General features: G+C 70.1%; 53 protein-coding genes (2 of these 53 cut by a window edge). 30 read left to right on the top strand and 23 right to left on the bottom strand.

What is annotated here, in order from left to right; all coding sequences use genetic code 11:
• Positions 1–1,142, bottom strand: the 5' portion of a protein-coding gene (locus OHT21_RS01135) for a methyltransferase (protein WP_328766213.1). Its footprint begins 19 nt before the window's first position; the window shows 1,142 of its 1,161 coding nt (coding positions 1–1,142); the start codon lies at positions 1,140–1,142; its stop codon lies off the left edge, out of view.
• A 79-nt stretch (positions 1,143–1,221) separates the two neighbouring features.
• Between OHT21_RS01135 and OHT21_RS01130 the strand changes: the two genes are divergently transcribed.
• Both OHT21_RS01130 and OHT21_RS01125 read left to right on the top strand, forming a co-directional pair.
• Complete coding sequence (locus tag OHT21_RS01130; RefSeq protein WP_328766212.1) at positions 1,222–1,884, top strand: alpha-ketoglutarate-dependent dioxygenase AlkB family protein; 663 nt, start codon at positions 1,222–1,224, stop codon at positions 1,882–1,884.
• Positions 1,885–1,924: 40 nt separating this feature from the next.
• Positions 1,925–3,166, top strand: coding sequence for an ROK family protein (locus OHT21_RS01125; RefSeq protein WP_328766211.1), 1,242 nt, complete (start codon positions 1,925–1,927; stop codon positions 3,164–3,166).
• On the opposite strand, the gene ilvY is transcribed toward OHT21_RS01125, so the two are convergent.
• A complete protein-coding gene (gene ilvY, locus OHT21_RS01120) occupies positions 3,153–4,010 on the bottom strand; it encodes an HTH-type transcriptional activator IlvY (protein WP_328766210.1) in 858 nt (285 codons plus the stop codon). The two genes, OHT21_RS01125 and ilvY, sit on opposite strands and share 14 nt — an antisense overlap.
• 88 nt (positions 4,011–4,098) lie before the next feature.
• Here ilvY and OHT21_RS01115 point away from each other — a divergent pair, with 88 nt between their 5' ends.
• Entirely contained in the window at positions 4,099–5,568 is a 1,470-nt protein-coding gene (locus OHT21_RS01115; protein WP_328766209.1) for a ketol-acid reductoisomerase, read from the top strand.
• On the opposite strand, the gene OHT21_RS01110 is transcribed toward OHT21_RS01115, so the two are convergent.
• Entirely contained in the window at positions 5,565–6,137 is a 573-nt protein-coding gene (locus tag OHT21_RS01110; protein WP_328766208.1) for a DUF4865 family protein, read from the bottom strand. The two genes, OHT21_RS01115 and OHT21_RS01110, sit on opposite strands and share 4 nt — an antisense overlap.
• Before the next feature lie 11 nt (positions 6,138–6,148).
• A complete protein-coding gene (locus OHT21_RS01105; RefSeq protein WP_328766207.1) occupies positions 6,149–6,745 on the bottom strand; it encodes a TetR/AcrR family transcriptional regulator in 597 nt (198 codons plus the stop codon).
• Positions 6,746–6,939: 194 nt separating this feature from the next.
• Between OHT21_RS01105 and OHT21_RS01100 the strand changes: the two genes are divergently transcribed.
• A complete protein-coding gene (locus OHT21_RS01100; RefSeq protein WP_328766206.1) occupies positions 6,940–7,224 on the top strand; it encodes an SHOCT domain-containing protein in 285 nt (94 codons plus the stop codon).
• 678 nt (positions 7,225–7,902) lie between these two features.
• Here OHT21_RS01100 and OHT21_RS01095 read toward each other — a convergent pair.
• Together OHT21_RS01095 and OHT21_RS01090 are read right to left on the bottom strand one after the other, a co-directional pair.
• Positions 7,903–8,400, bottom strand: coding sequence for an ATP-binding protein (locus OHT21_RS01095; RefSeq protein ID WP_328766205.1), 498 nt, complete (start codon positions 8,398–8,400; stop codon positions 7,903–7,905).
• Positions 8,401–8,585: 185 nt separating this feature from the next.
• Positions 8,586–8,909 carry a hypothetical protein gene (locus OHT21_RS01090; protein ID WP_328766204.1) on the bottom strand — a complete coding sequence of 108 codons (324 nt, stop codon included), beginning with the start codon at positions 8,907–8,909 and terminating at the stop codon, positions 8,586–8,588.
• A gap of 323 nt (positions 8,910–9,232) precedes the next feature.
• On the opposite strand from OHT21_RS01090, the gene OHT21_RS01085 reads away from it, so the two are divergent.
• The gene (locus OHT21_RS01085) at positions 9,233–10,366 is read left to right on the top strand and encodes a PLP-dependent cysteine synthase family protein (RefSeq protein ID WP_328766203.1); all 1,134 of its coding nucleotides are present in this window, start codon (positions 9,233–9,235) and stop codon (positions 10,364–10,366) included.
• 33 nt (positions 10,367–10,399) lie between these two features.
• Here OHT21_RS01085 and OHT21_RS01080 read toward each other — a convergent pair whose 3' ends face one another.
• Positions 10,400–10,879, bottom strand: coding sequence for an SRPBCC family protein (locus tag OHT21_RS01080; protein ID WP_328766202.1), 480 nt, complete (start codon positions 10,877–10,879; stop codon positions 10,400–10,402).
• A gap of 97 nt (positions 10,880–10,976) precedes the next feature.
• Entirely contained in the window at positions 10,977–11,807 is an 831-nt protein-coding gene (locus OHT21_RS01075; RefSeq protein WP_328766201.1) for a DeoR/GlpR family DNA-binding transcription regulator, read from the bottom strand.
• Positions 11,808–12,137: 330 nt separating this feature from the next.
• Between OHT21_RS01075 and OHT21_RS01070 the strand changes: the two genes are divergently transcribed.
• On the top strand, positions 12,138–14,642 hold the full coding sequence (locus tag OHT21_RS01070; protein ID WP_328766200.1) for a hypothetical protein: 2,505 nt from the start codon (positions 12,138–12,140) through the stop codon (positions 14,640–14,642).
• A gap of 356 nt (positions 14,643–14,998) precedes the next feature.
• On the opposite strand, the gene OHT21_RS01065 is transcribed toward OHT21_RS01070, so the two are convergent.
• Both OHT21_RS01065 and OHT21_RS01060 read right to left on the bottom strand, forming a co-directional pair.
• Entirely contained in the window at positions 14,999–17,443 is a 2,445-nt protein-coding gene (locus tag OHT21_RS01065; RefSeq protein WP_328766199.1) for a right-handed parallel beta-helix repeat-containing protein, read from the bottom strand.
• 180 nt (positions 17,444–17,623) lie between these two features.
• On the bottom strand, positions 17,624–18,229 hold the full coding sequence (locus OHT21_RS01060) for an Rv1733c family protein (protein ID WP_328766198.1): 606 nt from the start codon (positions 18,227–18,229) through the stop codon (positions 17,624–17,626).
• 258 nt (positions 18,230–18,487) lie between these two features.
• Between OHT21_RS01060 and OHT21_RS01055 the strand changes: the two genes are divergently transcribed.
• Complete coding sequence (locus tag OHT21_RS01055; RefSeq protein ID WP_328766197.1) at positions 18,488–19,684, top strand: RNA-guided endonuclease InsQ/TnpB family protein; 1,197 nt, start codon at positions 18,488–18,490, stop codon at positions 19,682–19,684.
• 92 nt (positions 19,685–19,776) lie between these two features.
• Here the strand turns inward: OHT21_RS01055 and OHT21_RS01050 are convergent, their stop codons facing one another.
• Complete coding sequence (locus OHT21_RS01050; protein WP_328766195.1) at positions 19,777–20,601, bottom strand: MOSC domain-containing protein; 825 nt, start codon at positions 20,599–20,601, stop codon at positions 19,777–19,779.
• A gap of 64 nt (positions 20,602–20,665) precedes the next feature.
• Positions 20,666–21,151 (bottom strand): DUF6643 family protein, encoded by a 486-nt coding sequence (locus OHT21_RS01045; protein ID WP_328766193.1) that lies wholly within the window; start codon positions 21,149–21,151, stop codon positions 20,666–20,668.
• Positions 21,152–21,450: 299 nt separating this feature from the next.
• Between OHT21_RS01045 and OHT21_RS01040 the strand changes: the two genes are divergently transcribed.
• Positions 21,451–22,746, top strand: coding sequence for a TerD family protein (locus OHT21_RS01040; RefSeq protein ID WP_328773927.1), 1,296 nt, complete (start codon positions 21,451–21,453; stop codon positions 22,744–22,746).
• 19 nt (positions 22,747–22,765) lie between these two features.
• Here OHT21_RS01040 and OHT21_RS01035 read toward each other — a convergent pair whose 3' ends face one another.
• Positions 22,766–23,941 (bottom strand): glycosyltransferase, encoded by a 1,176-nt coding sequence (locus OHT21_RS01035; RefSeq protein ID WP_328766192.1) that lies wholly within the window; start codon positions 23,939–23,941, stop codon positions 22,766–22,768.
• Between the two features lie 58 nt (positions 23,942–23,999).
• Here OHT21_RS01035 and OHT21_RS01030 point away from each other — a divergent pair, with 58 nt between their 5' ends.
• Positions 24,000–24,785 carry a glutamate racemase gene (locus tag OHT21_RS01030; RefSeq protein ID WP_328766191.1) on the top strand — a complete coding sequence of 262 codons (786 nt, stop codon included), beginning with the start codon at positions 24,000–24,002 and terminating at the stop codon, positions 24,783–24,785.
• Positions 24,786–24,881: 96 nt separating this feature from the next.
• Positions 24,882–25,445 (top strand): hypothetical protein, encoded by a 564-nt coding sequence (locus OHT21_RS01025; protein ID WP_328766189.1) that lies wholly within the window; start codon positions 24,882–24,884, stop codon positions 25,443–25,445.
• Positions 25,446–25,454: 9 nt separating this feature from the next.
• Here the strand turns inward: OHT21_RS01025 and OHT21_RS01020 are convergent, their stop codons facing one another.
• Complete coding sequence (locus OHT21_RS01020) at positions 25,455–26,519, bottom strand: O-antigen ligase family protein (protein WP_328766188.1); 1,065 nt, start codon at positions 26,517–26,519, stop codon at positions 25,455–25,457.
• Positions 26,520–26,738: 219 nt separating this feature from the next.
• On the opposite strand from OHT21_RS01020, the gene lnt reads away from it, so the two are divergent.
• From lnt to OHT21_RS01000, 4 genes are all read left to right on the top strand, one after another.
• Positions 26,739–28,352: an apolipoprotein N-acyltransferase gene (gene lnt / locus OHT21_RS01015; protein WP_328766187.1), complete on the top strand. Its 1,614-nt coding sequence runs from the start codon at positions 26,739–26,741 to the stop codon at positions 28,350–28,352.
• A gap of 67 nt (positions 28,353–28,419) precedes the next feature.
• The gene (locus tag OHT21_RS01010; protein WP_328766186.1) at positions 28,420–28,893 is read left to right on the top strand and encodes an NUDIX hydrolase; all 474 of its coding nucleotides are present in this window, start codon (positions 28,420–28,422) and stop codon (positions 28,891–28,893) included.
• A gap of 121 nt (positions 28,894–29,014) precedes the next feature.
• A complete protein-coding gene (locus OHT21_RS01005) occupies positions 29,015–31,234 on the top strand; it encodes an NADP-dependent isocitrate dehydrogenase (RefSeq protein ID WP_328766185.1) in 2,220 nt (739 codons plus the stop codon).
• A gap of 176 nt (positions 31,235–31,410) precedes the next feature.
• On the top strand, positions 31,411–31,692 hold the full coding sequence (locus tag OHT21_RS01000; protein WP_033318546.1) for a metal-sensitive transcriptional regulator: 282 nt from the start codon (positions 31,411–31,413) through the stop codon (positions 31,690–31,692).
• Positions 31,693–31,734: 42 nt separating this feature from the next.
• Here the strand turns inward: OHT21_RS01000 and OHT21_RS00995 are convergent, their stop codons facing one another.
• Together OHT21_RS00995 and OHT21_RS00990 are read right to left on the bottom strand one after the other, a co-directional pair.
• Entirely contained in the window at positions 31,735–33,000 is a 1,266-nt protein-coding gene (locus OHT21_RS00995) for an alpha-L-fucosidase (RefSeq protein WP_328766184.1), read from the bottom strand.
• Positions 33,001–33,045: 45 nt separating this feature from the next.
• On the bottom strand, positions 33,046–33,255 hold the full coding sequence (locus OHT21_RS00990) for a hypothetical protein (protein WP_328766183.1): 210 nt from the start codon (positions 33,253–33,255) through the stop codon (positions 33,046–33,048).
• Between the two features lie 110 nt (positions 33,256–33,365).
• Here OHT21_RS00990 and OHT21_RS00985 point away from each other — a divergent pair, with 110 nt between their 5' ends.
• A complete protein-coding gene (locus OHT21_RS00985; RefSeq protein ID WP_328766182.1) occupies positions 33,366–34,607 on the top strand; it encodes an acyl-CoA dehydrogenase family protein in 1,242 nt (413 codons plus the stop codon).
• A 115-nt stretch (positions 34,608–34,722) separates the two neighbouring features.
• Positions 34,723–35,121: an SseB family protein gene (locus OHT21_RS00980; protein WP_328766181.1), complete on the top strand. Its 399-nt coding sequence runs from the start codon at positions 34,723–34,725 to the stop codon at positions 35,119–35,121.
• 668 nt (positions 35,122–35,789) lie between these two features.
• Here OHT21_RS00980 and OHT21_RS00975 read toward each other — a convergent pair.
• Positions 35,790–36,179 (bottom strand): MarR family winged helix-turn-helix transcriptional regulator, encoded by a 390-nt coding sequence (locus OHT21_RS00975; protein ID WP_328766180.1) that lies wholly within the window; start codon positions 36,177–36,179, stop codon positions 35,790–35,792.
• Between the two features lie 56 nt (positions 36,180–36,235).
• Positions 36,236–36,844, bottom strand: a complete 609-nt coding sequence (locus tag OHT21_RS00970) for a TMEM165/GDT1 family protein (protein WP_328766179.1) — start codon at positions 36,842–36,844, stop codon at positions 36,236–36,238.
• A gap of 367 nt (positions 36,845–37,211) precedes the next feature.
• Between OHT21_RS00970 and OHT21_RS00965 the strand changes: the two genes are divergently transcribed.
• Positions 37,212–37,586 carry an SseB family protein gene (locus OHT21_RS00965; RefSeq protein ID WP_328766178.1) on the top strand — a complete coding sequence of 125 codons (375 nt, stop codon included), beginning with the start codon at positions 37,212–37,214 and terminating at the stop codon, positions 37,584–37,586.
• A 19-nt stretch (positions 37,587–37,605) separates the two neighbouring features.
• On the opposite strand, the gene OHT21_RS00960 is transcribed toward OHT21_RS00965, so the two are convergent.
• From OHT21_RS00960 to OHT21_RS00945, 4 genes are read right to left on the bottom strand one after another with little or no spacing between them, the layout of a single operon-like run.
• A complete protein-coding gene (locus tag OHT21_RS00960; protein WP_328766177.1) occupies positions 37,606–38,637 on the bottom strand; it encodes a LacI family DNA-binding transcriptional regulator in 1,032 nt (343 codons plus the stop codon).
• Positions 38,634–39,539, bottom strand: a complete 906-nt coding sequence (locus OHT21_RS00955; protein WP_328766176.1) for a carbohydrate ABC transporter permease — start codon at positions 39,537–39,539, stop codon at positions 38,634–38,636. Before OHT21_RS00955 ends, OHT21_RS00960 begins: the two co-directional genes overlap by 4 nt.
• Complete coding sequence (locus OHT21_RS00950; RefSeq protein WP_328766175.1) at positions 39,536–40,510, bottom strand: carbohydrate ABC transporter permease; 975 nt, start codon at positions 40,508–40,510, stop codon at positions 39,536–39,538. Before OHT21_RS00950 ends, OHT21_RS00955 begins: the two co-directional genes overlap by 4 nt.
• A complete protein-coding gene (locus OHT21_RS00945; RefSeq protein ID WP_328766174.1) occupies positions 40,507–41,826 on the bottom strand; it encodes an ABC transporter substrate-binding protein in 1,320 nt (439 codons plus the stop codon). Before OHT21_RS00945 ends, OHT21_RS00950 begins: the two co-directional genes overlap by 4 nt.
• A gap of 221 nt (positions 41,827–42,047) precedes the next feature.
• Here OHT21_RS00945 and OHT21_RS00940 point away from each other — a divergent pair, with 221 nt between their 5' ends.
• Together OHT21_RS00940 and OHT21_RS00935 are read left to right on the top strand one after the other, a co-directional pair.
• The gene (locus OHT21_RS00940) at positions 42,048–44,069 is read left to right on the top strand and encodes a beta-galactosidase (RefSeq protein ID WP_328766173.1); all 2,022 of its coding nucleotides are present in this window, start codon (positions 42,048–42,050) and stop codon (positions 44,067–44,069) included.
• A 113-nt stretch (positions 44,070–44,182) separates the two neighbouring features.
• Positions 44,183–45,745, top strand: a complete 1,563-nt coding sequence (locus OHT21_RS00935) for a glycoside hydrolase family 53 protein (RefSeq protein ID WP_328766172.1) — start codon at positions 44,183–44,185, stop codon at positions 45,743–45,745.
• Positions 45,746–45,795: 50 nt separating this feature from the next.
• Here the strand turns inward: OHT21_RS00935 and OHT21_RS00930 are convergent, their stop codons facing one another.
• A complete protein-coding gene (locus OHT21_RS00930; protein WP_328766171.1) occupies positions 45,796–47,328 on the bottom strand; it encodes an AMP-binding protein in 1,533 nt (510 codons plus the stop codon).
• A 104-nt stretch (positions 47,329–47,432) separates the two neighbouring features.
• Between OHT21_RS00930 and OHT21_RS00925 the strand changes: the two genes are divergently transcribed.
• The 11 genes from OHT21_RS00925 to OHT21_RS00875 form a co-directional block, all read left to right on the top strand.
• Positions 47,433–47,825: a nuclear transport factor 2 family protein gene (locus OHT21_RS00925; protein ID WP_165338292.1), complete on the top strand. Its 393-nt coding sequence runs from the start codon at positions 47,433–47,435 to the stop codon at positions 47,823–47,825.
• Positions 47,826–47,877: 52 nt separating this feature from the next.
• Positions 47,878–48,351, top strand: coding sequence for a fluoride efflux transporter CrcB (gene crcB, locus OHT21_RS00920; RefSeq protein WP_328766170.1), 474 nt, complete (start codon positions 47,878–47,880; stop codon positions 48,349–48,351).
• On the top strand, positions 48,348–48,728 hold the full coding sequence (locus tag OHT21_RS00915) for a DUF190 domain-containing protein (protein ID WP_328766169.1): 381 nt from the start codon (positions 48,348–48,350) through the stop codon (positions 48,726–48,728). Before crcB (OHT21_RS00920) ends, OHT21_RS00915 begins: the two co-directional genes overlap by 4 nt.
• Complete coding sequence (crcB, locus tag OHT21_RS00910; protein ID WP_328766168.1) at positions 48,725–49,099, top strand: fluoride efflux transporter CrcB; 375 nt, start codon at positions 48,725–48,727, stop codon at positions 49,097–49,099. Before OHT21_RS00915 ends, crcB (OHT21_RS00910) begins: the two co-directional genes overlap by 4 nt.
• A 71-nt stretch (positions 49,100–49,170) precedes the next feature.
• Complete coding sequence (locus OHT21_RS00905) at positions 49,171–49,932, top strand: FadR/GntR family transcriptional regulator (RefSeq protein WP_328766167.1); 762 nt, start codon at positions 49,171–49,173, stop codon at positions 49,930–49,932.
• Positions 49,929–51,374: an amino acid permease gene (locus OHT21_RS00900; protein WP_328766166.1), complete on the top strand. Its 1,446-nt coding sequence runs from the start codon at positions 49,929–49,931 to the stop codon at positions 51,372–51,374. Before OHT21_RS00905 ends, OHT21_RS00900 begins: the two co-directional genes overlap by 4 nt.
• Positions 51,371–52,399 (top strand): asparaginase, encoded by a 1,029-nt coding sequence (locus OHT21_RS00895; protein WP_328766165.1) that lies wholly within the window; start codon positions 51,371–51,373, stop codon positions 52,397–52,399. The genes OHT21_RS00900 and OHT21_RS00895 overlap by 4 nt, the downstream gene beginning before the upstream one ends.
• 54 nt (positions 52,400–52,453) lie before the next feature.
• Entirely contained in the window at positions 52,454–53,863 is a 1,410-nt protein-coding gene (gene aspA, locus OHT21_RS00890; protein WP_328766164.1) for an aspartate ammonia-lyase, read from the top strand.
• A gap of 541 nt (positions 53,864–54,404) precedes the next feature.
• Entirely contained in the window at positions 54,405–55,331 is a 927-nt protein-coding gene (locus tag OHT21_RS00885; RefSeq protein WP_328766163.1) for a glutaminase, read from the top strand.
• Positions 55,332–55,464: 133 nt separating this feature from the next.
• Positions 55,465–56,862 (top strand): polyprenol phosphomannose-dependent alpha 1,6 mannosyltransferase MptB, encoded by a 1,398-nt coding sequence (mptB, locus tag OHT21_RS00880; RefSeq protein ID WP_328766162.1) that lies wholly within the window; start codon positions 55,465–55,467, stop codon positions 56,860–56,862.
• Positions 56,859–57,017: the 5' end (the start) of a glycosyltransferase 87 family protein gene (locus tag OHT21_RS00875; RefSeq protein ID WP_328766161.1), read on the top strand. The gene runs 1,212 nt beyond the window's last position; the window shows 159 of its 1,371 coding nt (coding positions 1–159); its start codon is at positions 56,859–56,861; its stop codon lies beyond the right edge, outside the window. Before mptB ends, OHT21_RS00875 begins: the two co-directional genes overlap by 4 nt.

The raw sequence follows: 57,017 nt of genomic DNA, 5'->3' as shown, positions 1-57,017 counted from the left end.
AGGACCACGAACTTCGCGTCACTGGCCACGACTTGGCTGTTGCCGAAGAGGCGCCGCAGCTTCACGTGGTAGCCGAGGTGCCGGTTGCCGACCACCCACAGCTCGCCGCCCGGCCGCAGTGACCGGCGCGCCCCGGAGAACATCCGCCAGGCCGTTGCGTCGGTCGTCGCCTGGTGGGAGTGGAAGGGCGGGTTGTTGAGCACGAGGTCGACGCTCTCGGGCGGGACGCCGGTCAGCCCGTCGCCGACGCGGAACTCCGCCTTGCCGACGGCCCCTTCGGAGTTGGCGCGGTACGTCGCCTCCGCCGAGGCCACCGCCTGGTACGACTCGTCCACGAACAGCACCTCGGCCTCCGGGTCGGCCAGCGCCATCGCCGTACCGACCACGCCATTGCCGCAGCCCAGGTCCACCACACGCCCAGCCCCGGGCCCGTACGGCAGATGCTGGAGGAAGAACCGGGTGCCGATGTCGAGACGCTCGGCGCAGAAGACGCCCGCGTGGTTGACGACGGTGCGGCCGGAGACGGGACCGATGCCGTCGGGCAGGGTGTAGGTGTGCGGCCAGGGGTTCTTCGGCCGGATGAGCGCGGGGTCCGGCTCGCAGAAGATCAGCCGGGCCTTCTTCTCGGCCAGGGAGGTCCTGGTCGGGCCGAGGATCCGCTCGAACAGCCGCAGCGTCGAGGTGTGGATCTCCTTGACCATTCCGGTACCGACGACGACCGTCCCTTCGTGCACTCCGGGTGCCAGACGCAGCAACTGGTCCTCCAGGAGCGCGAGGCTCTTGGGTACGCGGATCAAGAGCACGTCGATCCGGTCGGGCGGCGGATCCTGGGCGGTGAGCAGGCGCACCGAGTCCGTGTCGACTCCGCCTCGTGCCAGATTCGCGCGGGTCGCCTCCTGGGCGAGGAACGATTCCGTGATCTGCGTCGGCCGCAGCGAGTGAAGGGCGGTGACGAGGGCGCCCCAGCGGTCGCCCACCACGACGACGGTTCCGTCCAGCGACTGCCCCCGCTCCCTGAGTTCCGCGAGATGCGTCAGCAGATACGTGTCGGAGGCGTCCCAGGCGCGCAGCCGCTCACGGGGGTCCTCGGGAAAACGGGCCAGCTCGTACTCGCCCCATGGTTTCGCCATACGCTCGGTCATCGTGCGCCCAGGCTAGCGGAGCCGCAGCTCATGACGTTTTTCGCCCGTACGTCTCCGAGCAGTGCGCGACCATGGAGCCATGAACGCCGAGCTGTTTCCCCGGAGTCGTACGGAGGTCGCGCCGGGCGCGGTGCATGTGCCGAACTGGCTGGACGCCGGACGCCAGCGCGAACTGCTCGAAGCCTGCCGCGACTGGGCGCGCCCACCCGCCGGTCTGCGCACGGTCCACACACCCGGCGGCGGCACGATGACGTCGCGGCAGGTCTGTCTCGGCTGGCACTGGTATCCGTACGGGTACGCGCGCACGGTCGTCGATGGCGACGGCTCGCCCGTGAAGCCGTTCCCGGAGTGGCTGGGCGAGCTCGGCCGTCGCGCGGTGGCCGATGCCTTCGGGGGCGACGAGGCTTTCGAGGGCGAGCCGACAGCTCCGTACGACATCGCCCTGATCAACTTCTACGACGCCGACGCCCGCATGGGCATGCACCGCGACAGCGACGAGAAGTCCGACGCCCCGGTGGTGTCTCTGAGCCTCGGCGACACCTGCGTCTTCCGCTTCGGCAACACTCAGTCCCGTACGCGCCCTTACACCGACGTGGAACTGCGCAGCGGCGACCTCTTCGTCTTCGGTGGCCCCGCCCGGCTCGCGTACCACGGCGTACCGCGCGTGCACCCGGGCACCGCGCCCCCGGAACTCGGCCTGACAGGCAGACTCAACGTCACGCTGCGGGCCAGCGGCTTCTAGCCGGGCACCTTGCGGAGCGGATCATGGGAGACTCGCCCTCATGAACGGCAAGCCGACCCCCCGAGCAGCGGGAGAAGGAACCACGAGGACCCGGCTCGACCGCGGACGCGGCGCGCTCGGGCCCGCGCTGGAGCTCGTACACACGGGACGCGCGCCGACGCGGGCCGTGCTCACCGCCGAACTGGGGGTCACGCGGGCGACGGCGGGCGCGGTGGCCGCGGAGCTGGAGGCGCTCGGGCTGATCCGGGTCGACGCCCGCCCCGGCGCCGCCGCCGGTTCGCAGGGGCGGCCCTCGCACCGGCTCCGGGTCGCCGAGGACGGTCCTGTCGCCCTCGCCGCCCAGGTGCACGCCGACGGTTTCCGCGCGGCGCTGGTCGGGCTCGGCGGCCGTATCGTCGCGACCACGCCGGGCTGCGAGATCGTCGACGCCGACCCGGCGAAGGTGCTCGGCTCGGTCGTCGACGCGGGCGCCCAGCTCCTCCACCAGACCGGACGTTACTGCGTGGGCGCCGGACTCGCCGTGCCCTCCGCCGTCGCCGAACCCGAGGGCACCGCCCTCAACCCGCTCCATCTGGCCTGGCCGGCGGGCGCACCCGTACGGGAGATCTTCGCGGAGCGGATCCACGCGGCCGGAATCACCGGCCCCGCCTTCGCCGCCAACGACGTCAACCTCGCCGCGCTCGCCGAACACCGCCACGGCGCGGGCCGCGGCGCCCGCGACCTGCTGTGTGTGGCCACCGGACACCGCGGCGTGGGCGGCGCGCTCGTCCTCAACGGCCGCCTGCACACGGGCAGTTCGGGCCTGGCACTCGAAGTCGGCCACCTCACGGTCAACCCCGAGGGCCGCCCCTGCCACTGCGGCAGCCGAGGCTGCCTGGACGTCGAGGCGGACCCCCTCGCCTTCCTCACCGCGGCGGGTCGCGACCCCGGCTCCGAGGTCTCGCTCCTCCAGGAAGCGAACGATCTGATCCGCGACCACTACACCGACCCGGCCGTCCGCACGGCCACCGAGACACTGATCGACCGACTGGGCCTGGGACTTGCCGGGCTGGTCAACATCCTCAACCCAGACCGCATCATCCTCGGCGGACTCCACCGCACCCTCCTCGACGCCGACCCGGAACGCCTGCGCGCCGTCGTCGCCGACCGCAGCCTGTGGGGCCAGAGCGGCGGCGTACCGATTCTCCCCTGCACGCTCGACCACAACAGCCTGGTGGGAGCGGCAGAGTTGGCCTGGCAGCCGGTGCTCGACGACCCGCTCGCCGCGCTCACACCCCGGTAAGGCTCCACAGCGCCGACACCAACGGCCGCCGCAGATCGGCGCGTCGTACGCACAGGCCGATCGGGAACCGCTCAGGCGGGGGAGTGGCGGGAAGCACGGCCAGCCGGTCGCGCACCGCACTGTGCTCGAGCACGAGACGGGGTACGACACCGGTGCCGCAGCCCAGCGCGACCAGTGTCAACAGCCCTTCATGGCCGTCGGGTTCGGCCGCCACCTCGGGCGTGAGGCCCCGCGTGCGAAACCAGCGGTCGGCCGCCTCGCGCACCAGTCCGCGGTGGGGCAGCACGAACGGCCCGTCGAGCCCGAGCCCGTCGTCCGCACGGTCGCGGGCCGTGACAAAGACCAGCTCGGTGACCGCCACCGTCCGGCTGACCAGCGGACCCGGCAGTCTCGCCGGAATGCCCGCGACCGCCGCGTCGACCTCGCCCTCGTCGAGCCGGGCGAGCGCGGCTGCCGCGTCGCCGGTGCGCAGGTCGAGGCGTACCTGGGGACGTGCGGTGCGAAAGGGTGCGAGGAGATCGGGCAGCAGCGCCTGACAGGCCGTCACCGTCGCGAACAAGGCGAGCCTGCCGGTGAGTTCGGCCGGATCCGGATGCTCCTCGCGGTACGTGCGCCACAACTCCAGCGCCTCCATCGCGTACGCGCGGAAGCGGTGCCCCTCCGCCGTCAGCGACACCCCGCGCGGGCCACGGTCGAAGAGCCGGTGGCCGAGCCCGGCCTCGAGGCGCTGCACGGTACGGGTCAGCGTCGCGGGACTGACATGACAGTCCAGACTCGTCCGGCCGAAGTTCAGTGTCTGCGCCAGATGCAGGAACAGCCGCAGCTCACGATGGTCATCGAGCATGCCCTCACCTGTGCCTTTCATCTCACGCAACACCCCGCTGCACAAGTTGCGCTTGCCGCAACACGCAGCCGGAGCCTACAACTCGACCATGACCTCGATGACGTACGCGTCCACCGTCTTCCCCCTCGAAACCATGACCGTCCCCGGCGGCACCGAGACGATCCTGCGCGGCGGCCGCCATCTCTTCCCTCTGCTGCCGAAGGCCTTCGCGGGCGTCCACCGCATCGGCGTCATCGGCTGGGGCCCTCAAGGCCGCGCCCAGGCAAGCAACTTGAGGGACTCCCTCGCCGGTACGGACATCCGCGTCGCCGTCGGACTTCGCCCCGGTTCCGCCTCGGCCGCCGACGCCCGCGCGCACGGGTTCACCGAGGCGGACGGCACGCTCGGCGACTGGCTCGCCGTCACCGCCGAGAGCGACCTGGTGATCCTGCTGATCGCGGACGCCGCGCTCGCAGCCCACCACCAGGAGCTGTTCGCGGCGCTGAAGCCCGGCGCCACGATCTGCCTGTCACATGGCTTCCTGCTCGGTCATCTCCGGGAAACCGGCGGCGAGTTCCCGGTCGGGCACGGCGTGATCGCCGTCTGCCCCAAGGGCATGGGCGACTCGGTGCGACGGCTGTATCTGCAGGGCGCGGAGGTCAACGGTGCCGGAATCAACAGCAGTTTCGCCGTGCACGCAGACCCCGACGGTCACGCCGTCGACCGTGCGCTCGGCTGGTCGGTCGCGCTCGGCTCCCCGTACACCTTCCACACCACCCTGGACAGCGAGTACCGCTCCGACATCGTCGGCGAGCGCGCCATCCTGCTCGGCGCCGTCCACGGCATCGTCGAGAGCCTGTACGCGCGCTTCCGCCTCGCCGGTGACGACCCGGTGACGGCGTACGAACGGTCCTGCGAGAACGTCACCGGCCCGATCGCCCGCACCATCTCAGGCTCCGGACTGCGGGCGGTGCGCGAGAACCTCGACCCGGCGGGGCGGGACACCTTCGACCGCGCGTACACGGCGACGTACGGCCCCGCCCGCGACCTCATCGCCGAGATCTACGACGAGGTCGCCGACGGCACCGAACTGCGCAGCGTGATCCTCGCCGAACAGCGCCTCGGCACCCGCCCGATGACCGAGATCGGCGGCTCGCCCATGTGGGCGGCGGGCGAAGAGGTACGCGCCCGGCGAGCCCAACGCGCGCTGCCTGTCGACCCGTTCACGGCAGGCGTCTTCATCGCCACCATGACAGCCCAGATCGACGAGTTCGCCGAACGCGGCCACCCCTGGTCGGAGATCGTCAACGAGTCGGTCATCGAGGCCGTCGACTCACTGCTGCCCTACATGCACGCCCGCCACGTCGCGTACATGGTCGACAACTGCTCCCGCACAGCCCGCCTGGGCGCCCGCCGCTGGGGCCCACGCTTCCAGGCGGCGTACGAGCAGATCGCCTTTCCCGCCTCCGAAAACCCCGCGGACCAGGCCCTGTTGAACACCTTCACCACGAACCCGGCACACGAGGCGCTGGCCGCGGCGGCGAAACTCCGGCCGTCCGTGGACATCGCCGTGGTCTAGGTACGCAATCGATCCCGCCCCGGCGCCGACATATGCAGCACCTCGTACGCGTCGCCGTCGGCCTTGGGCGTGGCGTGTTCCCAGAGGGAGAAGTGGACGAGTTCCCAACGGCTGGTGTCCACGGCAGCCGCCGCGAGCAGCGCGCCGTCCTCCCCGGCCAGCCGACCGGTCTCGCATACGGCCTCCTCCGCGATCTCGGCCAACGGCACGCCGTCCGCCGCAGGTTGGCGCCGCAGCACCGCGACGCGAGCGGGGGAGTGGGCGGCGACGCCCTCCTCGTACGTCAGCCCCGTCCACTGCCGGACCTGCGGCCTGCCGAAGTCATCGGCGATCCCCTGGAAACCGCCGCCCCAGAGAAAGGAGTTCATGCCCGCCACCGTGTTCCACAGATAGAACGGGGCGTACTGGTTCACCGGAGATCCGTGCACACCACGCTCGCGTATCAGGTACGTCTTGACGCCGAGGCCCTCCCAGTCGTCGAGCAGATGCCCCCTGCGGGCGACCCGGTCGCGGATGACGGTCATGTCGTAGTCGGCGGGCAGAGTGAGCGCGTACTGCATGGCGTGCAACGAGTGCCTCCTCAGGCGGGACGGGCGGGACGGGCGGGACGGTCTTTCGGGGCGGCGGTCCCGAGCAGTGACAGCAGCCCTCGTACACCCGCGTCGAACGCCACGGGTGAACCGGACGCGCGGGCCAGCACATAACCGCCCTGGACGGTCGCGACGACGGCCGCCCCGATCTCCTCGCCGTCCAGCGAGGGCGCGAACTGGCCCTGTTCCTGGCCCTCTTCGACGATCCGCGCGATCCGCTCACGCAGCCAGTCGAGCGTCTCGTCGACCGGAGCGCGCAGCTCCGCACTGGCAGTCACGTCGGGGTCCATCGTGAGCCGCCCTATGGGACAGCCGCGCAGCACATCGCGCTCCCGCCGCAGATACGCCTCGATGCGCTCGTACGGCGTGCCAGGCCCGTCGAGTACTCCCGCGGCGGTAGCCCGCATCTCCTCGGCGGTCTTCCGGATCGCGGCCAGGGCGAGGTCCTGCTTTCCCTTGAAGTGGTGGTACATGCTGCCTTGGCCGGCGCCCGCGCGCTCCAGGATGGCCTTGGGGCTGGTGCCCACATAACCGCGCTCCCACAGCAGCCCACGGGTGGCCTCGATCAGACGCTCCGACGTGCTCATGCACGCACTGTACATACTAGTAGTTACAGAAGTCGAGACGCCTGAGAAGCAGCAGCGAGCCACCCGCGTACTCCCGCAGAGGTACGCGCACTGCCGCTGGCCGTACGACGACCTGGGACCCCCTCAGGGACGACTCTCGGAAGCGACACACAACGACATCGCACAGCACATCGCTTCCGAGGAGTTGACCGACCATGCAGACCCTGGCGCACTTCGGCGACGGCGGGCCCGGCCCGTGGATCCTGTTCTTCCCGGTGATCTGGGCACTGGTCATCGGCGGCGGCATCGCGCTCCTGCGCCGCACAGTGTGGCGCGGACGCCGCGGCCCCTGGCGGACCGAAGCCGTAGCCGACAACTCACCCATCACCGTGCTCGGCCACCGCTTCGCCTCCGGCGAGATCGACGAGGACGAGTACTGGCGCCGACTGTCCGTCCTGGACGAGCAGTTCGGCCGCACCGGCAAGGGCGGCACAGCATGACCACGACCACAACGACGACCACCACGCACACCGCCGCCCGCGTCGCCGACGCCGTCAAGGTGTACGGCAGCGGCGACACCAGCGTGCGTGCCCTGGACACCCCTTCCCGAAACTGAGGGCTGCGCCCCAGGCCCCGCTGCCTCCGGCGGGTGGGTGGGGTGCCTACCGGGGTGGGGAGGTGACAGTCGTGTCGCGGCTGCGGGTGCTTCGTGGCTGGTCGCGCAGTTCCCCGCGCCCCTGAGAAACCTGCGAGTGCCCGCACCCCCGAAGAGCCAGCGAACCGAAAAAGCCCGCACCCCGGAAGGGGCCCGCGCCCCGTATCCGCCCGCGCGGGAAAGCCCGGACCCCCTACTACCCGCAGCTTCCCTCCGGTGGGAGGGGACGTGGGCCGGTGCGTCGTATGCCCGTCGCTTAGCTTCGGTCTGGGCAGACCTGCGCCCTGTGTCAGCAAGGGGTCGTATGCCCTGTTGGCGACGGGCTGACGCACCGGCCCGCGGCCCCGCACTCACCACGCACCTAAGGGGCGCGGGGAACTGCGCGACCAGCCACAACGGACCGTCAGCCGACAACGAACCCACCCGCCCAACCGCCGGAGGCACCCCGCGGGGCGGTGTCAATTTGCGGCTCCGCCGCGTGGGCGCGACCAGCCACAACGGACCGTCAGTCGACAACGAACCCCTAACCAACCGCCCCCAGCGGAGCGCCGTGCACCGCCGTCTCCGTAACCGCCGTCTCCGTAACCGCCCCATACGGCGGACACGGCGGCAGCGTCACCGCAGGCGCCGGCGCCGCAAGCGTGAACCACACGACCTTGCCGGACTCGCCGTCCGGCCGCACCCCCCAGCTCTCACTCATCGCGGCGACCATCGCAAGGCCACGACCGCAAGTGGCGGAGGGCGAGGCGTCCCGCACTTCGGGAAGCCGCGGATCGCGGTCCCGCACCGACACCGTGAGCCGGTCGAGCAGCAGCTCGATCTCCACGGTGCACAGCTTGTCGGGCTCCGCATGCCGGTGAACGTTGGTCAGCAACTCGGTCACCCCCAGCGCGGCCCGGTCTATCAAGGCGTCGAGATGCCAGTAGCGCAGTTGCGCCGAGACGATCCTGCGGACCTGGCCGATCCGCGACGGCAGGGCTTGGAGCTCCACCGTGCAGTGCCTGCTTGGCTGACTGATCACGGCTGCGACTCCCCGAATTGAGGTCCGGAAGAAGACGAGTACGGATCCAGCAGGGTGCCTGCGTACAACGGCCGCCTGCTGTTTGTGACCGGTGCGCGCTGGTTCACAGCGTAATCACCGGTGAACCCAGAGTGACGTGGGATCAGCGTGACTCAGGGCATGGGGTCCTGCAACTCGTGGCACCCTCAGCGGCCGCGCCCCGCCGCCTTGCGCACCGCCTCGATGAACCGGCGGGCGGCGGGCGGTCCGGCCTCCCCCGGAGCAGGGTCGTGCTCACCCAGAGTGAGCGTATAGCGGGTGCCGTTGACTTCCGCAAGTGCGCGGTCGTCATGGGCGAACCACGGCTTCGAGGCGCGGACCGCCCGCACGGGTGCGCTGTCGATCTCGCTGCCGTAGCTGGTCAGCAACTCCAGCCTGCCGTCGCTGATCCGGACCTGTCCGGCCCGGGTGAGCGAACGCAGCCTCTTCCCGATCCGTACGCCCGTGGCTGTGAACTCCGGCTCCGCCATGATGCCCCGCCCCCTTATGCGCTACGGCTGTGCTCCGTCCTGGTCCAGTGTGCGTGGCGCTCGGGATCGCCGTCTCGTGTCGGGTTCGCCGTCCCCTGCGGTGCAGTCTGCACGTCCCGCGCGTCGAGCACCAGGGCCCACGCGAACGTCGGGCGCACGGTCCGGCGCACTCGCGCGGATGCGCCCCCCATCGTTGAGTGCCAGTGGTTCCTTTGAGGTGCCCAAAGGTATGTTTATGCAGGTGAGAAGCGTGCGGAAGCTGTCTATGATCGATGCGTCCGACCCGCCGAACCGGTGTCGGCCCATCCATAAGGAGCCCGGCCGTGACAACCCCAGAGCAGGCCCGCACCCATGAGCCGATGGCCACACTCGACGTCGACCACAGCGACACGGAGTACCGGCACTGGCTCAAGGAAGCCGTACGCAAGGTCCAGGCCGACGCCAACCGCTCCGCCGACACCCATCTGTTGCGCTTCCCACTGCCAGAGGCGTGGGGCATCGACCTCTACCTCAAGGACGAGTCCACCCACATCACGGGCAGCCTCAAGCACCGCCTGGCCCGCTCGCTGTTCCTGTACGGCCTGTGCAACGGCTGGATCCGGCGCGGCCGACCCGTCATCGAGGCGTCCAGCGGCTCGACGGCAGTCTCGGAGGCGTACTTCGCGAAGCTGATCGGAGTCCCCTTTATCGCGGTCATGCCCCGCACGACCAGCGCCGAGAAGTGCCGACTGATCGAATTCCACGGCGGGCGGTGCCACTTCGTGGACGACCCACGCAAGATGTACGAGGAGTCCGCCGCCCTGGCGGCCGAGACCGGCGGCCACTACATGGACCAGTTCACCTACGCGGAACGGGCCACGGACTGGCGCGGCAACAACAACATCGCCGAATCGATCTACCGCCAGCTGCAGTTGGAGCGCTACCCCGAGCCCGCGTGGATCGTCGCCACGGCCGGCACCGGCGGCACGTCGGCGACCATCGCCCGCTATGTGCACTACATGCAGTACGACACCCGCATCTGCGTGGCCGATCCCGAGAACTCCTGCTTCTTCGAGGGCTGGACGACGGGCAACGCGGACGTCACCACCGACTGCGGTTCACGCATCGAGGGCATCGGCCGGCCGCGCATGGAGCCGAGCTTCGTACCGGGCGCCGTCGACCGGATGATGAAGGTCCCGGACGCGGCGAGCGTGGCCGCCGTACGCGCACTGGAACAGTCGATCGGCCGCAAGGCGGGCGGCTCGACCGGCACCGGCCTGTGGGGCGCCCTGAAGATCGTCGCCGAGATGGTGGCCGCGGGCCGCACGGGAAGCGTCGTCACGCTGCTGTGCGACCCTGGAGACCGCTACCTGGACAAGTACTACTCGGACGAATGGCTGGGCGCACAAGGGCTGGACATCGCCCCGTACGCGAAGGCGATCGAGTCACTGCTGGCTACGGGGGTGTGGCCGGACTAGGTGTACTTGGGGCGCACGCGCGCGTGCACCTCCTTACGTCCGTGCTGAGGCGAGCCGCCGGTCCAGCTTCGTCACCGCGTCCCGGAACGCGCGCCCCAGCCCCGGTCGCCCAAGCTTCAGGGCGAAGCGGAACGCCGCGGTTCCGTCGGCGGCAAAGGTCCACTGCACGCGCGTACCCGTCCCGTGCGGGGTCAGCCGCCACTCCTCGACGAGGGCACGGACCCCGGGGGCGTTCGTCTCGTCCACGCGATACGCGTACACCTCGGCGGGCTCGGCCGCGAGCACCGTCTCCTGGAAGCGCGTACCGCCCTTGAGCCGGATCTGCCGCCCCTTGCCGTCCTCGGTCGGCCGGGCCAGCGTCACCGCCGAGAACCACTCCGGCCAGCCCGCCACGTCCTCGGCCAGCGCACGGAAGACCGCCTCCGGGGGAGCGCTCACCGCTCTCGCGAACACCAGACGCACTGGAGCGGCCTGGAGGAAGTCGAGCCCAACCGGGCGCAGTTGGCGAGCCACGTACGAAAACCCCCTCGCGGGAACGGAATCCGGACAGCGTCAGACCCGAGGTGAAGCGGTGGAACACGGGCGTACGGTCACGATAACTGGCGGCCCGTCAGATGTCTGTATCCTCCTCGGGCTCGCCCGCCACCACCAGACGCCGCAAATGCTCGGAGACCTCCGCGCGTGCCTCGGCGGGCAGCCCGGCGTCCGTGACCAGCGTGTCGACCTGCTCCAGCGCGGCGAACGAACTCAGCCCCACCGTGCCCCACTTGGTGTGGTCCGCGACCACGACGACGCGCCGCGCGGACTGCACGAGCCGCCGGTTCGTCTCGGCCTCCGCCAGGTTCGGCGTCGACAGGCCCGCCTCGACCGAGATGCCGTGCACCCCGAGGAACAGCACATCGAAGTGCAGCGCCCCGATCGCCTGGTCGGCGACCGGTCCCACGAGCGAGTCCGAAGGCGTACGCACACCACCCGTCAGTACGACCGTGGCCGCACCCTGCCGCTGCCCGGAAGTGCGCTGCGCGGCATGGAAGACATCGGCCACGCGCACCGAGTTGGTCACCACGGTCAGGTCCGGCACATCGAGGAGCTGATGGGCGAGCGCGTACGTCGTCGTGCCGCCGGACAGCGCGATCGCCGTGCCCGGCGCGACCAGGCTCGCGGCGGCCCGCGCGATGTCCTCCTTGGCGGTCAGCTCCAGTCCCGACTTGGCTTCGAAGCCCGGCTCATGGGTGCTGGCCTCGACGATCGGGACCGCGCCGCCGTGCACCTTTTCCACCACGCCCTGCCGGGACAGCGCGTCCAGATCGCGGCGGACCGTCATATCGGAGACGCCGAGCTTTCTGGTGAGCTCGTTGACGCGGACGCCGCCGCGCCGCCGGACCTCGTCGAGGATCAGAGCGCGGCGCTGCTCCGCGAGGAGGTTCTGATTCTCGCTCACGTCCGCTCCGGTCCCTTCGCCTCGTATTCGCCCGACACTGTCTCGAACCCCCTCCGACCCGTCTTCGACCCCTCCGACCCCCTCCGACCCCCTCCGACGAGGAGATTCTTCCCGTCCGGGACCCCAAGGGCGTCCCATACTCGCACGGGTGCCCACCCCTTGCGCCACTGCCTGTGCTCATGCGCACACGTCACGCGGGCAACGCGGGGCCGTCACCGTCACACGGATCGGGGAGATTCGGTGACCAGGGGTGCGCACCGGCCGCGTAGCCGGGATTCTTGTACCTGCGCATGACACATGTCACCAGGCAGTACGGGGGAAGCAGGGACAGTGGAGCGTTCACAGGAACGTGCCTCGGCGGGGCAGGCGACCAGCTCCGAGCGGCGGCCCGAAACGGCCGACACCGCACTTGAACTCCTGGTCCACGGCGTGGGCGGCACCACGCCCGAGGAGATGCTGAACGATCCGCGCACCGTGCGGATCACCGGCGACGAGACGGCCGCCGTCTTCCGCCGTATCGACGACGCCGACGCGGAGCAGCGGCCCGACGACTACCGCGGCAAGCCGGTTCCCGAGGCGTACGTATGGTGCAACCTCACCTCCGGCAACGGCGCCCGCGCCCTGTGGCTGCTGCTCCTGCCGTTCATGGTGGTCAATCTCGCCCACTGGATGCGGCCCACGGTGAGCGACAACCGGACCAGGACAGTACGCCTCTACGGCCTGCTCGTCCGGCTGGTGAGCCTGACCCTCACGGTGCTGCTGGTCGCCGCCGCCTGCGAGGTGGCCCTGGACCTGGCCGCCTGGCAGTGCGCGGGCTCGCGCGCATGCGCGGCGGACCACTCCTGGCTGGGCTTCATGGCGCCCGTCGAGTCCGATGACGGCTGGTGGAGTCAGCCGGGCCGCCGCCTCGCCCTGGCCGCCCTGGTGCCGGCCGCCCTCACCGGCCTGTTGTGGTACCTCTCCCACCGCACCTGGAGTGCGTACGAGTCCCAGCAGCCGATGACCGACGGGGCCGACCTGGACGAGGACACCAGCCGCCTGGGCCTGGGCCGCCCCGGCTTCTGGTACGGGCGCCGCCTGGTGGCCCGGCTGCGCGCCGCCCACACTGCCGCGGGCCTGCTGACGGTCACCGCCGGCGTCGGCACCTCCGCCGCCCGCCACGACCGCGGAGACGGCGGGCCGGTCGTCCTGGAAGTGCTGGGCTGGCTCCTGAACGGGGCGCTCGTGGTGGGCGCGCTCGTCGTGGTGTGGGTCGTGTGCCGCAGGGGCCGCAGCGAGCGCCGTCTGGACCGGCAACTCGACGAGGCCCTGGTGCGCTGGCTGCCCATCGGCTCGCTGGTCCTGCTCGCCCTCACCGTCGTCTACGCGGGCTGGTCGCGTCCGGAGTGGCGCTCGGTCCACCGGCTGCCGGGCGACGCGACCTTCGGCGGCATCGTCCTCGTCCAGGGCCTCCTCGTGATCGCGATCGGCGTGGTCGCCCACCTCCTCTACCGCTCCCACCCCGACGCCCGCACCGCGATGCGCGGACTGGCCGGTCCCGCCGTCGCCATGCTGGCCTGCGCGCTCGGCGGCGTGTTCTCCGGCGGCGTGGCCCAGCGCGTCGCCGACTGGCTGGACGGCACCGGCGGCTCGATCAAGGGCCCGCCGGTGTTCCTGACCTGGCAGGCGTCCGTCATCCCGCCCCTCCTCGTCGTCCTCCTGCTGCTCTTCGCCTGGCTGGCCCGGCGCACGGTGCAACTGCGCCGCGCCGCGATGAGCGAGGTGGAACAGGACTACCCCGCCGAACCCAAGGACACCGAGCGCACCCGGCGCATCGCACGCACCCGCGCAATGGCCTCGCTCACCGACCGGGCTCCCCGCATCATCGGCATCACCTCCGTGGTGACGCTCCTGCTGGGCATCGTGGCCCTGGTGGGCGCCATAGCGTCCGACGAAGTGCCGGGCAAGGCGGCGCAGGACACGCACCCCTTCGTGGAGGGCGCAGCCGAGACCGCGCAGGCGCTCGGCTCCTGGCTGATCGGCGTCGGCTTCATACTGTTCGTCACCTGGGGCCGCCGCGCCTACAAAGATCCCTCCGCACGGCGCACCATCGGCATCTTGTGGGACGTCGGTACGTTCTGGCCGCGCGCGGCACATCCCTTCGCGCCCCCCTGCTACGCCGAGCGCGCCGTGCCCGACCTGACCTGGCGCATGGCCACCTGGACACGCACCACGGGCGGACGGCTCGTCATCTCCGGGCACTCCCAGGGCAGCGTTCTCGCCGCCGCCGCGGCCTGGCAGCTCACCCCGTCGGTCCGCAAGCGCGTCGCGCTGCTGACCTACGGCTCACCCCTGGAGCGGCTCTACGGGCGCTGGTTCCCGGCCCACTTCGGTCCCGACGCGCTCAGCGGCCTGCACCGCGAGATCGACTGCTGGCGCAACCTCCACCGGGCCACCGACCCCATCGGCGGCCCCGTCCGGCTCCCCGGCGACTGCGGCCCGAAAGTCGACCGCGAGCCACTCAAGGACCCCCTCGCATACGGCCGCACCGCCGAACACCCGCTGCCCGCACCGATCCTCGGCCACTCCGACTACCAGGCCGACCCCGCATTCGCCGAGGAACGGCAGCGACTGCTCACACGACTCAGGCCGGATGTGCCGGGCCCGCGCCCGGAAGGCGGGTCCCCAGGACCTAGTGAGCCTGATCCGGACACGCCACCTGACGGCGAGCCGCAGTCCGGTCCGCGCCCACAAGGCGGGCAGTCACCCGCTTCGGGTGCGGACGTTGCGCCTCAGCCCGGTCCGGGCGCGGCCAGTGAGCCTCAGTCCGGCCCGGGTGCGGACGGCGAGCCGTAGCCCGGTCCGGGCGCTGAAGACGAACTGCAGCCCGGTCGGGGCGCGGCCAGTGAGCCTCAGTCCGGGCCGGGTGCGGACGGCGAGCCGTAGCCCGGTCCGGGCGCTGAAGACGAACTGCAGCCCGGTCGGGGCGCGGCCAGTGAGCCTCAGTCCGGGCCGGGTGCGGACGGCGAGCCGTAGCCCGGTCCGGGCGCTGAAGACGAACTGCAGCCCGGTCGGGGCGCGGCCAGTGAGCCTCAGTCCGGGCCGGGTGCGGACGGCGAGCCGTAGCCCGGTCCGGGCGCTGAAGACGAACTGCAGCCCGGTCGGGGCGCGGACAGTGAGGCTCAGTCCGATCCAGGAGCGGACGGTGCGCCTCAGGGCAACTCGGGCAGGTCCTCGGCGTAAAGCAGGGTGAGGTCGTCCGTGCTCGTCTCGGCGAGCTGGGCGACCCGCCCCGCGTGCCGCTCCACCATCGCCTCGAACGTCTGCCGCGCGGTGCGGCCGTTGCCGAACGCGGGCCCCTTCGGGATCGCCGTGAAGTACTTCAGCAGCGCTTCGCCCGCGCCCGGCGCCAACCGGTACTCGTGCTCCTCAGCCTGCTGTTCCACGATCCGCAGCAGCTCCTCGGGAACGTAGTCGCTGAATGTGATGGTCCGTGAGAAACGGGACGCCACCCCGGGGTTGACGCGAAGGAAGCGCTCCATCTCGGCCGTGTACCCCGCGACGATCACTACCACCGCCTCCCGGTGGTCCTCCATCAGCTTCACAAGGGTGTCGATGGCCTCGCGCCCGAAGTCGCGTCCCGAGTCCTCCGGCGACAGCGCGTACGCCTCGTCGATGAACAGCACGCCTCCGCGCGCCTTGTCGAAGGCCTCCTGCGTACGGATGGCCGTGGAGCCGATGTGCTCGCCGACCAGATCGACCCGGGACACCTCGACGAGATGGCCCTTCTCCAGGACACCGAGCGAGGCCAGGATCTCGCCGTACAGCCGGGCGACGGTCGTCTTGCCCGTGCCGGGGGAGCCGGTGAAGACCAGATGGCGCCGCACGGAGGCCGCCTTGAGGCCCGCCTGCTGACGGCGGCGGCCCACCTCGATCATGTCGGTGAGGGCCCGCACCTCGCGCTTGACGCTGTCGAGGCCGACCAGCGCGTCGAGTTCACCGAGCACGGCCTTCGACGTGCGTGCGGGCTGCTCGGGCTGCCCGGGCGGCTGCGCGGTGACCAGCGGCTCCTGCTCGGTCGTGCGCTGACCTGGGATGGCGCCCAGCAGACCGGGGGACTGGCTCGTCGTCTCCACGGCCGTCTGAGCTGGCGGAGGCCGTACCCCGGCGCTCTCGTCGCTCGTGCACTCCTCGACGACGGGTCCGTTGCCGGATCCTTGGTCGCCGCCGGCGTCGGCGAACTCGTAACCCCCGCGCGCGCAGCGCTCCGTACGGCACTTCCTGAGCGTCGTACGGCAGCCGTCGATCACATGGAAGCCGTAGCCTCCGCTGCCCGTGACGCGGCAGCCGTGGAACGTGCCGCGGCCGCCGGCCGAGACGTAGAAACCGGCCTCCGCGGGCGAGTCGACCGTGCAGCGCTCGACGGTGGGGTCGGCGCCCTTGGTCACGATCACACCCGTCTGCGCACCGTCGATGGTGCACCCCGAGAGCGTGCCGCCGCTGCCGTGATCGCGGAACCAGGCGCCGGTCGCGGCGTCCCGGATACGGCAGTCGTCGAGCTGTGCGGTGGCTCCGTCGCTCACCGACACCGCCGTGTTGCGCACCTGCCACAGATCGCTGTCGACGACATCGGCGCGCGAGCCGCGGTCGAGCACGAAGAGGGCGTCCGGCACGTCGTGCACCCGGCACGAGTCGAGCACCACGGTCGCGCCGTCGCTCACCCAGACCGCGGGATAGTCGCCCGTACTGTCATGGATCTCGCACTGGTCGGCGTCCACCCGTGTGCCGGGATCCCACACCGAAAGGCCGTTGCGCCCGAACTGCCGCACCGTGGAACGGGTCATCGTCAGGACCGAGCGGGAACGCAGATCGACCGCGTTCTCCGGGATGTCGTGGATCCGGCAGTCGGCGAGCGTGAGCACGGCGTCCGTGTCGAGCGTGACACCGTCCGCCGTGGTCCGGTGCACGACGCAGTCGGTGAGATGCGCCGTCGCCCGCGCGGTGACCTGGACGCCGCTGCCCTTGACCTCATACACCTCGCAGCCCACAGCCTCCAGCGCGGAATGCTCACCGGTCGCCGACAGGCCCGCGCCCGACGCGTGATGCACCCGGCAGCGCTCAAGGCGTGGATGGGCGGCGCCGCGCACGGCGATGCCCGACTGGCCTGCGGCCACGACCTCGCAGTCCTCGAACACCCCGCCCCCGCCGTCCAGTACGGCGATACCGACACCCGCCGGATTGTCGACCGTGCAGCGCCGCACGGTCGGACGCGCACCGCCGCGCACCTCGATCCCGGCGGCGGAACGCGTGACGATCCGGATGTCCGTGAGCTCCGGAGCGCCCTCCTCGACGAGCAGCGCGGGCGCCGCCGCGTCCTGGCCCTCCACGAGCAGGTCCTGGACTACCGCGGACGCGCGCACCGTGAGCGGCACACCGTCAACGGGCGCGATGCGTACGGAACCGGGGGAGCCCTCCGGGCCCCGCAGGGTCACCGTCCGCCGGACGACGAGGTTTTCCCTGTACGTACCGGGCGCGACGGTGAGCACATCACCGTCGCCCGCGGCCTCCAGGGCGGCGGCGAGCGATGCGTACTCACCCGTGCGGCGTCGCCACCGAGACGTGCCGGTGTGCGTCACCTGGACCGTGCCCTGTGCCATGGCGCTGCTGTGCCCCCACCTCGTCGTACGCGGGTCCTGAGAGGCTCCTCGTCGCTCCCCCTCGCCCCCGACCGGTCAGCTCACGGGGGTTCGGAAACAGCCTCTCACGACGTGCCGAACAGTTCGGCCGGTCCACCGTAGCGTGCGCGGACAGGGGGAGTTGACCGGAGCGGAAGGCTGTCAACTGCCCGTGCCGGTCCTGCCCCAGTCCGGTCCGGCCTGCGACCATGCCCGGTCCAGGCGGGCGTACCGGCGCCGCATCATGCGCCACACGACCAGCCTCCGGGAACCCTCGAGGAATCCGGCGCAGGCGGCTGCCGTGCCGAACCCGGCGAGCACGGCGTGCGTCGTCGCGGTGGCGGTGTCCAGGGGGCGGCCGATTGTTCGGCCCTGTTCGTCGGTCCACAGCTTGAACCGGTCGCCCGGCTGCGGGGACTTGAGGGCGGCCGTCACCGTGCCGTGCCGCTCCGAGCCGTCCGGGCCCTTCCAGTCGGCGACCACTCGGTTGTGGGAGTCGCGTGCCGAGGACGTCTCGGGGTCGGGGTCGAACGGGCGGCTATCCGCCTTCTTCACGACGGTCGCGTCCACCAGGTGGCGGTCCAGCCGCTGTTGCCGTACGGACTCCTGCAGGGCGTCCTGGGCGACTGAGCCGACCCACGCGCCGGCCACGGGGGCGGCGACCAGGATGAGCAGCAGCGTCGCCAGTGCCAGCCAGGCCTCGACGAGGTCGGTCCTACGGCACAGCGGATTGTGCCGCCAGCGCCAGAGTCCCCTGATGGTCCGCAATGTCCCGCACCCCCTTCCCCATCCGTCATAACCCGCCGGCGGAGCCGTCCACGCACGTGGCCGGGGAAGAGAGAGCGAAATCACCCCAGCACCGGCCATTCATCCGGATTCCTCTGTGGATACCCCCGCCTTCAGGCGGGGGAGGAAGCGGACTCCTGCGGAGCAGGGCAGGGAAAGCCGATTCGCCTCCTGGGCGGTTCGGCGTCCATCGCCAACTACCAAGCAGGGGTCACAAGTTGATGTGATAGTTGGTGAGTCATGGCCACTGGCGTGAAGCGGGCCTTCAAGTACCGTTTCTATCCGACCGATGCGCAGGCAGCCGAGCTGTCGCGCACCTTCGGATGCGTGCGCAAGGTCTACAACATGGCCCTCGCGGCCCGTACCGAGGCCTGGGCGCGGCAGGAACGGGTCAACTACAACCAGACCTCGGCCCTGCTGACCGCGTGGAAGAAGACAGAGGAACTCGCCTACCTCAACGAGGTCTCCTCCGTGCCGCTGCAGCAGGCCTTGCGGCACCTGCAGGCCGCCTTCGCGAACTTCTTCGCCAAACGCGCCAAGTACCCGCGCTTCAAGGCGAAGAAGACCTCCCGGGCGAGCGCGGAGTACACCTCCTCCGCCTTCCGGTTCCGCGACGGCCAGCTGACACTGGCCAAGATGGCCGACCCGCTGGACATCGTCTGGTCGCGTCCCCTGCCCGAGGGGGCGACGCCGAGCACGGTGACGGTGAGCCGGGACAGCGCCGGACGCTGGTTCGTCTCCCTGCTGTGCGAGGACCCGCGGGTCAAGCCGCTCGCGGCGGTCGACGCGGCAGTGGGTATCGACGTCGGGCTTAACCACCTGCTGACCCTCTCCACGGGGGAGAAGATCGCCAACCCGCGGCATGAGCGCCGCGACCGCGAGCGACTGGCGAAGGCCCAGCGGGAGCTGTCCCGCAAGGCCAAGGGCGAGGGTGCCAACCGGCAAAAGGCCCGCCAGAAGGTCGCCAAGATCCATGCCCGGATCGCCGACCGCAGGCGGGATGTGCTGCACAAGCTGACCACTCGACTCGTGCGTGAGAACCAAACGCTTGTGATCGAGGACCTGACCGTACGCAACATGGTCAAAAACCGGAGCCTGGCCCGCGCCATCAGTGATGCCGCGTGGTCCCAGTTCCGGAGCATGCTGGAGTACAAGGCCGACTGGTACGGGCGGGAAGTAATCGCGGTGGACCGCTTCTTTCCTTCCTCCAAGCTGTGCTCCGCCTGCGGCAGCCTTTCTGAGGCGATGCCGCTGCATGTCCGTTCCTGGACGTGCGGCAGTTGCGGCACGGCCCATGACCGGGACGTGAACGCCGCTGAGAACCTTCTGGCCGCCGGGCTGGCGGTGTCTGTCTGTGGAGCCGGTGTAAGACCTCAACGGAGAACTCCGGGCGGGCAGTCGGCGGTGAAGCAGAAAACCCCACGGCGCGAGCCGTAGGAATCCCCCTCGTTCACGCGGGGGAGGAAGTCAAGAACTTCTCACAAGACCTCAACGGGCGTGCCCGGCGCCGTGGTTCCCCACGCGAGGGTCTATTCGAGGAATCTGACCGGGTCTCCCACGCGCACGGTGCCGACGGACTCCGGCACGAGGTTCTGCCCGAAGAGCAGCTTGCCGCCGATGCGTCGGTGGCGGCCGAGCGTGCGCAGCGGTTCCCCGCCGCGCTCGGCGGTGTCCTGGTCGGTGGTGGTCACGACACAGCGCGCACACGGCTTGGCCACGCGGAAGACCGCCTCACCGATGGCGATCCTCGACCAGCCGTCCTCGGACCAGGCGTCGGTGCCCTCGACCACCACGTTCGGCCGGAAGCGGTTCATGGGGAGGGGGCCCTCGTCGGGCCGGTCGCCGCGCGCTATCAGGCAGTTGAGGGCGTCGAGGGAGGCGACGGTGGTGAGCAGCAGGGGATAGGCGTCGGCGAAGCTGACGGTTTCGCCCGGACGCGCGTACTCCGGATCGAGGGGACGTCGGGTGGCCGGCTCGTCGAGATGCACGAGACGCACGTCGATGCCGAGATAGTCGCTGCACCAGGCGTGCGCCGCGGCGTCGGCTGGAACCCCCTCCACCTTGTCGCGCGGCATCTCGACCGTCGTCGTGCCGATCGGCTCGGGCACGGGAACAGCGAGCGGTTCACGGCCGGGTCCGGACAGCAGAACACCGCCGCCGGGCTGTGGCTCGGCGGCGGCAAGCGCCATGCGCGTATGCGCGCGCTGGGTGATGACCTTGCCCGTCTCGTCGATCAGCACCCAACGCCGGTCGCCCACCAGGCCCCAGGGCTCCACGACGGCCTCGCGCGCGGCATGGCCTTTGGCCGCCTTGAGCGGGTAGACGTGGATCGAGTGCAGCACCGACATCGACATGAGGTCATCTTGTCAGCCGGCACTGACAACCTCCTCGGAGGTGGCCGGCTGAGGGAGCGAGACCTCAGTAGCCGCCGCGGTATTGCTGCTGCTGACCGTTGTACGGGTCCTGATACGGCGCCGGAGCCGGACGGGGAGCCGCGGGGCGCATCGCCTCGTAGCCCGTACCGCCCGCCACGGGACGCTGGGGTTGTACCGGACGCTGTGGTTGTACGGGACGCTGGGGCTGCTGGGGCTGCTGGGCCTGAGGGCCCGGGTAGCCACGCGGACCGGCTGTCTGCTGTTGCGGGATGTACGGCGTGGCGGCCTGTTGCAGCGGCTGGGCCTGCGGGTAGCCGTACGACGGCGCCTGCGGTGACGGGGCGGCCGGCAGGGCGGGCAGCGCCGACGGAAGCGCGGGCAGGTGGTTGCCCGTGTCGTACGCCGCGGGGACCCGGATCGGCGCGATCTGCGGGGTACCCCGCTCAGCGACGAGCGAGTCGTAGATCGGAGTGTCCGGGAAGGAGGCGGAGTAGTAACCGCCGCCATAGGTGGAGCGGGGGGAGGTCATGGCACATAAGTTAAGCCCACGATGTGCTGGTTGGGGAGACCGATAAGAGGGTTCTTTTTCGTGTCGGCAGTGACGCGCCATCCCTAATGTGAGCGAACTTGTAGAAAAGGGGCGGCGGTTGAAGTTGAGATCTGGTAAAGGCCAAGTTCCGGGAGGGTTACCGGCCAGTCGCACGTCCTTCCGGCGAACGAGGTCATGGGCGATCGCCGTTCGCTGGAATAGGTTGGCGAAGAACGACTTCATGTACTGAACTGAAGCGCGATCCGGCGCGGAGACACCCGATGGGGGCGGACATGTCAATGCCTAAAGGTTCGAATGTTCCGATGCCGACGGCCGGACTTCGCGTCGAGTTGGGGTGGCGTGCTGGCCCCGGCGTCCCCGACGCGGATGCCTCGGCGCTGTTGCTGGTCTCCGGAAAGGTCCGGTCGGACCAGGACTTCGTCTTCTACAACCAGCCCGCGCACGCCTCCGGATCCGTGCGGCACGAGGGCAAGCAGAACGCCGGCGGCCAGGTGAGCGACACACTGGTCGTCGACCTCGCGCGGGTGGAGCCCGAGGTCGAGACCGTGGTGCTCGCCGCCTCCACGGACGGCGCCACGTTCGGGCAGGTGCCCGGCCTGTACATCCGGGTCCTCGATGCCCAACAGGGCACAGAGGTCGCGCGCTTCGACAGCGAGGGCGCGACCGTGGAGACCGCCTTCGTGCTCGGGGAGTTCTACCGCCGCCAGGGCGCCTGGAAGTTCCGTGCCGTCGGGCAGGGCTACAGCAGCGGACTCGAGGGGCTGGCCACGGACTTCGGCATCACCGTGGACGAACCGCAGCAGGCGGCGCCCGCGCCCACCACGCCGACGCCCATGCCCTCGACGCCACCGCCGCCCGCGTCCGTCGCCCCGCCGGTCACGGCCGCCCCGCCGACGCCACCACCGGCCGCGCCGCCCGCCCAGCCCGCCGCCCCGGTACGTCTGACCAAGGTCACGCTGACCAAGGAAGCCCCGTCGGTCTCGCTCACCAAGCAGGGCGGCACCTCCGGCGCCATGCGTGTGAACCTCAACTGGCAAGTACGTAAGCAGTTCTCGGGGTGGCGCAGCAAGCTCGGCCAGGCCGTCGCCATGCACTCCGACCTCGACCTCGACCTGTGCGCCCTGTACGAGCTCTCCGACGGCAGCAAGGGCGTCGTCCAGGCACTGGGCAACGCCTTCGGGGCGCTGCACCAGCCGCCGTTCATCCATCTCGACGGCGACGACCGCACCGGTGCCTCGGCGAGTGGCGAGAACATGAGCATCAACCTCGACCACCAGCAGTACTTCCGCCGCATTCTCATCTTCGTCACCATCTACGAAGGAGCCCGGTCCTTCGCCGACCTGGACGCCACGGTGACCCTCCAGCCCCTGCACGGCGCTCCCATCGACTTCTCGCTCGGCGAGTGCACCGTTCCCTCGACGGTGTGCGCACTGGCCCTCATCACCAACACCGGCAGCGATCTCGTCGTCCAGCGCGAGGCCCGATTCCTGGTTCCCGAGCGCGGCGTGAGCCCGCAGCGCACCGTCGACTACGCCTACGGGTGGGGCATGAACTGGACCCCCGGCAGGAAGTGACCCGACCGGGAGTGATCAATCACCGCTGTTCGGGCGCCGCGTCGGGACGGGCGTAGGTGCGGCCTTTCCAGGCCGCTCCGCGCCCCCTGTAGTGCTGCACCGCGGAATCCACCGTCATGAGGAGGTACAAAAACGCGGTGACCGGCAACAACAGGGCGAGCGGGAGCGGTTGCCGGTAGTAGCGGAGCATCGGCAGATACGTCGCTGTCATCAGCAGCCAAGCGAGCCCGCCCGCCATCGCTGCACCCGCACTCCCCGCGGCCAGACCCGCATAGAGCGCCACGGGCGGCACCAGGTACACCACCGCGAGGCCCACGATCGTGCCGACCAGCAGCAGTGGGTTGTGCCGCAGTTGGGCGTACGCACTTCGCGACACCATCCGCCACAGGTCATGCAGCCGCGGATACGGGCGCACGCTGTCGACCTTTTCCGCGAGCCCCAGCCAGATGTGGCCCCCGGAGCCCTTGACCGCCTTCGCGAGCGCCACGTCGTCGATGACCGCGTGCCGGATGGCATCCGGAATGCGCGCCCGCTCGGCGGCGTCCGCGCGCAACAGGACGCAGCCGCCTGCCGCGGCAGCCGTCCGCGACCCCCTCACGGCGATCCAGCGGAACGGATACAGCTGAGCGAAGAAGTACACGAAGGCGGGCACCACCAGCCGCTCCCAGACGCTCTCGACCCGCAGCCGTGCCATCTGCGAGACGAGATCGAAGCCTCCCGTGCGGGCCGTGGACACCAACTCCCGCAGGCTGTCCGGCGCGTGGGCGATGTCCGCGTCCGTCAGCAGCAGATATTCGGGTGCACGCGCGCGTGCCAGACCGATTCCGTGCCGTACGGCCCAGAGCTTGCCCGTCCACCCCACGGGCGGCTCTCCGGGCGAGCCGACGGTCAGCGGCAGCCCGCCGTACCGCTCGGCAAGCTCGCGGGCCAGCTCCCCGGTGCCGTCCGAACTCCCGTCGTCGACCAGGAACACCTCCGCCCGCCCTGGATAGTCCTGTGCGAGGAGCGACGGCAGGCTGCCCGGGAGTACGGCGGCTTCGTCCCGCGCCGGTACGACGACGCAGACGGAAGGCCAGTCCTCTGGCTCCTGGCACGGCGGCAACCGTAGATCCGTACGCCAGAAGAAGCCCTGTCCCAGTAGCAGCCACAGCCAGGCGGCCAGCGATCCGGTGGCGGTCCACACAAGGGCGTTCACGGGCCGCAGTCTGCCCCACGCCGGGGGCCTGTTGAGGCGGATCGTCTATGGTGACCGGGTGAAGATCGCGCTCATGGACTCCGGAATCGGACTGCTCGCGGCAGCCGCCGTGGTACGTCGACTGCGGCCCGACGCCGATGTCGTTCTGTCCTCCGCCCCCGAGAGCATGCCCTGGGGGCCGCGTGCTCCCGAGGACGTGACCGAGCGCGCCCTCGCCGTCGCCGAGGCGGCCGCGGCCCACCGGCCGGACGCGCTGATCGTCGCCTGCAACACCGCCTCCGTGCACGCCCTGCCCGCCCTGCGCGCCCGCCTCGAACCGGCCCTGCCGGTCATCGGCACGGTTCCCGCGATCAAGCCCGCCGCGGCCGGCGGCGGACCCGTCGCGATCTGGGCCACGCCCGCCACCACCGGCAGCCCCTACCAGCGCGGTCTCATCCAGGAGTTCGCCGCCGGAGTGACCGTCACCGAAGTGCCGTGCCCGGGACTCGCCGACGCGGTGGAGGAGGCCGACGAGGCCGCCGTCGACCGGGCGATCGCCGCCGCCGCGAAGCTCACCCCGGACGATGTAAGGGCCGTCGTCCTGGGCTGCACGCATTACGAACTGGTCGCCGAGCGCATCCGCGCGGCCGTGCAGCAACCCGGGGAAGCCCCGCTCGTCCTGCACGGCTCGGCCGGCGCCGTAGCCGCCCAGGCGCTGCGCCGCATCGGCGAACACCCCGCACCGGAAGCGCCCGCACAGGGCACCCTCACGGTGTTGCTCAACGGACGAGAAGCGGCCCTGCCTGCGGCCGCGCTGACGTACGACGAGGGCCGGCTGCTGCAGGCCGTCAGCCCCGCCCGCTGAGCGTCCCGCCGCGAACCGGACCCCTGACGTCCACCCGGACCAGTAACTGTGCGCAACGCGGTGCCCGCGCTGCGGAACCTGAGTACTCTCAAAGCCATGAGGCACCCCCACGGCGAAGAGGACGCTGCCGACGCCCCGCACTCCGACGTGTGGCACGGCCGCGCGACCAACCGTGTGCAGTGGCTGCTCGCCCTGGGCGGCGCCGGCTGCATGGCCCTGGGCATCGAGCTGGCCGTCGACTCGGCCTGGACGTCGGGCGTCGTGCCACTCCTCATGTCCGTGGTCGGCTGCATCGCAGGCGGACTCCTGGTCCTCTTCGGCACGCTCGCGTTCGTCCACGTCGCCGTGAAGGTCGACAAGGAGTGCCTCGAAGTGCGCTGCGGCCACATGGGCCTGCCGCGCCGCCGGATCCCCCTCTCCCACATCACCGGCGCTGACTTCCTGCCCCGGGTGACCCCGCGCCACTGGGGTGGCTGGGGCTACCGCTGGCGGCCCGAGAAGGGAACCGCCGTAGTCGTCCGGCGCGGCGAGGGCCTCGTGCTCCGGCTCGGCGACGGCCATTCGTTCACGATCACGGTGGACAACGCGGAGGCAGCCGTACGGGTCATCCGGGCCCGCCTCGCGTCGACGACCTCCACGACCCGCGGCACCGCGCACTGACGCGCCCGGTCAGGGACCCAGCCGGCCGCTGCGCGTACGTCGGCCCGCGTCCACCGCGCTGTCCCGATCCTGGGGCAGCGGGCGCGCCGTGGCCAGCCCCGCGAGCAGTCCCGCGCCCGCTGTCACCGTGGGAAAGCTCAGCGCGTTGCCGACCGCGGCGATCGCCGCCAGCGCCGTGAGCGCGGCGCCCGCGGTGAGTGCGACCGGCGTGCGGCGCGCCGTGCGCCACAGCGCGTACAGCACCCAGCAGAACACCGCCGCGAGCAGCACCACGCCCACGAGCCCCTGCTCGGCCGCCTGCTGAAACGGCGCGGAGTACGGCTTGCCGTCCGCCGTCGGCGACTGCGTGATCGTCGGGCTCAGCTCCGGGAACCGTCCCGGTCCAACCCCAAGCCCCGGCTCCTGGTGAGCCAGGTCGAGCGCATCGCGCCACAGCTGGACCCGCTGCTGGGTGAGTTGCCCCTCCAGGGCGGAGGTCAGGCCGTCCGGCAGCACGTTCTCGGCGACGGCCCAGGTCGCTCCGGTCACCAGGCCCGCGGTGAGGGCGAGGCCCGCGAGTCCCGGGCCGCGGCGCATGTGGTCGGCGGCCAGGGAGCACAGCAGTACGCCCGCACAGGCGACACAGCCCGCCGTCGAACCCAGGAAGGCCGAGGCCACCCCGATCCCGGCGGCCAGCAGCCGCAGCCCGAGCCGCAGTGCCGGCGAGCGCGCCGCCCACGCCGCACAACACGCGGCCCCCGCGGACAGGGTCAGCAGAGCCGCGGTGGAGCCGGTCTGTCCGAGCGGCGAGATGACCTGCGACCCCGGCGCCGTGTTCGGGGCGGTGATCGCAAGGCCAAGACCGGCCAGCGCACCCGCGGCAGGGGCGGCGACCGGCACGTACGTACCGCACATCCGCCCCGAGGCATAGCCGGCGGCCACGGCGAGCACCGCGAGCAGCACACCCTCGGGCCGGCCACCGCTCACCGACGCCGTGATCACGGACCAGGTCGCGCAGCCACCGAGCACGATCACGCCCGCCACGTCCGAAACGGCACGTCTGCCGAGCGCCGGCATCGGCTCGGCCGACGCCATTCCCGTGAACCCCACCCGTCGACCCCCGACCCATGACAGACCCCGACCGACTGGCCGGATACGGCCGTACGTGAGGGGCTTCGGCACACGGTAACGGGTGGTGCGCCGCTTTGTGGACGACTTGCGCAGAAACGATGCAGCTGTCGGGTGGAAGCCGCCTGGCCAGAGGCGGACGGACCGCGCTGTCGGCGACCAGGTCACGCGCCGTACACTCCCCGAGTGACCGCCACCGCAACATCCGTAGACCAGCCGGAACAGCTCGGACCCGAGGCCCGGCCCGCATCGCGCGGGGCACGGCTGGTCCAGCGGTTCGGTCCGGCCGTCGTCGCGGCGCTCTCCGGAGTGCTCCTCTACGTCAGCTTCCCGCCGCGCACCCTGTGGTGGCTCGCCCTGCCCGCCTTCGCAGCCTTCGGCTGGTGCCTGCGCGGACGCACCTGGAAGACGGGCCTCCGGCTCGGCTACCTCTTCGGCCTCGGCTTCCTGCTGCCCCTGCTCGTATGGACGGGTGTGGAGGTCGGCCCGGGGCCTTGGCTGGCCCTCGCCTTCATCGAGGCGGTGTTCGTCGCGCTCGTCGGCGCCGGCATCGCGGCGGTGTCGAAACTGCCCGGCTGGCCCTTGTGGGCGGCTGCCCTGTGGACCGCCGGCGAGGCGGCACGCGCGCGCGTGCCGTTCGGCGGCTTCCCCTGGGGCAAGATCGCCTTCGGCCAGGCGGACGGGATCTTCCTGCCGCTCGCCGCGGTGGGCGGCACTCCGGTGCTCGGTTTCGCGGTCGTCCTGTGCGGCTTCGGGCTGTACGAGATCGTCCGCCAGGTCGTCGAGTTCCGACGCACTCAAGTAGTACGACGGGGAGCCGCCGCGGCGGCACTGCTCAGTTTCGTACTCCCCGTAGTGGGCACTTTTGCCGCCCGGCCCCTGATGAGCGACACGGCGGAGGACGGCACCGCGACCGTCGCCGTCATCCAGGGCAACGTCCCGCGCGCGGGCCTCGACTTCAACGCCCAGCGGCGCGCCGTGCTCGACCACCACGCCCGGCAGACCGAGCGTCTGGCCGCACAGGTCAAGGCGGGCAAGGTCGCCCAGCCGGACTTCGTGCTGTGGCCGGAGAACTCCTCCGACATCGACCCGTTCAGCAACCCCGACGCCCGCGACGTGATCGAGACGGCCGTCAAGGCGATCGGTGCGCCCGTCTCGGTCGGCGGCGTCGTCGCGAAGGACGGCAAGCTCTACAACGAGCAGATCCTCTGGGACCCCGACAAGGGCCCCGGCGACACCTACGACAAGCGGCAGGTCCAGCCCTTCGGCGAATACCTCCCGCTGCGCTCGCTCGTCGGCGCCATCAACGAGGACTGGACGTCCATGGTGCGCCAGAACTTCAGCCGGGGCAGCGAGCCCGGCGTGTTCACCATGGCGGGCACCAAGGTGGGACTCGCGACCTGCTACGAGGCCGCCTTCGACTGGGCCGTGCGCGACACGGTCACCGACGGCGCTCAGATGATCTCCGTACCGAGCAACAACGCCACGTTCGGCCGCAGCGAGATGACCTACCAGCAGCTCGCCATGTCCCGGGTCCGCGCCGTCGAGCACAGCCGGACCGTGACGGTCCCGGTCACCAGCGGCGTCAGCGCCGTGATCATGCCCGACGGAAAGATCACGCAGAAGACGGGCATGTTCGTGGCGGACTCGCTGGTCCAGGAAGTCCCACTGCGGTCCTCCGAGACCCCGGCCACGCGTCTCGGCGAGCTTCCCGAGCTGGCGATCGTGCTGGTCGCGGTCGGCGGACTCGGCTGGGCGGTGACGGCGCGGGTGCGCGGTCGACGCTCCGGTGACGTGTAGCCGTACGCCGGTCGTACGCGCCTCGTCAGCGCCGGAGCTGACGGACCCAGGCCGTTAGGGTCGCTCCATGGCTACTCCTGACTTCATCACCGCCATCCGGGCCACCGCCGGCCAGCAACTCCTCTGGCTCCCCGGAGTCACCGCCATCGTCCTCGACGACGAGGACAGAGTGCTGCTGGGGCGCCGCTCCGACACCCGCAAATGGTCGGTGATCGGCGGCATCCCGGACCCTGGCGAACAGCCGGCGGCCTGTGCGGTACGGGAGGTCTACGAGGAGACGGCGGTGCACTGCGTCGCCGAGCGGGTCGTCCTGGTGCAGGCCCTGGCGCCGGTCACGTACGAGAACGGTGACACCTGCCAGTACATGGACATCACCTTCCGCTGTCGGGCCGTCGGAGGCGAGGCACGGGTCAACGACGACGAGTCCCTCGACGTCGGCTGGTTTCCGGTCGACGCCCTGCCGGAGCTGAACGAGCACGGACTGTTCCGGATCAAGCAGGCACTGTCCGACGCACCCACCTGGTTCGACCCCATGACCTGAGCCCTGACCTGAGCCCGTCCGTCCCGGACAGGTGCTCGTTGTACGGGCCCCTGTCCAGGGAGGGCCGATCACGAGATATCTTGATGTCGAGCAATGTTGCAGACGTGGAGCGGAGCACCCGGTGACTGACTCGACCATCATCTATACGCACACTGACGAGGCCCCGGCCCTGGCGACGCATTCGTTCCTGCCGGTGATCCAGGCCTACGCCTCGACGGCCGGGGTCACCGTGGAGACGCGGGACATCTCCCTGGCGGGACGGATCATCGCCCTCTTCCCGGAGTACCTCGAAGAGGGGCAGCGCATCCCGGACGACCTGGCCGAGCTGGGCGCTCTCGCCAAGACGCCCGAGGCGAACATCATCAAGCTGCCGAACGTCTCGGCGTCCATCCCGCAGCTCAAGGCCGCGATCGCCGAGCTGCAGGAGCAGGGCTACGCGCTGCCGGCGTACCCGGACGACCCGAAGACCGACGAGGAGCGCGACATCCGCGCCCGCTACGACAAGGTCAAGGGCTCCGCCGTCAACCCGGTCCTGCGCGAGGGCAACTCCGACCGGCGCGCCCCCGCCTCGGTGAAGAACTACGCGAAGGCCCACCCGCACCGCATGGGTGCCTGGACCTCCGAGTCGAAGACCAACGTCGCGACCATGGGCGTGGACGACTTCCGTTCCACGGAGAAGTCCGCGGTGATCTCCGAGGCCGGCGCGCTGCGCATCGAGCTGAAGGGCGACGACGGCTCCACCACCGTGCTGCGCGAGTCCGTACCCGTACTCGCCGGTGAGGTCGTCGACGCCTCCGTGATGCGGGTCGCCGCGCTGCGCGAGTTCCTGACCGCGCAGATCAACCGTGCCAAGTCCGAGGGCGTGCTGTTCTCCGTACACCTGAAGGCCACGATGATGAAGGTCTCCGACCCGATCATCTTCGGTCACGTGGTGCGCGCCTTCTTCCCGAAGACGTTCGCGAAGTACGGCGAGAAGCTCGCCGCAGCCGGCCTCACCCCGAACGACGGACTCGGCGGCATCTACAAGGGCCTCGAGTCCCTGCCCGAGGGCGCCGAGATCAAGGCCTCCTTCGACGCCGAGCTCGCCGAGGGCCCCGAACTGGCGATGGTCGACTCCGACCGCGGCATCACCAACCTGCACGTCCCCTCCGACGTCATCGTCGACGCCTCCATGCCGGCCATGATCCGCACCTCCGGCCACATGTGGGGCCCGGACGGCGAGGAGGCCGACACGCTCGCCGTCCTGCCGGACAGCAGCTACTCGGGCGTCTACCAGGTCGTCGTCGACGACTGCCGCGCGAACGGTGCCTTCGACCCGTCGACGATGGGCTCGGTCCCGAACGTCGGCCTGATGGCGCAGAAGGCCGAGGAGTACGGCAGCCACGACAAGACCTTCGAGATCCCCACCACCGGCACGGTCCGCCTTGTCGACCAGGCCGGGAACGTCGTCATCGAGCAGACCGTCTCCGCCGGCGACATCTTCCGCGCCTGCCAGACCAAGGACGCCCCGATCAAGGACTGGGTGAAGCTGGCCGTCACCCGTGCCCGCGCCACCGGCGACCCGGCCGTGTTCTGGCTGGACGAGACCCGCGCGCACGACGCGCAGCTGATCGCGAAGGTCGAGCAGTACCTGCCGGAGCACGACACCGAGGGCTTGGACATCCGCGTCCTGAACCCGGTCGAGGCGACCAAGCTCTCCGTGGAGCGCATCCGCCGCGGCGAGAACACCATCTCGGTCACCGGCAACGTCCTGCGTGACTACCTGACCGACCTGTTCCCGATCCTGGAGCTGGGCACCAGCGCCAAGATGCTCTCGGTCGTCCCGCTGATGAACGGCGGCGGCCTCTTCGAGACGGGCGCCGGCGGTTCCGCGCCGAAGCACGTCCAGCAGCTGGTCAAGGAGAACTACCTCCGCTGGGACAGCCTGGGTGAGTTCCTCGCGCTGGCCTCCAGCTTCGAGCACCTCGCGCAGACCACGGACAACGCGCGCGCCCAGGTCCTCGCGGACACCCTCGACCGCGCGACCGCCCTGTTCCTGGAGAACGACAAGTCGCCGAGCCGTCGCGTCGGCGGCATCGACAACCGCGGCAGCCACTTCTACCTGGCCCTCTACTGGGCCCAGGAGCTGGCCAAGCAGAACGACGACGCGGCGCTCGCCAAGGCGTTCGCCCCGCTGGCCGAGACGCTGACCACGCAGGAGCAGACCATCGTCGACGAGTTGCTCGCGGTGCAGGGTTCGCCGGCCGACATCGGCGGCTACTACCGGCCCGACCCCGCCAAGGCATCGGCCGTGATGCGCCCGTCGGCGACTCTCAACCAGGCGCTCGCCACGCTGGCCTGACGGCTCGGTTCGCGAACAGGCTTCGCGAGCGGAACGAACACGCCAGAAGGAACCGTTCCGCCCCGGTCGGCAGTCAGCCGACCGGGGCGGTCCCGTCTCTGCGCCGAGGTCCCGGCAGGCCGGGGGAGCGGCGGCGTAGAGTACCGGGCTGGGTATACGACGAGGGAGCGCTTCGTATGGAACTGCAGATGGCGGCCGACGAGCTGAAGTCCGTGATCAACCGGCTCAAGCGAGCCCAGGGGCAGATAGCGGGCGTGATCAACATGATCGAGCAGGGCCGCTCCTGCGATGAGGTGGTCACCCAACTGGCCGCCGCCTCAAGGGCGTTGGACCGAGCCGGGTTCGCGATCATCGCGACAGGTCTGGAGCACTGCATGGCCCCCGAGAACGGCGAGCCGGACATGGACCGCGACCAGATGCGGGCCCGCCTCGAGAAGCTCTTCCTCTCCCTGGCCTGATCCGGAGTACTCGGGGCATACGAGCGCCACCGCGGCGGAGCCTCAGTCCCGCCCCGCCCCCCGGTACAGATCCAGCTCCCCGTCCAACTCGACGGCCAGCACCGTGGCCTGATCGTCCAGATCGGCCCCAGCGGGCGCGTCGATCCAGGTCACGCCCGGAACCGCGTCCAGGCCGCCGGTGACATGGTGGCCCAGTTCGGCGCCCGTACCCAGAACCGTGGCTCGCAGGACGCGGTTGCGCAGTCCGCGTACGGAGACGGTCTCGCGCGGTGCGTCGAAGCACACCAGGTACAGCGTGCGCCGGTCGGCGGACAGCGTGCTGGGACCGTAGTGGTGCCCGGCGGGCAGCCCTGCGACCGTCCCGTACACGGCGTCGGCGTGCCGAGCGATCCACGCGCCGAGGCCCTCCAGGCGTTCGACCTGCTCCTCGGGGATCGTGCCGTCCTCCCGCGGCCCCGCACCGAGCAGCAGATTGCCACCCATGCCGATCGTCTCCGCGAAGTAACGCACCAACTGGCGCACCGACTTGAAGTCGCGGTCCTGCGGCCGGTAACTCCACGAGTCGTTGATCGTGAGGCACAGCTCCCATGGACCCTCCGGGGCCTGGAGCGGGGCACCCTGTTCCGGGGTGGCGTAGTCGCCGTAGCCGAGCATGCGACCGTTGAGGATGGTGTCCGGGTTGCGCGCCAGGATGAGATCGGCCAGCTCCCGCATCCGCCACTGCTCCTCCGAGCGCTCCCACTCGCCGTCGAACCAGAGGATGTCGGGGCGGAAGCGGTCGACGAGCTCGCGGACCTGGCCGTCGCGGTAGGCGAGATAGCGCGCCCAGGCCGCCGGGTCCTCCTTGCCGGGCTCGGCGTGCGAGTAGGCGTTGGCCGGAACGAGGTGCGGTCCCGGGTGCCGCTCGCTCGCGTAGTCCGGGTGGTTCCAGTCGGAGTGCGAGTAGTAGAGGCCGACCTTGAGGTCCCGCGCACGCAGCGCGTCGACGAATCCGGTGACGAGGTCGCGGCCGGCCGGTGTGTCGCGGACGACGTCGAGATTGCGGTGGTCGGTGTCCCACAGGGCCACGCCGTCGTGGTGCCGGGTCGTGAGCACCGCGTACTGCGCGCCCACGCGGGCGAACAACTCGGCCCAGGCGTCCGGGTCGTAGCGCGACGCGGTGAAGCCGTCGAGCTGTTTCATGTACTGCTCGTGCGTCATCTCGCCCGTGTAGAAGGACCAGGACTCGGCAGCGCCGCCCACGGCATAGATGCCGTAGTGGATGAACACGCCCAGCTTGGCGTCGGGAAACCAGGGTTGCATCGGCATACGTCCACGCTAGGCGCGGCACCGCGGACTACGCGTGGGCGGCGGTCACCACTGCTGGTCCGTTTTCACCACGGGGCGAGGCTCAGGCAGTACGACTCCGGATACCGCGCCGTGAACCAGCGGCGAAACCCGGCATCCGATCGCGCCGAGGTGGTCGAGCAGTACCTCGACCTGGGCGGTCTCCAGCCGGTGCGTGCGGACGTACGCCTCGTGACGGTGCGCCCCCGGCGCGCCCCCGAATCGCCCCCGGATCACCCTCGGTTGGGCCTACTTGGCGTTATCCGATGGGTACAAGGGGTGCCGGTCGCGTGTTCAATCACCAGTACCGCGCTACGTACGGACGGCCCCACACTTCAGGAGGCACCGTGATCGCCCCTCCCGAACCCGCCCTGACCGAAAGCGAGTTGATCGAGCGGGCGGTGGCCATGCGGCCCGCGCTGCTCGAACGGCAGCCGGAGACCGAGCGATTGACGCGCTACCCGAAAGAGACCCACGAGGATTTCTTACGCGCCGGCTTCTACCGGATCCTCCAACCGCGCCGCTACGGCGGATACGAGTTCGGTCTGCCGACCTTCTACCGGGTGGTCACCGAGATCGCCCGTGGCTGCCCCTCGACGGGCTGGGCCCTCTCGCTCACCGCCGCCCATGTCCTCCAAGTGGCCTCCCTGTTCGAGGTGAAGGCGCAGGACGAGATCTTCGGTGACGAGGGCGACTTCCGGGCCGCGTCCACCGCGATGCCGGCCGGCGTGGCCGAGCCGGACGGTCACGGCCATGTCGTCCTCGACGGCACCTGGCCGTATGCCTCGGGCTCCCCGTACTCCACGCACTTCGTCGGCCAGATACTGCGCGCCCCCGAGAAGCCGGGCGACCCGCCAGGACCGATGGTGCTGTTCGTCGCGCCGCGCGCGGTGTGGACGCTGCTCGACGACTGGCACGGAGTCCTGGGTCTGCGCGGCAGCGGCTCCAACAGCATCCGGATGGAACGGGCGCGCATCCCCGCCTACTTCACCGTGGAAGCGAGCCTGCTCGATCTGCCGGTCGAGGGCGGCTCGCCCGGATCGGAGCTGCATGGCAACCCGATGTACGCGGGGCGCGCGCCCAGCTTCTTCCACGGCGAGCTGGCCGCCATCATGATCGGCACTGCGTACGCCGCCGCCGACGAGTACGCGCGGATCGTCGCCGAGCGCCCGCTGACCCTGGAACCCCACCGCACCCGGGCTGAACTGCACGACTACCAGCGCCACTTGGGCGAGGCGCTGGGTGTGATCCACACGGCGCACGCCGCTCTCCGGCGCACCGCCGAGGACTATATGGAGGCCTGCCACCGCAACGTGACGGGCAAGGCCCCCTTTACCACCGCCGAGGACAACCGCCTCGCGATGGTCTTCCTGAACACCGGCCGTATGGCCTGGGACGCGATGCAGAACACCCTCTTCCGTACGGCGGGCTCCCGGTACGCCCGCGACGGGGAACGGATGCAGCGCTACTTCCGGGACGCGGCCACGTACTGGACACATCTCGGCCCCAACATGGCGGAGCCGCTCGCACGGCGGGTCGGCCGCGACCGGCTCGGGCTGCCCTCGGACGACGTCCCCCTCATTCCGTGAGCCATCCGTGATGCGTGGGGCAGGAATGCCATGCCCCACGGCGGGTACGCGAGCCACACGCCCGGAGCGAACGGTTGTCCGGGTGCCCGAAAACGCCACTACGTCGGGATGTGCCATGGAAATACCCTCGAACGACAGCGTCACGTCGGCGGCGGAGCGGGCGCTGAGTGTGCTGGCCGAGAACACCGAGGATGATGCGGCGCTGGACACGCTGGCCGGTACGGATGTGCTGGTTCCGGTGCCCGATGACACCGACGACGAGGCGGCGGCCGATCCCACGGTGGTGGCGCTGCCCGTCCTGGAGCAGGACGGCGAGGACCCGCTTGTGCCGGTGTTCACGTCGGAGATGCGGATGGCTGAGCTGCTGCCGTATGTGTCCCGGTACCGGCTGGTGCCGCTCGCTGCGCTGGCTTCTCAGTGGCCTTCTGGGGATCTGTCGCTGACGATCGACGCGAGTTCTCCGCACGGGTTGACGCTTGATTCGGAGGGTGTGCGCACCCTCCTGGTGCGGTAGGGCTCCGCGGGCTCGGTTTGTCGGCTGCGGCGTCCGTTGTGGCTGGTCGCGCAGCCCCGCGGGGTGCCTCCGGCGGTTGGGCGGGTGGGTTCGTTGTCGGCTGACGGTCCGTTGTGGCTGGTCGCGCCCACGCGGCGGAGCCGCAAATTGACACAGCCCCGCGGGGTGCCTCCGGCGGTTGGCGGGTGCGGGTGCGTGGTGGTTGCTCGCGCAGTTCCCCGCGCCCCTGGGGTGCGTGGTGGGTGCGGGGCCGCGGTCCGGTGCGTCAGCCCGTCGCCAACAGGGCATACGGCCCCTTGCTGACACAGGGTTCTGGTGTGCCCAGACCGGAGCTAAGCGACGGGCATAGGACGCACCGGCCCACGTCCCCTCCCACCGGAGGGAAGCCGCGGGTAGTCGGGGGTCCGGGCCTTCCGCGCGGGCGGATACGGGGCGCGGGCCCCTTCCGGGGCAGCGGGCCATTTCGGTTCGCTTGCTCGTCGGGGGTGGGCTTTTCGGGTCGCTGGCGCATTGGAGTGCGGGCAGTCGCAGGTTCTAGGGGCGCGGGGAACTGCGCGACCAGCCAAGATGGGCCCGCACTCGCCTACGAACCGAACCCACCCTCCCGGTAGGCGCCCTGCTCAACCGCCGGGGGCAGTCGCGGGGGCCTGGGGCGGAGCCCCGGGAGGTTAGTCGCCCTTCAGCATGCGCGCCAGCGCGGCCCGCTGGAGGGGCCGTACCTCTGTGTGCAGGTCGCGGCCCTTCTGGGTGAGCGTGACAAACACCCCGCGGCGGTCCTCCTGGCAGAGGGAGCGTGTGACCAGACCCTCCCTCTCCAGGCGGCCGATGAGGCGAGACAGCGCGCTCTGGCTCAGGTGGACGCGGTCGGCGATGTCCTGGACGCGGCACTTTTCGCCCGGGTGCGGGGCCGCGACCAGGATGTCGAGGACCTCGAAGTCGCTGGCGCCCAAGCCGTGCGGATGCAACTCGCGGTCGATCTCGCAGATCGTGCGCGCATGCACCGCCAGGATCTCCCGCCACTGCTCCGCGAGCCGGGAATCGGCCGTCTCCGCTGACATATATGCACGGTAACAGAAACTGGAAGTTTTGTTGCCTGTGCAACTAGTGCCCCGAGTCAGGTGAAGATCTCGACCGCCGACCACACGGCGAGGCTGAGCATGCACAGCCCGCCGATGCGCTGGACGGTCTTGAGGGGTACGCGCTTGGCGATGAAGCGGCCCGCCAGCAGGGCCAGGGCAGAGACCGACATGAGGGCCGCGGCGGAGCCGATGGCCACGGACGCGAGCCCGTTCGTGGCCGCGAGGTTGGCGGTCGTGATCTGCGTCAGGTCGCCCCACTCGCTGATGAAGACGGCCATGAAGGCGGTCGTGTAGACCGGCCAGAACCCGGTGACCGTCCGGCTGCCGCCCGCGTCCGCCTCGTCGTCCTCTTCTTCGCCGCGCAGCAACATGTAGGCGCCGAAGGCGAAGAGCGCGGCCGAGACGGTCTTGACGGTCCAGTCGGGCAGCAGGCCGATGAGGCTGCCGGCGCCGACGGCGATCGCGACATGCACGACGAACGCGGTCGACGTGCCGAACCACACGTACAAGGGCCGCATACGCGTGCCCATGGCCAGCGACGCGAACATCGTCTTGTCGGGCAGTTCGGCGAGGAAGATCAGCCCGAAGGCGGTGATGATCGCCAAGGGGTCGAGGTCGAGAGACGCCAGAGGGGCGAGAGACATCCGGGTGGCTTTCTGTACGGGCCGGGCCTTCCGGATCTTTGCGAAGCGCCCTCGGCTGGGGCGACGGGAGAACCGATCGGCCCGGCATGACGGGTGCACCGCACGGCGTGTGAGCACATCAATGCCTGGCCGAAGGTCTCGCCCACCCGCCTGTTCACGCGGGCCCGGCCACCGGGAACCCGTGGGTTCCAGTGTGTCGACGACCGGTTCGCAGAGCTACTCCCCTTCGCGATCACCCAGTCTACCGGTCATCCGCGCGTGCTCCGCATGAGTGTGCGGACGGAGGGTAGGCGACAGTTGTCCCACAAGGACGGTCCCACGCGGACGGAAAACGTCGTCCGCGGGACACGAACGAAACGCCACCCCCATGACCAGCCCTCCCGACGAAGACACGTCCGCCGGCATCCTTCGCGCCCTGGGTGTCCTGGCGTACGACGGCCAGGACAGTGAGGCACGGGCCCTTTTGGCAGGGAGCAAGGTGCTGGTGCCGGCCGACCCTCTCGACGATGCGGACGCCCCAGCACTGACGCTCACGACGACAAGCCATACGGTTCAGGTCTTCACCTCGGAGGAGCGGATGGTCCGCGCGCTGCCGGACGTTCAGACGTATCACCTTGTACCCCTCGGCCTGCTCCCGGCCCATTGGCCCGAGGGTGGCGACTCGCTCATCATCGACCCCGGTTCGCCGGACAGCCTGACGCTGTCGGTGGACGGCGTACGGCTGCTGCTCGGCGAGCCCTGACGCAGCCGTCCGGCTGGGCTCAGGTCGAGCGGCGCTTGACAAGCTCCGTCGGCAGGATCACCGCCGCCGGGTCCTCGCCGCCGATCTGGGCGAGCAGGACGCGCACCATCTCGGCGCTGATGCGGTCCCAGGGCTGACGGATCGTGGTCAGTTCCGGGCTCGCAGCGGTGGCGGCGGGGGAGTCGTCGAAGCCGCCGACCGCGACATCCTCCGGGACTCGGCGTCCGAACCGCTGGAGCGCTGCCAGTACGCCCTGCGCCATCAGGTCGGAGGCCACGAACACGGCGTCCACGTCGGGCACTTGGACGAGGAGTCGCTCGGCGCCCGCCTCGCCGCTGGAGCGGCTGTAGTCGCCGGAGACGATGAGCCGCTCGTCGGTCTCGATGCCCGCTTCGGTGAGCACCTCCCGGTAACCCGCGAGCCGTTCGACGCCACCCGGTGTGTCCAGCGGACCGGTCACCACGCCGATGCGACGGCGGCCGAGCGACAGCAGATGACGCACCATGTCCCGGGCGCCGTCTCGGTCGTCCGCCGCCACGTAACTCACCTTGGAGCCAAGGCCGATGGGCTTGCCGCAGGCGACCAGAGGCACCCCTGCCTCCCGCAATTGTTCGGCGACCGGGTCGCCCGAGTGGCTGGAGACCAGCAGCACTCCGTCGACATGGCCCGCGGTGATGTACCGCGTGATGCGCCGCCGTTCGTCCTCGGTGCCGGCGAGCATCAGCAGGAGCGGGATGTCGTGCGCGGCCAGCGCCTGGGTGCAACCCCGCAGCAGGACATTGAAGTTGGGGTCCTCGAAGAACCTCTCCTGCGGTTCCGTGAGCAGAAAACCGATCGAGTCCGAGCGACCGGTGATCAGCGAGCGGGCGTGCCGGTTGACGACGTAACCCGTCCTGCGGATGGCCGCGTTGACCGCCTCTTGCGCCGCCGGGCTCACATAGTGCCCGCCGTTGAGAACGCGGGAGACGGTGCCGCGCGAGACACCGGCCTCGCGCGCCACGTCATGGATCGTCGGCGGCTTGCGCCGGCCCCCCGTCGAGTGCATGGTCATGACTTTACGGCTCCGGACAGCAGGTCGAGGCTCCAGAACCGCTGGATGACCAGGAACAGCGCGATCAGCGGGATCACCGCGAGCAGGGCTCCCGTGATCACCAGCGTGTACAAGGCCGGGGTGTTGGAGCCTTGTTCGAGGAGCGTGAACAGGCCCAGCGTGATCGGGAACTTCTCGTCGTCGCTGAGCATGATGAACGGCAGCAGGAAGTTGTTCCACACCGCCACGAACTGGAACAGGAACACGGTCACCAGGCCCGGCACCATCATCGGCATCGCGACCCGTGTGAAGATCCGCCACTCGCTCGCCCCGTCCATCCGCCCGGCCTCGACCACATCACTCGGTACGGCCGCCGTCGCGTAGATGCGAGCGAGGTAGACGCCGTACGGCGAGAGGATCAGCGGCAGCAGCACCGAGGCGTACGAATCCGTCAAGTCGGCCTTGGCCAGCAGCAGATACTGCGGGATCGCCAGGATCACCGGCGGCATCAGCACACCGGCCAGGAGGATGCTGAACACGGTCTCGCGGCCACGGAAGCGGTAGATCGAGAGGGCGTAGCCGCTGAGCGCCGAGACCGCTGTCGAGAGGAGGGCGCCCAGGCCCGCGTAGAGGGCGGAGTTGCCCATCCACTTCCAGTAGACGCCGTCACGGTAGGCGTTGAGGTCGGACAGGTTCTCCGCGAAGCCGGTGCCCGGCAGGAACGTGAACGTCGAGAACAGCTCACGGCCCGACTTGGTCGCCGCGATCACCACCCAGGCCACGGGCAGCAGACAGTAGATCGCACCGAGCAGCAGGGTGAGCGTCGGGACGAAGGCGATCCGGCGTCGCAGCGGCGGCCCCTGCGCGGTGCCTGGCGTCGTGCCGGCGGCCGGAGCCGCCTTGCGGACGGCAAGAGAACTCATCGTGCTTCCTCCTGCTTGGTACGGGAGTTGGCGGCGCGGAGGAACCCGAAGGACAGGACGAGTGTGACGAGAGCGATGATCACGGCGCCCGCGGCGGCCGAGTGGATGTCGCCCTTGCCGAAGGCGTCCACGTACACCTTCATCAGCGGACTCCAGGTGGTGGAAACGGAGTTGGTGAGCGGCTTGAGCGTGGTCGGCTCGCTGAACACCTGGAGCGTCGCGATGATCGAGAAGAAGAAGGTCAGCACCAGCGAGGGCGCCACCATCGGGATCTTGATCCGCAGTGCGATCTGCAGCGGGGTCGCACCGTCGAGCTTCGCCGCCTCGTGCACCTCGGCAGGGATGGCCTGCAACGAGGTGTAGATGACGATCATGTTGAAGCCGGTGCCGCCCCACACCGCGATGTTGGACAGCGCGAGAAACAGCGGCCCGCCGTCCAGCAGGTCCGGCTGCGGCAGCCCCAGCTTGTCGAGGACGAAGTAGAAGGGGCTGACGTCCGGCAGATACAGGAAGCCCCACAGCATCGCCGCGACGACACCGGGAATGGCGTACGGCAGGAAGATCGCGAGCCGGGTGAAGGGCGCGAGGCGGACCCGGTCACTGTCGAGCATCAGCGCGAAGAGCAGCGCGAGCCCGAGCATCACCGGGATCACGATGGCGCCGTACCCGAGCACGCGCAGCGCGCCGGCCAGCAGCTCCGAATCGGTGAGCGCGTCGGTGTAGTTCTGCAAGCCCGCCCAGACCTCGCTGCGGGCGCCCGAGCCCAGGCCCAGGCCCTTGACCTGGACCCTGTGGAGGCTGAGCCAGACCGCGTAGCCGATGGGCAGCGCGAAGAAGAGGGCGAACAGAATCGTCGCTGGGAGAAGGAAAAAATAGGGGGCGCTTCGCGCTCGTTTGAGGGTGGTGGTGGGAGACGGGAGGGCATACGGGGCCCCCTTGACCCCGTACGACTTCCGGCGTGCGCTCGTCACTCCGCGACCTCGAAGCCCTGCTTCTTCATGTCGGCGATCGTGTCGTCCTGCATCGTCTTCAGGGCGGCACCGAAGTCCGACTTGTCCGTGGCGGCCTTGCCGAAGGCGTCCTTGAAGGTGGTGTACGCGACGTTCACGTTCGGGCCCCATGCGGAGGGCGCGGTCGTCTTCGCGATCTCGGAGGCCTGGGTGTAGAAGTCCGGCTGGTTGGAGAAGAAGGCCGGCGGCTCGGCGAACGCGTCACTGGTCTGCGCGGTCGTGGCGGCGGGGTAGATGCCGCCCTCCTTCGCGAGCGCGGTCAGCGCCTCGGGGTCCGTGTTCAGCCAGGCGGCGAACTTCGCGGCGGCCGACTTGTGCTCGGAGTCCGTGGTGACGGCCGTGGAGGAGCCGCCCCAACTGCCCGTCACGTTCTCGCCGGCCGACCACTGCGGCAGCGGGGCCATCGCCCACTTGCCCTTGGTGTCGGGCGCGGCGGTCGTCAGGGTGCCGGGCGCCCAGACCGCGCTCACCCAGGCGATCTGCTTGCCGGTGTTGAGCGCCTTGTTCCAGGCCGGGGTGTACATCGGCTGGTTGTCGATCGCGCCCTCCTTGACGAGACCGCCCCAGAAGTCGGCGACCTTCTGCGTCGCCGCGTCGTCGATGCCGACCTTCCAGGTCTCGCCCTCGGTGGTCCACCACTTGGCGCCCGCCTGCTGTGCCAGACCCGCGAACTGCCCGGAGTCGTTGGCGGAGAACGTGGTGAGGTCCGTGTCCGGGGACCTCTTCTTCAGCGCGCGGGCCGTCTCCGCGAACTCGTCCCAGGTCGTCGGAACCTTGAGGCCGTACTTCTTGAAGAGGTCCTCGCGGTAGTAGAACATCATCGGCCCGGAGTCCTGCGGGATCGCGTACACCGCGTCCGAACCCAGCGTCGTCTGCTGCCAGACACCCTCGGCGAACTTGTCCTTCACACCGTCCACCTCACCGGCTATGTCGGCGAGCGCGTCATTGCTGACCAGCGTCGGCAGGGCCTGGTACTCGGCCTGCACCAGGTCAGGGGCCTTCTTGGCCTTGTGCGCGGTAAGGATCTTGGTGACGAGGGTGTCGCCGGACGCCTGCTTCTTCACTGTGACGGTGATCTGCTGCTCCTTGCCCGGGCCCTTGTTCCACAGGTCGGCGACCTTGTCCATGCCCGGCGTCCAGGACCAATACGTCAGCGAGACCGGCCCCGAGTCGGCCTCGCTGTCCTCGTCCGAAGAACCGCAGGCGGCAAGAGCGGTGGCGCCGAGTGTGACGGCGACCGAGATGGTCACGAGGCGACGCAGCTTCGTGTGTGGCATGGATGTATCTCCCTGACCGTGGTCTCCGCCTGCTGCGGAGGCCTGCCCCTTTTCTTGCGCGGCTCGCCCCTTCGGCTCGCCCGTGCTGCTTCTGTGAGCGTTCACAGTAGAGAAACATCCAGGACACTTGTCAATGGTTGTTGCTGTGCGGTTATGTTGGGCTCGCGCCGCCAGCGCTGTGTGTGCACGTTCCCAAATGATCGACAAACCGGGAGAGATCCATGCCGGAGACCGCCCCCAAGGGCCTCGCCAGGCTCGCCTTCGGCGGGGACTACAACCCCGAGCAGTGGCCGGAAAGCGTCTGGCACGAGGACGTCCGGCTGATGCGCGAGGCGGGCGTCACGATGGTGAGCGTCGGGATCTTCTCCTGGGCCCTGCTGGAGCCCTCACCGGGGGTGTACGAGTTCGGCTGGCTGGACCGCCTCCTCGACCTGCTGCACGAGAACGGGATACGCGCCGACCTCGGTACGCCGACGGTCGCGCCCCCGGCCTGGTTCTACCGCGCCCACCCCGAGGCGCTGCCGATGACCGCCGCCGGGACGCGCTACGAGTTCGGCTCGCGCGGCGCCATCTGCCACAGCAACCCGCACTACCGCGAGGCCGCCGCCGCCATCACCACCCGGCTCGCCAAGCGCTACGCGACCCATCCCGCGCTCGCGCTGTGGCACGTCCACAACGAGTACGGCGTCCCCGTCTCGGCCTGCTACTGCCAGTCCTGTGCCGCGCACTTCCGCCGCTGGCTGGCAGCGACGTACGAGAGTGCCGACGCGGTCAACGAGGCCTGGGGAACCGCCTTCTGGGGCCAGCGGTACGCGGACTTCGACCAGATCAACCCGCCCCGCGTGACCCCCACGGTCGGCAACCCGGCGCAGGCGCTCGACTACAAGCGCTTCGCCGACGCCACCATGCGCGAGAACTTCGTGACCGAGCGCGACATCCTGCATCGCCTCTCGCCCGGCATACCGGTCACCACGAACTTCATGACCGCCCTCAGCCAGTGCGACTCCGTCGACTATTGGGCCTGGGGCCGCGAGGTCGACCTCGTCACCAACGACCACTACCTGATCACCGACGGCCGCCGCACCCACGTGAACCTCGCCATGGCCGCCGACCTCACCCGCTCCGTCGCCGGCGGCGCCCCCTGGCTGCTCCTCGAGCACTCCACGTCGGGCGTCAACTGGCAGCCCCGTAACCCTGCCAAGGCCCCAGGCGAGATGGCCCGCAATTCCCTCGCGCATGTGGCCCGCGGCTCCGACGGCGCCCTCTTCTTCCAGTGGCGGCAGTCGCGGCGCGGCGCGGAGAAGTTCCACTCGGCGATGCTTCCGCACGGCGGCACGGACACGCGCGTATGGCGCGAGGTGGTGGAACTAGGCACGTCCGTAAGCGCGTTGGCGCCGATCCAGGGCACGCGCACCGTCGCCGACGTCGCCGTCGTCTGGGACTGGCACTCCTGGTGGGCGCAGAACCTCCAGTGGCGCCCCAGCGAGGACCACGACGCGCGCGAACGCGCCGACGCCTTCTACGAAGCCCTCTACGACCGCCACCTCACCGTCGACTTCGCCCACCCGGAAGCCGACTTGTCAGCCTATCCACTTGTCGTCGTGCCCGCGCTGTACCTGATGACGGAAGCCGCCGGTCGGAACCTGAAGGAGTACGTCGAGAACGGCGGCACCCTCGTCGTCTCATACTTCTCCGGCATCGTCGACGAGCACGACGCCGTGCACGACGGCCCCTACCCGGGCCCCCTGCGGGACGTACTCGGTCTGACCGTCGAGGAGTTCTCACCGCTGCTCCCCGGCGACCAGGTCCACGTCACCGGCCCCGAGGACTCCGAACTCACCGCCGACGTATGGACCGAGTTCGTGGTGCCGCGCGGTGCCGACACCGTCTGGACATACACCGACGGGCTCGCCGCGGGCCACCCGGCCATCACCCGGCACCGGCTCGGCGAGGGCACCGCCTGGTACGTCTCCACCCGCCTCGGCGCCGACGGCCTCGACGCCCTGATGGGCTGGGCCGCCGAGGACGCCCGCATCGCGCCGCGTGCCGACCTTCCGCGCGACGTCGAAGTGGTGCGCCGTACGGGCGAGTCCGGCACCTACCTCTTCGCGATCAACCACACCTCGTCCGACGCCAAGGTGCCGCTGGATGCGCACGGCACCGAGCTGCTGACGGGCGAACGCGCCGCGGGACGCCTCGCGGTTCCCGCGGGAGCCGTCCGGGTCGTACGACTCGACGGCTGAGCCGACTCCCTCCGCCCGTGTGAGCCACGCGCCGCGGGCGGAGGGTGCCCTCCCATCCCCAACAGGAGGGGCACCCCCACATCCCCATCACGTCGAAGGGACGACGGACGACGATGTTCCATCCCAGACGCACACTCAAGGCCCTGCTGCTGCCGCTCGCGGCCGGGCTCGCCCTCACCGCCCTGCCCGCACAGTCGGCGGTGGCGGCGAGCACGCTCCAGAACGTCGGCTTCGAGTCCGACGGTTCCGGTGTCGCCACGCCCAGCGGCTGGTCGGAGTACGGTTCCACCGGCGCCTCGTTCGTGGAGTCCGGTGGCCGCAGCGGCAGTTACCGCCTGTCGCACTACGCGTCCTCCGCGTACAAGGTGGAGACGTACCAGTACCTCTCCGGGCTGACCAACGGGAACTACACGCTGAGGGCCTGGGTGCGCTCGGGCGGCGGTCAGAAGTCCGCGTACCTGGCGCTCAAGAACTGCGGAAGCGCCGAGCAGCGCACCGATCTGCCGGTCTCCAGCAGCGGCTGGGTCCGCATGGTCGTCCCCATCAGGGTGACGAACACCCAGTGCACGGTCAGCATCAACTCCGATGCGAACGCGGGCAACTGGATCAACGTCGACGACCTGACGTTCACCTCGGGCACGACCAACGGCCTGGCCGTCAAGGGCTCTGACGTCTCGTCACTCGCCAAGAGCGAAGCCAAGGGCGGCGTCTACCGGAACAGCTCCGGCAGCACGGGGGATGCCCTGGCCATCCTCAAGTCTCACGGGCACAACTACGCCCGCTTGAAGGTGTGGGTGAACCCGGCCGACGGCTACAACAACAAGGCCCGCGTCCTCGCCATGGCCAAGCGCGTCAAGGCGCAGGGCATGAAGCTCCTCGTCGACTTCCACTACTCGGACTTCTGGGCCGACCCGGGCCGCCAGGACAAGCCCGCCGCCTGGGCCGGACACTCGTACAGCCAGTTGAAGACGGACGTCTACAACCACACGTACGACGTCCTGAACGCCCTGAAGGCACAGGGCACCACGGCCGACATGGTGCAGGTCGGCAACGAGATCAATGGCGGCATGCTCTGGAACGAGGGCTCCACCGACAACTGGGGGCAGCTCGCCGGGCTGCTCAACTCCGGCTACGACGCGGTCAAGGCGGTCAACTCGTCCACGACCGTCGCACTGCACCTCGCCAAGGGCGGCGACCTCGCGGGCACCCGCTGGTGGTTCGACAGCGCACGCTCGAACGGTGTGAAGTTCGACGTCATCGGCCTGTCGTACTACGGCTACTGGCACGGCTCGCTCACCGACTTCCAGACCACCCTGGACGACGCGGCGACCCGCTACGGCAAGCCCGTCTACGTCGCCGAGACGGCCTACCCCTTCCGTCTCGGCAGCGAGGACTCGCACGAGGACATCATCAACACGAGTGGTGAGCTGGTGGCCGGATACCCGGCCACGACAGCCGGGCAGACCGCCTGGTTTCGGGACATCATGAACATCGTGGAGGCCGTCCCGAACAACCGCGGCCTCGGTGTCTTCTACTGGGAGTCCACCTGGACCGCGGTCAACGGCAACGGCTGGGACCCGACCGACCCGTCATCGGGCAACGCCTGGGAGAACCAGGCACTGTTCGGCTACGACGACCGGCCGCTTCCGGCGATGTCACTGTTCAATCGTCGGTGACACCCTGATGCGGAAGCCCGCCCACGCTCCAGGTGCGGGCGGGCTTTCGGTCACCTACCGGCCCCGCCGTCCCTCCAGAACGGCTCGCGCAGCTTGAACTTCTGCAGCTTCCCCGTCGCCGTACGCGGCAGCGTTTCGACGAAGTCGACCCGCTTGGGCGTCTTGAAACCGGCGAGCCGCGTACGGCAGTGAGCGATCAACTCCTCGGCGGTGACGCCCGATCCGTCCGTCACGACGAGTGCGGTGACCAGCTCGCCCCACTTGGCGTCCGGAATTCCGATGACGGCCACTTGGCGCACGGCCGGATGCGAGGTGATCACGTCCTCCACCTCGATCGACGAGACGTTCTCGCCGCCGGAGATGATGACGTCCTTCTTGCGGTCGGAGATCACCAAATAGCCCTCGTCGTCGACGTATCCGCCGTCTCCGGTGTGGAACCAGCCGCCCGCCTGCGCCTTCGCCGTCTCCTCGGGCTGGTCCCAGTAGCCGTCCAGGTTGTGGTTCGAGGCGGTGAGCACCTCGCCGTCGGCGTCCACGTCGACGCGTACGCCGAGAGCGGGCACCCCGGCCCGGCTCAGCCGACGGGCACGCTCAGTGGGCTCCAGGTCGTCCCACTCCTCGCGTCCGCGGTTGACCGTGACGAGCGGGGAGGTCTCGGTCAGCCCGTAGATCTGGATGAACTCCCAGCCCAGTTCGCCCATCACGCGCTCGATCGTGCGGGTCGGCGGCGGCGCTCCCGCGCAGACGATACGGACCCGGTCGCGGCCGGGGATCTCGCCGTCCCAGTCGGCTGCCGCGTCGAGCACGGCGTTCAGGACGGCGGGCGCCGCGCACATCAGCGTGACGCCGTGCCGTTCGACGCGGCGCAGGATCTCGGTGCCGTCGATCTGGCGCAGCACGATGTGCCGGCCGCCGACACCTGTCACGCCGTACGGCATGCCCCAGCCGTTGGCGTGGAACATCGGCAGCGTGTGCAGATAGACGTCACGGTCACTGATCGTGGTGTGCAGTCCGAACACCGTCGCGTTCAGCCACAGATTGCGATGGGTGAGCTGAACTCCCTTGGGGCGGGCGGTCGTTCCGGACGTGTAGTTGATGCTGGCCGTCGCGTCCTCGGCCGGCTCGGGCCACTCCTGCGGCTCGGTGCCGTGCAGGAAGAGCTCCTCGTCGTCGCTCTCGCCGAGTACGAATTTGTGCTTCACATCGAGCGTGTCGAGTACGTCAGCGCGGGACGCGTCCGCGTAGACGACGGACGCGCCGGAGTGCCGGACGATGTAGTCGATCTCCGGCTGGGTGAGCCGGAAGTTGACCGGCACCAGGACCCGGCCCCACCCGGAGACCCCGAAGAACGAGGTCAGCAACCGCGCCGAGTTCTGCGAGACCACCGCGACCCGCCCGCCCACGGGGATGCCGAGCCGGTCGAGCCGGGCAGCCTGTGCACGGGCCAGCGCGGCCAGCTCCCGATAGGTGAGCTCTCCGAGGTTCGGTCCTGGCTGCTCCGGTTCGTCGACGACGGCGACGCGGTCCCGATACACATGCGCCGCGCGGTCGAGGAAGTCACGGACGGTCAGCGGGTAGTACACAACAGCACCTCCGGGGGTTGGTAGTTCCTCCGGTATAGCCGCCGGGGCACCGCCATCCGTACTGTCCGACACACAGAACCAACCAAAGGATGACGAGGTCAGCAGTGAACCCCTTCCGCAAGGCCGTCGAGGACGGCGACCACGAGGCCGTCGTCGCGCTGCTCGCCGAGGACGTCGTGTTCACCAGTCCCGTGGTGTTCAAGCCGTACGCCGGAAAGGCGATCACCGCGGCGATCCTGGGCGCCGTCCTGCGCGTCTTCGAGGACTTCCGCTACGTCCGAGAGATCGCGAACCCGGATGGCCGCGACCTCGTTCTGGTCTTCGAGGCGCGTGTGGGCGAGCGGCAGATCCAGGGCTGCGACCTGCTGCACTTCGACGAGGACGGCCGGATCGACGCCCTCACGGTCATGGTCCGCCCACTGTCCGGCGCCCAGGCGCTCCAGCAGGCGATGGCGGCACAGTTCGAGCGCATCGAACGAGAGGCCGCGGGCGCCTGAGAATCCCGGAGCGATAGCCTGATCTCCTGCTACGACCAGGAGATCTACGTCCATGACAGCGCCCCAATCCGAGAAGGTGGACGGACCCGGGGAGTTCCGTGCGCCCGCCCGGCGGCCGTCGGCGTGGCACGGACAGGGGCCGATCGTGGCGGTGGTCGCCGTCGGCGGCGCGGTGGGCGCGACCGCCCGCTACGGGGCCTCGCTGATCTGGCACACGCAGACCGGCGCCTTCCCCTGGACCACGTTCTGGGTCAACGTCATCGGATGCGCCGTGATCGGCGTCTTCATGGTCGTGATCAGCGACGTGTGGGCGGCACACCGGCTGGTCCGCCCCTTCTTCGGCACGGGCGTCCTCGGCGGCTTCACCACCTTCTCGACGTACGCCGTCGACATCCAGAAACTGGTCGACGAGGGCAGCCCCCGGACCGGCCTCGCCTATCTCGCCGTCACCCTGGTCGCGGCGCTCGTGGCGGTGTGGCTCGCGGTGACGGCGGCCCGCCGGGTCCTGGCATGGAGGCGGCGATGACAAGGCTGACCGGCGACGCCCTGAGGCTGACGATCTTCATCGGCGAGAACGACACCTGGCACCGCAAACCGCTGTACTCGCAGATCGTGCACCGGGCACGCGCGGCGGGACTGGCGGGCGCGAGCGTCTTCCGGGGCATCGAAGGTTTCGGTGCGTCCTCACTGATCCACACCTCGCGGCTGCTGTCCCTGAGCGAGGACCTGCCGGTGGCCATCGTCATCGTGGACACGGAGGAGCGCGTACGCGCCTTTCTGCCGGAGCTCGACGAACTGGTGGGGGAGGGCCTCGTCATCCTGGACGACTGCCAGGTCATCAGATACGTAGGCCGCGAGGAGAACCCCGCCCCCGCGGATCGGAAAGGCAAGAATCCGTCGTGAACTGGCTGTTGGTGATCGCCGGCGGAATGGTCGGCGCCCCCCTGCGCTACCTCACCGACCGGGCGGTGCAGACCCGCCACGACACGGTCTTCCCCTGGGGCACCTTCACCGTGAACGTCATCGGCTGCCTGATCCTGGGCACCCTGACCGGCGCGGCCGCGGCCGGAGCAGCCTCCTCACACATCCAACTCCTGCTCGGCACAGGCCTGTGCGGCGCGCTCACCACATACTCGACGTTCTCGTACGAGACCTTGCGGCTGACCGAGGGCGGGGCCCGTTTCTACGCCGCCGTCAACGTGATCGCGAGCGTGGTGGCGGGGCTGGGTGCGGCCTTTGTGGGGGTTTCGATCGCTGAGGCTTTGTGGGCGTAGTCGACCGAGTCGCCCGGCGGTCGTTCGCGAACCCTTGACAGCCACCTCTCGTTCCCCGCAGGATCACCCCCGTGAACCTGTCAGACAGCCAGACAGGTGGCTCGGTGCCCCGGCGCGTCAGCGCTATGGAAGCGGTGCTCAGTCATCTGCGGAGTGCGATCGAGCGCGGCGAGTACGCCGTGGGGGACAAGCTGCCGTCCGAGGCGGAGCTGTGCCGGAGTCTCGAGGTCAGCCGTCCTGTGTTGCGGGAGGCGTTGCGGGCCCTGCAGACGATGGGGCTGACCGTGTCGCGTACCGGCAAGGGGACGTTCGTCGTCTCGAACGGGCCGGTCGTCGACCCCACCTTCGGCGACTACGCGGCCAGCGACCTGATAGAGGTCCGGCGCCATGTCGAGATCCCCGTCGCGGGCTACGCCGCCGCCCGCCGTACGCCCGAGGATCTCGACCATCTCGCCCACCTGCTCGACCGGATGGAGCGCGAGACCGACACCACCGCCTGGGTGGCGATGGACACGCTCTTCCATCTCGCGGTCGCGCAGGCCGCGCAGAACCCGGTCTTCCGACGGGTGATCGAGGAGATTCGCGACGCGCTGGCCCGCCAGTCCGCGTTCCTCAACGAACTCGGCGGCCGTCGCGAGCAGTCCAACCGCGAACACCGGGCGATCGTCGAGGCGTTGATCGACGGCAGCGAGCACGATGCCACCGAAGCCATGGCCCACCACCTCGACCGCGTCGAGACGACCCTCACCGCGATCGTGCGCCCCGAGGGCAGCGAAAGCCCCGACGGCCCCGAGAGCACCGACACCCCCACAGAAGGCGAGCCCCCGGAGTGAGCGAGCAGTCCCTCCACGAAGAGATACCGAAGAAGCAGGCCGTTCACGTCGACGCCGGCGACGCGGGGTACAGCAAGTCCCTGAAGTCCCGGCACGTCAACATGATCGCCATCGGCGGCGCCATCGGCACCGGCCTCTTCCTCGGTGCCGGCGGACGGCTCGCCGACGCCGGGCCTTCGCTCTTCATCGCGTACGCCGTCTGCGGAATCTTCGCCTTCCTGGTCGTGCGTGCCCTCGGCGAACTCGTCCTGTACCGGCCCTCGTCCGGCGCCTTCGTGTCGTACGCCCGGGAGTTCCTCGGCGAGAAAGGCGCGTACACCGCGGGCTGGATGTACTTCCTGAACTGGGCGACCACCGGCATCGCCGACATCACCGCGGTCGCCACCTACACCCACTACTGGGGCATGTTCTCCGACATTCCGCAGTGGGTGATCGCGCTCATCGCACTCGCCGTCGTCCTCACTGTGAACCTCATCTCGGTGAAGTACTTCGGTGAGCTGGAGTTCTGGTTCGCGATCATCAAGGTCGGCGCCCTGGTCGCCTTCATGTTCATCGGGATTTTCCTGCTGGCTACCCAGCAGCCCGTGGACGGCACCACCCCCGGCCCCTCCCTGATCACCGACAACGGCGGTCTCTTCCCCAACGGCCTGCTGCCGATGCTGCTGATCGTCCAGGGCGTCGTCTTCGCCTACGCCTCCGTCGAGCTGGTCGGCGTCGCGGCGGGTGAGACGGAGAACCCGGAGAAGATCATGCCGAAGGCGATCAACTCCATCATGTGGCGCGTCGGTCTCTTCTACGTCGGCTCCGTGGTCCTCCTCTCGATGCTGCTGCCGTGGTCGTCGTACAGCGCCGGCGAGAGCCCGTTCGTCACGGTGCTGTCCAACATCGGCATCCCGGCCGCGGGCGGCGTGATGAACCTGGTCGTGATGACCGCAGCCATGTCCTCGCTGAACTCCGGCCTGTACTCCACCGGCCGCATCCTCCGCTCCATGGCAATGTCCGGTTCGGCGCCGAAGTTCACCTCGGTGATGAGCCGCAGCCAGGTCCCGTACGGCGGAATCCTGCTCACCAGCGGTATCTGTGTACTCGGTGTCGGGCTCAACTTCGTCGTCCCCGACGACGCGTTCGAGATCGTGCTGAACTTCGCGGCCATCGGCATCCTCGCCACCTGGGGCATGATCATGATCTGTCACCTGGTCTTCTGGCGGAAGACGCAGGATGGCGAGCTGGAGCGGCCCAGTTACCGGCTGCCGGGTTCCCCCTGGACCGAGCTCGTCACGCTGTTCTTCCTCGCCTCCGTGCTGGTGCTGATGTACGCCGACGGGGGAGCGGGACGTACGACCGTGCTGTGTCTGCCGCTGATCGTGGCGGCGCTGGTGGCGGGATGGTTCGGCGTACGGCGCAAAGTGGCCGCCATACAGAAGTCCGGAGCCGACGCGTGAGCCCCAACGCCCTTGCCCAACAGGCCAGTTCAGTCGCCGAGGCGCCCGCGATCCGGGAGCCGCTGCACGCACCCGTCGCCCAGCTCGTACGCGGCGGTGTCATCGAGGGCATCCACTACGGCTCGGTCGTCGTGCTCGCCGCCGACGGCACGGTGGAGCTGCAGATCGGCGACATCGAGGCGGCCTTCTACCCGCGCTCGGCGCTCAAGCCCGTACAGGCCGTGGCGCTGCTGAGGGCCGGGCTGCCGCTCGACGGGGAACTGCTCGCGCTGACCGCGGCCAGCCACTCCGGCGAGGAGCGGCATCTCGCCGGCACCCGGCGGATCCTGGAGCAGGCCGGGCTTCCCGAGGACGCGCTGCGCAATGTGCCGGACCTGCCGTACGACCCGGTCGTACGGGAGGCCTGGGTGCGTGAGGGGCGGCTGCCGTCGCGGCTCGCGCAGAACTGCTCGGGCAAGCACGCGGCGATGCTCTACACGGCACATCTCAACGCCTGGTCGCTCGACGACTACCTCGAGCCCGCGCATCCGCTCCAGCAAGCGATCGCGGAGATCGTCGAAGATCTCACCGGGCAGGCCATCGCGGCGGTGACGGTGGACGGGTGCGGTGCGCCCCTGTTCTCCGTATCGCTGCACGGGCTGGCGCGCGCCGCCGCCCGGATCACCACCGCACCGCCCGGCACGCCCGAGGCGCGGGTGGCCGACGCGATGCGCGAGCACGCCGAAATGGCGTCCGGCTCCGGCCGCGACGTCGCCGCGCTGATGCGGGCCGTGCCGGGGCTGCTCACCAAGGACGGCTTCGAGGGCGTACACGTCGCGGCGCTGCCCGACGGGCGGGCGGTCGCCGTGAAGATCGCGGACGGCGCGGACCGGGCCCGGCTGCCCGTGGTCGCCGCCGCCCTCGCACGCAGCGGCGTCGACCCGGACGTACTCGCCGAATTCGCCCAGGCGCCGCTGTTCGGCGGCGGGGAGGTGGTCGGGAGCATCCGGCCGGCCCGCGCACTGGAACCGCTGACCGAGGCCTGATCCGCTCACGCAGGCCTGATCCACCCCTTCTCCTGAAAGAGGAGCCGCACCGACATGACCGCCGCCGCAGCCCATCGCAGCGAGCACGACCTGCTCGGCGACCGTGACGTCCCCGCCGAGGCGTACTGGGGCATCCACTCCCTGCGCGCCAGGGAGAACTTCCCCATCACGGGCACCCCGATCTCCGCCTACCCGCACCTGATCGACGCCCTGGCCGCCGCGAAGGAGGCCGCCGCCCGCGCCAACGAGGAACTCGGCCTGCTCGAGCCTGCCAAGGCGGCGGCCATCGTCGCGGCCTGCCAGGAGATCCGCGACGGAAAGCTGCACGACCAGTTCGTCGTCGACGTCATCCAGGGCGGTGCCGGGACCTCGACGAACATGAACGCCAACGAGGTTGTCGCGAACCGGGCGTTGGAGCTCCTCGGTCACCCCAAGGGCGCGTACGAGTTTCTGCACCCGAACGAGGACGTCAACCTCGGCCAGTCCACCAACGACGTCTACCCGACCGCCGTCAACGTCGCCACCATCTTCGCGGTGCGCGGGCTGCTCCAGGCCATGGCCGTGCTGCAGGACGCCTTTGCCGCCAAGGCCGTCGAATTTCGTGACGTGCTGAAGATGGGGCGTACGCAGTTGCAGGACGCGGTGCCGATGACACTCGGTCAGGAGTTCTCGGCGTACGCGGTGATGCTGGACGAGGACCGCAGTCGGCTTGCTGAGGCGGTCGAGCTGATCCACGAGATCAATCTGGGCGCGACGGCGATCGGTACCGGGCTCAACGCGCCCGCCGGGTACGCAGAGGCCGCGCGCCGGCACCTCGCGGACATCACCGGGCTGCCGCTGGTCACTGCCGCCAACCTCGTCGAGGCCACGCAGGACTGCGGAGCCTTCGTGCAGATGTCCGGGGTGCTGAAGCGGATCGCGGTGAAGCTCTCGAAGAGCTGCAACGATCTGCGGCTGCTGTCGTCGGGCCCGCGGGCGGGCCTCAACGAGATCAACCTCCCACCCGTGCAGGCCGGTTCGAGCATCATGCCGGGCAAGGTGAACCCGGTGATTCCCGAGGTGGTGAACCAGGTGGCCTTCGAGGTGATCGGCAACGACGTCACCATCACCATGGCGGCGGAGGCCGGTCAACTCCAGCTGAACGCCTTCGAGCCGGTCATTCTGCACTCCCTGTCCGAGAGCATCACGCATCTGCGTGCCGCCTGTCTGACGCTTGCCGAGCGATGTGTCGCCGGGATCACGGCCAACGAGGACGTGCTGCGTGAGGCCGTCGAGAACTCGATCGGGTTGGTCACCGCGCTCAACCCGTACATCGGGTACGAGGCGGCCACCGGCATCGCCAAGGAGGCCCTCGCGACGGGGCGCGGCGTTGCCGAACTGGTCCTGGAGAAGGGCTTGTTGCCGCCCGACCGGCTGGCCGCGCTGCTGCGGCCGGAGGTGTTGGCGGGGTCTCGGGCGGGCTGAGTGGTGTGGGAGGTTCCTTTCCCCAGCCCCGCCCCTTCCCGAAACTGGGGCTGCGCCCCAGGCCCCCGCCAGGGGGTGGTGGGTGACACTTCGTGTCGCGGCTGCGGTGCGTTGTGGCTTGTCGCGCAGTTCCCCGCGCCCCTAACGGGGCGCCCCCGAACCGCCAGCCACAAAGCTCACCAGTCGCCATGCTCGCCAGCCACAACGAAACCCGCAGCTTCCCGCCGGTGGGAGGGGACGTGGGCCGGTGCGTCCTATGCCCGTCGCTTAGCTTCGGTCTGGGCACACCAGAACCCTGTGGAAGCAAGGGGCCGTATGCCCTGTTGGCGACGGGCTGACGCACCGGACCGCGGCCCCGCACCCACCACGCACCCAAGGGGCGCGGGGCTGTGTCAATTTGCGGCTCCGCCGCGTGGGCGCGACCAGCCACACACAACCCGCACCCGCCCAACCGCCGGAGGCACCCCCGCGGGGATGCGCGAGCAATCACAACGCACCGTCAGTCGACAACGAACCCAACCGCTCAACCGCCGGAGGCAAAATGTTCACGTCGTCGCCGGCCTTCCAGCCGGTACTCCACCGCATCGCCGCCGAGATCGAGAACATGCCCGCACGTGGCCGCCCCGCCGACTACATCCCGGCCCTCGCGGCCTGCGACCCGCGCCGCTTCGGTATGGCCGTCGCCGAACTCGACGGCACGGTGTACGGCGTGGGGGACTGGCGGCAGCCGTTCTCCGCGCAGTCGCTCACCAAGGTGTTCACCCTCGCCCTCGTTCTGGCGGGCGGGGGTGAAGACTTGTGGGAGCGCGTCGGGCGTGAGCCCTCCGGCAACCCCTTCAACTCGCTGGTGCAGCTGGAGTACGAGAACGGCATCCCGCGCAATCCCTTCATCAACGCGGGCGCCCTCGTCGTCACCGACCGCCTCCACACCCAGACCGGCGACGCGGCCGGCACTCTCCTCGACTTCCTGCGCGCGGAGAGCGGCAACCCGCAGCTCGCCAGCGACAAGGACGTCGCCGCCTCCGAGGCCTCCCACGGCGACCGCAACGCCGCTCTCGGCCACTTCATGGCGTCGTACGGAAACATCGGCAACCCAGTCCCGGTGCTCCTGGAGCAGTACTTCCGGCAGTGCTCCATCGAGGCGTCCTGCGCCGACCTCGCCCTCGCCACCGGGTTCCTCGCCCGCCACGGCCTAAGGGCCGACGGCACGCGCCTGCTGACCAGCAGTCAGGCCAAGCAGGTCAACGCGGTCATGCTCACCTGCGGCACCTACGACGCCGCGGGCGAGTTCGCGTACCGGGTCGGCCTGCCCGGCAAGAGCGGCGTGGGCGGCGGCATCATCGCCGTCGTCCCGGGCCACTGCACGCTGTGCGTGTGGAGCCCGGGCCTGGACGAACGGGGTAACTCCGTGGCGGGCGTCGCGGCCCTGGAGCGTTTCACGACGCTGACGGGATTGTCCGTGTTCTGAGGGGGCTGTTCTCAGGCGGATTTGAAGGTTGGTCGCCGTTCGGTCAGACGGCGGTCACATCTCGGCTGCCGATCAGAGGGACATACGTCGCTTTCTCGCCACCCGACATTGACAGGCTGCCCGAGTGTTGGCCATGGGTTTCTCCGTCGATCTGCGTCGCTGTCAGTTGCTCGGACTTGTCGGTTCGGGCTTTCTCGCGGCGGGGGGTGAGACGGCCGGGGCCCTGCCGGTGCGGGAGCTGCTGGCCCCGGCTTCGGCGCGGGCGGCGCTCGGCCTGGTGGGTGTGTACTTCGGGGTGGTGCTGCTGATCGCCGCCTGGGCCCTGCTGGGGCGGGTGATACGAGGACCCGAACCGCCAACTCCACGCGCCCTGTTGGTCGTTCTGGGGGTGTGGGCCGCGCCGCTGCTGCTCGCGCCCCCGCTGTTCAGCCGGGACGTGTACAGCTACCTCGCGCAGGGCGCCATGGTCGACGCGCACATGGACGTCTACACCCACGGTCCCGCACGGCTCGGCGGGCCGCTCGCCGACGAGGTGGCGCCCGTGTGGCAGCACACCGCGACACCGTACGGTCCCGCCTTCCTCGCCGTCGCCTCCGCGCTCTCCGGGCTGACGCGGGGCGAAGTACCGGCCGGGCTGTTCGGCATGCGGGTGGTCGCGGTGCTCGGCGTGGCGCTGATGGCCGCCGCCCTGCCGAGGCTCGCCCGGCACAGCGGCGCCGACCCGGCCGCCGCGCTGTGGCTCGGCGCACTCAACCCGCTCGTACTGCTGCACCTCGTCGCCGGTGCGCACAACGACGCCATCATGCTCGGCCTGCTCGGCATCGGACTGGTGGCAGCGCTCGGCCGCTGGCCCGTCCTCGGCGCCGTACTCGTCACGCTCGCCGCCCTGGTCAAGGTCCCGGCCCTACTGGGACTCGCAGCCGTCGTGGCACTCCAAGTGCGGGCAGGACGCGGCCTGTTGAAGGCCACGGTGACCACCGGGGCCGCCGCGCTCGCCACCACCGTCGTAGCAACCGCCGTCGCCGGTACGGGATACGGCTGGATAAGCGCCCTGAAGACACCCATCTCGCCGCACAACTGGTCGCCCACCAGCGTCCTCGGCCGCGCGACGGAGTCCCTGCTGCAGGATCTGGGCAGCGATCTCGCGCCCCTCGCGCTGCCCGCCTGGCACGCCCTCGGACTCGTCGTCACCGTCGTCGTCATACTCGCCATATGGCTGCGCCGCCCCCGGCTCAGCCCCGTCTACGCACTCGGCCTCAGCCTGGCGACAGTGGCGGTCCTCGGTCCGGCCATCCGGCCCTGGTACGCCCTGTGGGGCCTGTTCCTCATCGCCGCCGCGGCCCCCAGCACGTCCGTACGCCACCGGGTCGCCGCCGTGACCGGAGTGCTCGCACTCGGCGTCCTGCCCAGCGGCAGCCCACCGGACCTGGAGCAACTGGTCCTCGCCGTGTCGGGCGGCGTGCTCGCGGTGGTCGTGCTCTGGCAGGCCCACCAGACGGCGAACGCGCCGGTCCTGGAGCGCACCGCATGAGGCTTCCGCGTACGGAACGGGGGCGGCTCGTCCTCGTCCTGGTCCTCGTCGCCGCCGTGACGGTCTTCACCGCGACCGTGCCGCTGCTGCGCGGCTGGTTCGACCTGCGGGTGTACCACGGGGCCATCGACGCCTGGATTCACCACGGCGGCCGG

It is taken from the genome of Streptomyces sp. NBC_00286 (genome assembly GCF_036173125.1).
Taxonomy (GTDB): domain Bacteria; phylum Actinomycetota; class Actinomycetes; order Streptomycetales; family Streptomycetaceae; genus Streptomyces.
The sequence above is the reverse complement of the archived record's forward strand: the minus strand, read 5'-3'. Positions and strand labels throughout refer to the sequence as shown.

What these genes read in the sequence shown, in the direction of transcription:
- OHT21_RS01130 (WP_328766212.1), top strand. Translation starts at nt 1,222, where the DNA reads ATGAACGCCGAGCTGTTTCCCCGGAGTCGTACGGAGGTCGCGCCGGGC.
- OHT21_RS01125 (WP_328766211.1), top strand. Translation starts at nt 1,925, where the DNA reads ATGAACGGCAAGCCGACCCCCCGAGCAGCGGGAGAAGGAACCACGAGG.
- ilvY (WP_328766210.1), bottom strand. Translation starts at nt 4,010, where the DNA reads ATGCTCGATGACCATCGTGAGCTGCGGCTGTTCCTGCATCTGGCGCAG.
- OHT21_RS01115 (WP_328766209.1), top strand. Translation starts at nt 4,099, where the DNA reads ATGACCTCGATGACGTACGCGTCCACCGTCTTCCCCCTCGAAACCATG.
- OHT21_RS01105 (WP_328766207.1), bottom strand. Translation starts at nt 6,745, where the DNA reads ATGAGCACGTCGGAGCGTCTGATCGAGGCCACCCGTGGGCTGCTGTGG.
- OHT21_RS01100 (WP_328766206.1), top strand. Translation starts at nt 6,940, where the DNA reads ATGCAGACCCTGGCGCACTTCGGCGACGGCGGGCCCGGCCCGTGGATC.
- OHT21_RS01090 (WP_328766204.1), bottom strand. Translation starts at nt 8,909, where the DNA reads ATGGCGGAGCCGGAGTTCACAGCCACGGGCGTACGGATCGGGAAGAGG.
- OHT21_RS01065 (WP_328766199.1), bottom strand. Translation starts at nt 17,443, where the DNA reads ATGGCACAGGGCACGGTCCAGGTGACGCACACCGGCACGTCTCGGTGG.
- OHT21_RS01055 (WP_328766197.1), top strand. Translation starts at nt 18,488, where the DNA reads ATGGCCACTGGCGTGAAGCGGGCCTTCAAGTACCGTTTCTATCCGACC.
- OHT21_RS01050 (WP_328766195.1), bottom strand. Translation starts at nt 20,601, where the DNA reads ATGTCGATGTCGGTGCTGCACTCGATCCACGTCTACCCGCTCAAGGCG.
- OHT21_RS01045 (WP_328766193.1), bottom strand. Translation starts at nt 21,151, where the DNA reads ATGACCTCCCCCCGCTCCACCTATGGCGGCGGTTACTACTCCGCCTCC.
- OHT21_RS01040 (WP_328773927.1), top strand. Translation starts at nt 21,451, where the DNA reads ATGCCTAAAGGTTCGAATGTTCCGATGCCGACGGCCGGACTTCGCGTC.
- OHT21_RS01025 (WP_328766189.1), top strand. Translation starts at nt 24,882, where the DNA reads ATGAGGCACCCCCACGGCGAAGAGGACGCTGCCGACGCCCCGCACTCC.
- OHT21_RS01020 (WP_328766188.1), bottom strand. Translation starts at nt 26,519, where the DNA reads ATGGCGTCGGCCGAGCCGATGCCGGCGCTCGGCAGACGTGCCGTTTCG.
- OHT21_RS01010 (WP_328766186.1), top strand. Translation starts at nt 28,420, where the DNA reads ATGGCTACTCCTGACTTCATCACCGCCATCCGGGCCACCGCCGGCCAG.
- OHT21_RS01000 (WP_033318546.1), top strand. Translation starts at nt 31,411, where the DNA reads ATGGAACTGCAGATGGCGGCCGACGAGCTGAAGTCCGTGATCAACCGG.
- OHT21_RS00995 (WP_328766184.1), bottom strand. Translation starts at nt 33,000, where the DNA reads ATGCCGATGCAACCCTGGTTTCCCGACGCCAAGCTGGGCGTGTTCATC.
- OHT21_RS00980 (WP_328766181.1), top strand. Translation starts at nt 34,723, where the DNA reads ATGGAAATACCCTCGAACGACAGCGTCACGTCGGCGGCGGAGCGGGCG.
- OHT21_RS00975 (WP_328766180.1), bottom strand. Translation starts at nt 36,179, where the DNA reads ATGTCAGCGGAGACGGCCGATTCCCGGCTCGCGGAGCAGTGGCGGGAG.
- OHT21_RS00970 (WP_328766179.1), bottom strand. Translation starts at nt 36,844, where the DNA reads ATGTCTCTCGCCCCTCTGGCGTCTCTCGACCTCGACCCCTTGGCGATC.
- OHT21_RS00965 (WP_328766178.1), top strand. Translation starts at nt 37,212, where the DNA reads ATGACCAGCCCTCCCGACGAAGACACGTCCGCCGGCATCCTTCGCGCC.
- OHT21_RS00960 (WP_328766177.1), bottom strand. Translation starts at nt 38,637, where the DNA reads ATGACCATGCACTCGACGGGGGGCCGGCGCAAGCCGCCGACGATCCAT.
- OHT21_RS00955 (WP_328766176.1), bottom strand. Translation starts at nt 39,539, where the DNA reads ATGAGTTCTCTTGCCGTCCGCAAGGCGGCTCCGGCCGCCGGCACGACG.
- OHT21_RS00945 (WP_328766174.1), bottom strand. Translation starts at nt 41,826, where the DNA reads ATGCCACACACGAAGCTGCGTCGCCTCGTGACCATCTCGGTCGCCGTC.
- OHT21_RS00940 (WP_328766173.1), top strand. Translation starts at nt 42,048, where the DNA reads ATGCCGGAGACCGCCCCCAAGGGCCTCGCCAGGCTCGCCTTCGGCGGG.
- OHT21_RS00935 (WP_328766172.1), top strand. Translation starts at nt 44,183, where the DNA reads ATGTTCCATCCCAGACGCACACTCAAGGCCCTGCTGCTGCCGCTCGCG.
- crcB (WP_328766170.1), top strand. Translation starts at nt 47,878, where the DNA reads ATGACAGCGCCCCAATCCGAGAAGGTGGACGGACCCGGGGAGTTCCGT.
- OHT21_RS00915 (WP_328766169.1), top strand. Translation starts at nt 48,348, where the DNA reads ATGACAAGGCTGACCGGCGACGCCCTGAGGCTGACGATCTTCATCGGC.
- aspA (WP_328766164.1), top strand. Translation starts at nt 52,454, where the DNA reads ATGACCGCCGCCGCAGCCCATCGCAGCGAGCACGACCTGCTCGGCGAC.
- OHT21_RS00885 (WP_328766163.1), top strand. Translation starts at nt 54,405, where the DNA reads ATGTTCACGTCGTCGCCGGCCTTCCAGCCGGTACTCCACCGCATCGCC.
- mptB (WP_328766162.1), top strand. Translation starts at nt 55,465, where the DNA reads ATGGGTTTCTCCGTCGATCTGCGTCGCTGTCAGTTGCTCGGACTTGTC.